The organism is Anabaena sp. UHCC 0399, from assembly GCF_034931465.1.
In the GTDB taxonomy this organism is placed as follows: Bacteria; Cyanobacteriota; Cyanobacteriia; order Cyanobacteriales; family Nostocaceae; genus Trichormus; species Trichormus minutissimus.
The window spans coordinates 115,344-159,911 of the sequence record NZ_JAYGGZ010000009.1 but is presented as its reverse complement, the minus strand read 5'-3'; the positions used below and the strand labels follow the sequence as shown (position 1 = coordinate 159,911).

At 39.9% G+C, this 44,568-nt stretch carries 36 protein-coding genes and 2 pseudogenes (1 of these 38 cut by a window edge); 9 read left to right on the top strand and 29 right to left on the bottom strand.

Going from position 1 to position 44,568, the window contains the following annotated elements:
- Positions 1-1,931, bottom strand: a 1,931-nt coding sequence (locus VB693_RS07530) for a choice-of-anchor I family protein (RefSeq protein ID WP_323265706.1), incomplete at its 3' end; no start/stop codon positions are given.
- Positions 1,932-2,418: 487 nt separating this feature from the next.
- Between VB693_RS07530 and VB693_RS07525 the strand changes: the two genes are divergently transcribed.
- The 3 genes from VB693_RS07525 (at position 2,419) to VB693_RS07515 (ending at position 6,903) form a co-directional block, all read left to right on the top strand.
- Positions 2,419-2,592, top strand: a complete 174-nt coding sequence (locus VB693_RS07525; RefSeq protein WP_190707573.1) for a hypothetical protein — start codon at positions 2,419-2,421, stop codon at positions 2,590-2,592.
- A gap of 99 nt (positions 2,593-2,691) precedes the next feature.
- Complete coding sequence (locus tag VB693_RS07520; protein ID WP_323265705.1) at positions 2,692-3,675, top strand: ribonuclease Z; 984 nt, start codon at positions 2,692-2,694, stop codon at positions 3,673-3,675.
- A gap of 1,056 nt (positions 3,676-4,731) precedes the next feature.
- Positions 4,732-6,903 (top strand): exopolysaccharide transport family protein, encoded by a 2,172-nt coding sequence (locus tag VB693_RS07515; RefSeq protein WP_323265704.1) that lies wholly within the window; start codon positions 4,732-4,734, stop codon positions 6,901-6,903.
- A 60-nt stretch (positions 6,904-6,963) separates the two neighbouring features.
- Here VB693_RS07515 and VB693_RS07510 read toward each other — a convergent pair whose 3' ends face one another.
- The 15 genes from VB693_RS07510 to VB693_RS07440 form a co-directional block, all read right to left on the bottom strand.
- Positions 6,964-7,989 carry a 2-hydroxyacid dehydrogenase gene (locus VB693_RS07510; RefSeq protein ID WP_323265703.1) on the bottom strand — a complete coding sequence of 342 codons (1,026 nt, stop codon included), beginning with the start codon at positions 7,987-7,989 and terminating at the stop codon, positions 6,964-6,966.
- Between the two features lie 144 nt (positions 7,990-8,133).
- Complete coding sequence (locus VB693_RS07505) at positions 8,134-9,684, bottom strand: hypothetical protein (RefSeq protein WP_323265702.1); 1,551 nt, start codon at positions 9,682-9,684, stop codon at positions 8,134-8,136.
- Positions 9,685-9,750: 66 nt separating this feature from the next.
- Positions 9,751-10,533, bottom strand: a complete 783-nt coding sequence (locus VB693_RS07500; protein ID WP_323265701.1) for a GNAT family N-acetyltransferase — start codon at positions 10,531-10,533, stop codon at positions 9,751-9,753.
- 438 nt (positions 10,534-10,971) lie between these two features.
- Entirely contained in the window at positions 10,972-11,892 is a 921-nt protein-coding gene (locus tag VB693_RS07495) for an NAD(+) kinase (protein WP_190707556.1), read from the bottom strand.
- Positions 11,893-11,898: 6 nt separating this feature from the next.
- A complete protein-coding gene (gene nuoK, locus VB693_RS07490) occupies positions 11,899-12,204 on the bottom strand; it encodes an NADH-quinone oxidoreductase subunit NuoK (RefSeq protein ID WP_006199065.1) in 306 nt (101 codons plus the stop codon).
- A 37-nt stretch (positions 12,205-12,241) separates the two neighbouring features.
- Positions 12,242-12,847 (bottom strand): NADH-quinone oxidoreductase subunit J, encoded by a 606-nt coding sequence (locus VB693_RS07485; protein ID WP_190707553.1) that lies wholly within the window; start codon positions 12,845-12,847, stop codon positions 12,242-12,244.
- An 88-nt stretch (positions 12,848-12,935) separates the two neighbouring features.
- The gene (gene ndhI, locus VB693_RS07480; protein WP_190707550.1) at positions 12,936-13,520 is read right to left on the bottom strand and encodes an NAD(P)H-quinone oxidoreductase subunit I; all 585 of its coding nucleotides are present in this window, start codon (positions 13,518-13,520) and stop codon (positions 12,936-12,938) included.
- Positions 13,521-13,584: 64 nt separating this feature from the next.
- The gene (gene nuoH, locus VB693_RS07475; RefSeq protein ID WP_190707547.1) at positions 13,585-14,703 is read right to left on the bottom strand and encodes an NADH-quinone oxidoreductase subunit NuoH; all 1,119 of its coding nucleotides are present in this window, start codon (positions 14,701-14,703) and stop codon (positions 13,585-13,587) included.
- A gap of 419 nt (positions 14,704-15,122) precedes the next feature.
- On the bottom strand, positions 15,123-16,259 hold the full coding sequence (locus tag VB693_RS07470; RefSeq protein WP_323265700.1) for a citrate synthase: 1,137 nt from the start codon (positions 16,257-16,259) through the stop codon (positions 15,123-15,125).
- Positions 16,260-16,371: 112 nt separating this feature from the next.
- Positions 16,372-16,866: a phosphohistidine phosphatase SixA gene (gene sixA, locus VB693_RS07465; protein WP_323265699.1), complete on the bottom strand. Its 495-nt coding sequence runs from the start codon at positions 16,864-16,866 to the stop codon at positions 16,372-16,374.
- Between the two features lie 32 nt (positions 16,867-16,898).
- On the bottom strand, positions 16,899-17,288 hold the full coding sequence (locus VB693_RS07460; protein ID WP_323265698.1) for a type II toxin-antitoxin system VapC family toxin: 390 nt from the start codon (positions 17,286-17,288) through the stop codon (positions 16,899-16,901).
- Positions 17,281-17,526 (bottom strand): hypothetical protein, encoded by a 246-nt coding sequence (locus VB693_RS07455; RefSeq protein WP_323265697.1) that lies wholly within the window; start codon positions 17,524-17,526, stop codon positions 17,281-17,283. Before VB693_RS07455 ends, VB693_RS07460 begins: the two co-directional genes overlap by 8 nt.
- Positions 17,527-17,602: 76 nt before the next feature.
- Entirely contained in the window at positions 17,603-18,784 is a 1,182-nt protein-coding gene (locus VB693_RS07450; protein ID WP_323265696.1) for an HNH endonuclease, read from the bottom strand.
- Between the two features lie 202 nt (positions 18,785-18,986).
- Positions 18,987-20,273 carry a DHH family phosphoesterase gene (locus VB693_RS07445; RefSeq protein ID WP_190707532.1) on the bottom strand — a complete coding sequence of 429 codons (1,287 nt, stop codon included), beginning with the start codon at positions 20,271-20,273 and terminating at the stop codon, positions 18,987-18,989.
- Positions 20,274-21,250: 977 nt separating this feature from the next.
- A complete protein-coding gene (locus tag VB693_RS07440; RefSeq protein ID WP_190707530.1) occupies positions 21,251-21,748 on the bottom strand; it encodes an HNH endonuclease in 498 nt (165 codons plus the stop codon).
- A 695-nt stretch (positions 21,749-22,443) separates the two neighbouring features.
- On the opposite strand from VB693_RS07440, the gene VB693_RS07435 reads away from it, so the two are divergent.
- Positions 22,444-23,256, top strand: coding sequence for a SnoaL-like polyketide cyclase (locus VB693_RS07435; protein ID WP_323265695.1), 813 nt, complete (start codon positions 22,444-22,446; stop codon positions 23,254-23,256).
- Between the two features lie 225 nt (positions 23,257-23,481).
- Here the strand turns inward: VB693_RS07435 and VB693_RS07430 are convergent, their stop codons facing one another.
- The 4 genes from VB693_RS07430 to infC form a co-directional block, all read right to left on the bottom strand.
- Complete coding sequence (locus VB693_RS07430; protein WP_323265694.1) at positions 23,482-23,997, bottom strand: hypothetical protein; 516 nt, start codon at positions 23,995-23,997, stop codon at positions 23,482-23,484.
- A gap of 234 nt (positions 23,998-24,231) precedes the next feature.
- Entirely contained in the window at positions 24,232-25,791 is a 1,560-nt protein-coding gene (locus VB693_RS07425) for a sodium:proton antiporter (protein WP_323265693.1), read from the bottom strand.
- A 77-nt stretch (positions 25,792-25,868) separates the two neighbouring features.
- Positions 25,869-28,898 (bottom strand): MFS transporter, encoded by a 3,030-nt coding sequence (locus VB693_RS07420; RefSeq protein WP_323265692.1) that lies wholly within the window; start codon positions 28,896-28,898, stop codon positions 25,869-25,871.
- Between the two features lie 118 nt (positions 28,899-29,016).
- Positions 29,017-29,550, bottom strand: a complete 534-nt coding sequence (infC, locus tag VB693_RS07415; RefSeq protein WP_190705740.1) for a translation initiation factor IF-3 — start codon at positions 29,548-29,550, stop codon at positions 29,017-29,019.
- 502 nt (positions 29,551-30,052) lie between these two features.
- On the opposite strand from infC, the gene VB693_RS07410 reads away from it, so the two are divergent.
- Entirely contained in the window at positions 30,053-30,967 is a 915-nt protein-coding gene (locus tag VB693_RS07410) for an alpha/beta fold hydrolase (protein WP_323265691.1), read from the top strand.
- Between the two features lie 10 nt (positions 30,968-30,977).
- Here the strand turns inward: VB693_RS07410 and VB693_RS07405 are convergent, their stop codons facing one another.
- Complete coding sequence (locus VB693_RS07405) at positions 30,978-32,423, bottom strand: 2-succinylbenzoate--CoA ligase (protein ID WP_323265712.1); 1,446 nt, start codon at positions 32,421-32,423, stop codon at positions 30,978-30,980.
- A gap of 231 nt (positions 32,424-32,654) precedes the next feature.
- Positions 32,655-33,662: pseudogene (locus tag VB693_RS07400) on the bottom strand (RNA-guided endonuclease InsQ/TnpB family protein); the annotation flags it as partial.
- 60 nt (positions 33,663-33,722) lie between these two features.
- Here VB693_RS07400 and tnpA point away from each other — a divergent pair.
- Complete coding sequence (tnpA, locus tag VB693_RS07395) at positions 33,723-34,130, top strand: IS200/IS605 family transposase (protein ID WP_323265690.1); 408 nt, start codon at positions 33,723-33,725, stop codon at positions 34,128-34,130.
- A gap of 80 nt (positions 34,131-34,210) precedes the next feature.
- Here the strand turns inward: tnpA and VB693_RS07390 are convergent, their stop codons facing one another.
- Positions 34,211-35,224 (bottom strand): o-succinylbenzoate synthase, encoded by a 1,014-nt coding sequence (locus tag VB693_RS07390; RefSeq protein WP_323265689.1) that lies wholly within the window; start codon positions 35,222-35,224, stop codon positions 34,211-34,213.
- A 107-nt stretch (positions 35,225-35,331) separates the two neighbouring features.
- Complete coding sequence (menA, locus tag VB693_RS07385; protein ID WP_323265688.1) at positions 35,332-36,237, bottom strand: 2-carboxy-1,4-naphthoquinone phytyltransferase; 906 nt, start codon at positions 36,235-36,237, stop codon at positions 35,332-35,334.
- A gap of 406 nt (positions 36,238-36,643) precedes the next feature.
- Here menA and VB693_RS07380 point away from each other — a divergent pair, with 406 nt between their 5' ends.
- On the top strand, positions 36,644-38,059 hold the full coding sequence (locus VB693_RS07380; RefSeq protein ID WP_323265687.1) for an isochorismate synthase MenF: 1,416 nt from the start codon (positions 36,644-36,646) through the stop codon (positions 38,057-38,059).
- A gap of 62 nt (positions 38,060-38,121) precedes the next feature.
- On the opposite strand, the gene VB693_RS07375 is transcribed toward VB693_RS07380, so the two are convergent.
- Positions 38,122-39,429, bottom strand: a complete 1,308-nt coding sequence (locus VB693_RS07375; protein ID WP_323265686.1) for a glutamate-5-semialdehyde dehydrogenase — start codon at positions 39,427-39,429, stop codon at positions 38,122-38,124.
- A gap of 241 nt (positions 39,430-39,670) precedes the next feature.
- Here VB693_RS07375 and VB693_RS07370 point away from each other — a divergent pair.
- Positions 39,671-40,639 (top strand): annotated as a pseudogene (locus VB693_RS07370) (DUF4351 domain-containing protein).
- A 342-nt stretch (positions 40,640-40,981) separates the two neighbouring features.
- On the opposite strand, the gene VB693_RS07365 reads toward VB693_RS07370, so the two are convergent.
- Together VB693_RS07365 and VB693_RS07360 are read right to left on the bottom strand one after the other, a co-directional pair.
- The gene (locus VB693_RS07365) at positions 40,982-41,935 is read right to left on the bottom strand and encodes a class I SAM-dependent methyltransferase (protein WP_323265685.1); all 954 of its coding nucleotides are present in this window, start codon (positions 41,933-41,935) and stop codon (positions 40,982-40,984) included.
- A gap of 135 nt (positions 41,936-42,070) precedes the next feature.
- Complete coding sequence (locus tag VB693_RS07360) at positions 42,071-42,307, bottom strand: hypothetical protein (protein ID WP_190705717.1); 237 nt, start codon at positions 42,305-42,307, stop codon at positions 42,071-42,073.
- Positions 42,308-42,430: 123 nt separating this feature from the next.
- On the opposite strand from VB693_RS07360, the gene VB693_RS07355 reads away from it, so the two are divergent.
- On the top strand, positions 42,431-42,670 hold the full coding sequence (locus VB693_RS07355) for a hypothetical protein (protein WP_190705713.1): 240 nt from the start codon (positions 42,431-42,433) through the stop codon (positions 42,668-42,670).
- A 336-nt stretch (positions 42,671-43,006) separates the two neighbouring features.
- On the opposite strand, the gene VB693_RS07350 is transcribed toward VB693_RS07355, so the two are convergent.
- Entirely contained in the window at positions 43,007-43,384 is a 378-nt protein-coding gene (locus VB693_RS07350) for a hypothetical protein (protein ID WP_323265684.1), read from the bottom strand.
- A gap of 539 nt (positions 43,385-43,923) precedes the next feature.
- On the bottom strand, positions 43,924-44,568 hold the 3' portion of the coding sequence (locus tag VB693_RS07345; protein ID WP_323265683.1) for an NAD(P)/FAD-dependent oxidoreductase. Its footprint extends 420 nt past the window's final position; 645 of the gene's 1,065 nt are visible here — the last part of the coding sequence; its start codon lies off the right edge, out of view; the stop codon is at positions 43,924-43,926.

Below are 44,568 nucleotides of genomic sequence, written 5' to 3'. Positions count from 1 at the left end.
CCCTGGTCATCCCAAATTGAGAAGGAGCGAGTACCATAGGCAAATAGTTGATCATAGTCACCATCCCCATCGGTATCTCCATCAATTGTGGAAACTGTTAGTCGTCCTAAGTTAGCATCTTGCTTGAGTAACGTACCATTAGGAAATATCGTAGGATCGAGATTTAAGTCTTTTACTCGTGCGTCTTCATCACGAGCATCACCTTCATTAGCTGTAATGTAGTAAGTGCGACCATTGGCAGCAAAAGAGGCGATCGCATCGGGCATAAACAACCCAAATACTGGCCAATTCAGAATATTAATACCACCATCGCTATCACTAGCATCTAATTCATTTCCTGGCTGGTTATGATTAATTGCACCTAAACCGAAAATATTTTCACCCGTTGCAGTGGCAATATCTACAATTGCTATAGCGTTGTTTTCTTGCAATGTTACCCAGGCTTTAGTTCCATCCTGAGAAAAGGTAATGTATTCTGGTTCTACATCTTGGGCAACTGTTTTACCAGGGAATATGCGTACACCTTGACTTCTAAGTGTGGCTTCTTGTCCATTAAAGCTAGTAAAAGTAGCTGTTGTCACCGTTGCATTAGCCACAGTTTGAGAGATATCAATGATGCTGATAGAACCCTCTGGATCAACACCATCATCGGGTTCTCCTTCATTGGCGGTGAGGACTTTTGTACCGTCAGGGCTAAATGTCACCATGTCAGGTAAAGCCCCAACTGTGACTTCTTTTAAAAAGTTGCCAGCAGTATCAAAGAAAACTACTTTGCCGGGGTCAGTTGTAATTGTAGCTTCGAGTGCGATCGCTATAAGGCCATTTTTTACGGCTACGCTGTTGGCTTGACTACCATAAGCAGTTAAGTCAATTGCATTAACTTCTGTAGGATTGGTGGGGTCACTAAAATTCAAAATGCGAATAAATGCCGAACCATCAACCACAAATAACCGCTTGGTGATTGGATCATAGTCGGTAATCTCTGCCCCTTGACCAGTAAAGCTACCAATTTTTCTTAGCAATCCGAAATCGTTATCGCTGATACCGACTCTAACTGTGCCAACATTAGTTCCGTTGATTTGGTGGGCGATCGTGCTGAAATGTCCACCCTCGACAGTTGTATCATCTACTGCTGTTACTGTGACAGTTTGAGCTATATTCCAGTTGCTAGGGGTGAAGGTGAGGGTAGTTACACTGGTAATTGTCTGAGAGTCGGGGTTGATGTTGATGGTGATATCTTGAGATGGCTGACTATTGAGAACTACAGTATAGGAATCTGTCGCACCACCTTCAGTGACATTAGTGCTATCACCAGAGTTGACAAGGTTAACTATGGGTATTGCTGTAGCGATCGTAAAGCTTGTAGTATCAGGAACTGTTGTGCTGTAGTCATTAGTAGTATCGACTGTCCAATTGCTGGAGTTGTTAACCAGGGTTTTGTAGTTGGCAAAACTCGATTCTCCAGTACGTAGTCCGTTATATATGCCATAATCCGTACTATTAGTGAGGACAATTGAGTCAACCCCATTAGTTAGTCCCGCAGAAGTTAACGCAGCTACCCCTTCAGTTGACACAGCAGTTAGAAATACATTCGGAGTGGTGGCACTAGTACCGAGATAAGCATAAATAGTCTCACTACTTACACTAAGACCAATGTTAGTACCAGTAGCCACGCTGAATGTACCAACGGAGGCGGCACGGGTGGCAGCATCAATTTTACTAAAGCGAATTACAGTACCAGCAGTAATTGTATTAGCTCCAGTATTCCATTCAAATGAACTCTCACCAGTGCCAAAACTAGTACCATTATATGAATTATCGCTAAAGTAAATGATGGTACTAGGGACTATATCTACAAATGTGACAATCGACCAGCCATCTTCATCACCATTGAAGGATATAAAAGCAATATCACCTGTTGCTAAAGCCATAAGAACTTAACCTCTTTAATATGTTTTAGATTGCAGTAAAGTTAACTAAGAGAAATGAAGCGATCGCTTGTGTATCACTTGTTAACCTAGTCAGAATCACTAGCTTATCGAATGCTCTCGTATCAAAACTTGTAGATTATTTATCCAATTCCACTTAGTTATAATCTTTATTTTTGAGCAACGGCAAGTAAATTTTTATAATTAATCTTTTAAGTAATTTCTCGTAGGCTACTAATGTTTTGCGCTCACAGAAGTTAAGACTCGATTGAGTCTAGTTTTTTACTAGCGATCGCGTGATGTATTACACCCTTCCAGAGACAAAGATGCGATCGCATTGCTTTAAAATTTCTAATTGCTAAATTTCAGAATGTTTTTCGGCAATTTTTAGTGGTGCTTTCTGCCCATATCAGAAATATAACTTGTAAGTAAATATAACTCGTCAGTTCTCTGAATCCTGGAACAGTGCAATGCCATAGGAGGAAAAACCATGACTTACAGGAAATGGCTTCTGCACAAACTTTTAATCAGTTGTGTTTTGAGTCTATTTAGTGTCACTCAAGCTGCATCAGCAGGCTATCAGCCACCTGATGATCAAAAACCTCCCAAAGATTCTTCTGACTCATCAGGAGTGAGACTATTGAAAGTAGAGAGTAGGGAGTAGGACGATAAAGGAATAAACGCCTGTTGTAAATTTGCTGAATAACCTGCCACTATATAAAACAGAGGTTTAAATTCAGCAAAAAAAAGGCTAGAAAACGCTGTGCAGATCACATTTTTGGGGACAAGTTCGGGTGTACCTACAAGATCACGTAATGTTTCTAGTGTTGCCCTCAGATTACCGCAAAGGGCAGAACTGTGGTTATTTGACTGTGGTGAAGGTACTCAGCACCAACTGCTGCGGAGTGAACTAAAAAGTAGCCAACTATCCCGAATTTTTGTCACGCATATGCACGGCGACCACATTTTTGGTTTGATGGGACTTTTGGCTAGTTGCGGTTTGGCTGGTAATGTGGAAAAAGTTGATATTTATGGCCCATCTGGATTAAGTGACTATATCCAAGCCGCTTCACGTTACTCCCATACACATTTTTCCTACCCAATTAAAGTCCATGCAGTTCGTCCAGGTGTAGTCTATGAAGATGAAGAATTTACTGTTAGTTGCGGTCTTTTGCATCACCGCATTACAGCTTTTGGCTATCGTGTAGCTGAAAAAGACCGCACCGGACGCTTTGATGTAGACAAAGCTGAAGCCTTGCAAATTCCTCCTGGTAGGATTTATGGTCAACTCAAACGCGGTGAAACTGTCACTCTAGCTGATGGACGAATCATCAAGGGGACGGATTTATGCGGCCCCACAGAATTGGGGCGTAAGTTTGCCTATTGTACAGATACAATTTATTGTGATGGTGCAGTGGAATTGGCTCAGGATGCTGATGTGTTAATCCATGAGGCTACTTTTGCTCATCAGGATGCAGAGATGGCTTTTCAAAGGTTGCACTCAACCACTACAATGGCCGCACAAACAGCATTAGCGGCGGGAGCGCATAAACTGATTATGACTCATTTTAGCCCCCGCTACGCTCCTGGCAATGTTTTAGATTTAAGAGATTTACTAAGAGAAGCCCGTGCTATTTTTCCTCGTACAGATATGGCTTATGATTTCATGACTTATGATATCCCCAGACGGCGGGAAATTATCTTAAATAGCAGCAAAAACTTGTCACCTCAAAGTAAAGATACCTAATGGATTGCTGATACTGAGAATAGTGCAAGATATCAGTAGCAAAAATCAAAGAAATACACTCCTTCCCTCTCAATACGTTTCGGTTAACGTTATGGGTGGGTAGAGATGTTGCACCACAACGTCTCTACAGGCGTTATTATTTTGGCAAATTATCTTTCTTATCCAAACCGTGTTAACGCGAGTTCGACGAGTTTTAAAAACCCCTCTCCAAACCTCTCCCCTGCAAGGAGAGAGGCTTTAAAACCTTTATTTTTCGTTGATATTTCCAGATATTTAAGCCCCTCTCCGCGTCGGAGAGGGGTTGGGGAGAGATCATCGAACTCACGTCATATTACCTTCGCTCTTTTCTATCACCTATCACCTGTGTTTCTTGAAAAGATACCATTTCTGCAAATACCACTATTTGCAAAACACAACCGGAAAGTAACTAGTGATTTTATCTTAGCTTCAATTTTAATATGCAAAATTATTTCTAAATACGTTACTATTCCATTGATTTTATGCCAGAAATTACCCAATAAATAGAACCGCATTATACATTTATTTTCAGCTATCTTCTATTTGTCTTTGAATAATATATACAAAGTATATTTATTCACTACATACGTCTTTAATAACGAGATATATATTCGGAAGTAACTATTTTTTCAATCACTCAAATAGTCCGAAACAACTATTATTCAAGGGCTTTTGAAGTTCTCTTTGATTTCCGATTAATTTCTTTTTGTGATTTTCATAACAATAATGATAATTTCTGTTGTCACATTTTATCTTTAGCTTGTGACTTAATACTAATCATATTACTAGTTTTAGGTTGTACTAGAATCATTGATAACTACAAGTATTACTATAAATATTTAATTTAGATATATTAAAAAATACTTGGGGGTATTAAATAAGGATACAGTAAAAAATTCTAGAGATAGTTGACATAATTCAGAAAAGAAGATTATTTTAGGCTCTATGTCTCCATATTAATTTCTATTTATCTATTACTTTTGGAGAAATTCTTATTATTTTATAGATACATTGTTACATTACTTGAGGAATTTACTAGTGTCTAGAATCAGTCTAAATCAAGGGGAATTTGTAACCAACTCGTCACAAAACCAAGTAAGATTTAGACATATATCTAAAATCTTACTACGTCGGCGATTTATAGTATTGGGAGTTTCTTGTATTGTCATGTCAGTCACTAGCCTGCTGGCTATGATGACAAAACCGACTTACAAGAGTTATATGCAAATCTTAGTAAGTTCCAATGTATATGAAGGTATTAATTTAAATAATATTCCTCAGAGTACAGATACTAAATCAACTGATGCAAAGCCTCCATTAGTTGATTACTATACTGCTCAGAAGAATTTAATGCTGAGTTCTAAGTTGATGGAAAGGACAGTAAATATACTACGCTCAAACTATCCAAATATTACTGTAGGAGACATCAAAAGCAAATCAACTAATGGGCAAAAGTTACATCTAGAAGTCACTCAATTAGAGAGAAAAACAGGAGTAAATAAGTTCGTTACTCCTGTTTTTGAAGTTTCCTTCCAACATAATGATCCAGTTAAAGCACGCAAAGTTTTATTAGCTTTACAGAAAGTTTACCAGGACTATAATATTGAGCAACGACAAGAACGTTTAAATAAAGGATTAGCCGTTGTTAATACTCGCCTACCACTACTACAAAAGCAGGTGAAACAGGCAGAAATTAATCTCGAAAATTTTCGGAAGAAGCACAATTTATTAGATCCTCAATCACAAAGACAAGTCCTAATCAACTCTCTGGCTGAAACTCAACAACAGCTACAAACTACTCGCACTGAGTTGCAAAATGTACGCGATCGCCAGCAAAATTTAGAGCAGAATATAGTTGTTTCAACTCAACAAGCACTGATTTCTTCTAGTTTAAACCAATCAATTCGCTACCAAACACTTTTCAGTGAGGTACAAAAAACTGAACAATTATTAGCGCAGGAACAATTACGCTATACAGATAATTCTCCCATCATTGAAAGTCTGAAACAGCAACGCCAGAATCAATTAAAACTTTTGCAACAAGAAGCAAAGCAACTAACAGCAGATACTCAAAAAGTAGCAATATTAACACAAGAGCAACTAGTAGAGGAGTTAACCCAGTTAAAAAAAATTGCCCAAGGGTTAATAAATAACGAAAAGAGTTTAGTAGCATCAGAACAGCGAATTAGTGCAGAGTTAAAAAAATATCCCAGTTTGATAGCAGAATCTCAACGTCTACTGTCAGAAGTGGCAACTCACCGCCAAGCGTTAGAGCAAATGGTGCAAACACAACAGTTTGTAGGATTACAAATTACGCAGGCGGGGTTTGATTGGCAAGTGTTAGAAGAACCTACTCTGGCAACATATAACAGTTATGACAAACTATTACTTGTTTTTGGGGGTATGGTTGTCGGGCCAGTTTTGGGCGTTGTTATGGCCTTGATTTGGGGGATACGTCATCGCGTGATTCATTCAGCACAGGATTTACAGAGAGTAAGCAACCTAAGACTACTAGGTTCCGTGCCGAAACTTGCATCCAATGCGATGGAAAAGCGGCTACCGAGTCTAGCTTGGAACTGGCGGCGTAACACAGCACCTTCTTTGGTAGAAACTGACTCTTGGCTACCTTGTCACGAAACCTTAGATATGGTGTACCAAAATACGCAGATTTTAAAGTATCCCTTTCCCTTTAATTCTCTGATGGTAACTTCTGCGCTACCAGGAGAAGGACGTACAACTTTGGCGTTAGGATTAGCTGCAAGTGCGGCTCATATGCACCAACGGGTACTACTAATTGATGCTAACCTGCGATCGCCTAAACTCCACAAAATTCTCCAACTATCCAACGATTGGGGACTATCTTTATTACTAGTTGATGAAACTAGTACCAATGTACAAGACTACATCCAACCTATTCACCCTTCCATCGATATTTTAACCGCCGGGCCTGTACCAGAAGACCCAGTAAAATTGCTCAGTTCTCAGCGCATGAAAGAACTCATCGAGTTATTTGAGCAAAGCTATGACTTAGTATTGATAGATGCTCCAGCTATTTTAGGTACAGTTGATGCCCGAATCGTCGCTTCCTTCTGCAATGGAATTATGATGGTGGGACGCATTGGTTGGGTAACTCAAACTGAAATTACTCAAGCTGTAGAAATTTTAAATCGATTAAATTTAGTTGGCATCATCGCCAATGAAGCAAGTTAGGGGACAGGGGAACAGGGGATAGGTGACAATACCTCATCCCCATACAATATATTTAACGCATTAACTCACCAAAACCTTGTCTCCTACTTCTGGTTGAGCGCGTAGCTCATTTGCACAAGTACGGCCATCTTCAACGTCTGTAATATTAGCCAAAGTGGTATCTGCTATATTACGCAATGCTTCCTCTGTAAAAAATGCTTGATGTCCAGTGATGAGTACGTTGGGAAATGTCGTCAACCTTTGAAACACATCATCCTGAATGATTTTGCCAGACAAGTCTTCAAAAAATAATTCTGATTCCTGTTCGTAGACATCTACACCGAGAGAACCTATCTTACGTGTCTTAAGTCCTTCTATTACAGCCTGTGTGTTAATCAATCCACCTCGGCTAGTATTAATTAACATTACACCAGGTTTCATTTGTGCGATCGCCTGATCGTTAATGAGGTGATGTGTTTCTGGTGTTAAGGGACAGTGCAAAGAGATAATATCGGCATTGGCAAATAATTCTGGCAATTCTACATACTTTCCACCTAATGCCGCTAATTCAGGATTTTGATACACATCATAAGCAAGTAGATGACAACCAAAGCCTTTCATAATCCGTCCTAAAATCAGCCCGATTTTACCAGTACCAATCAGCCCTACAGTGCGTCCATTTAAGTTAAATCCCAACAGTCCATCTAGGGAAAAATTACCGTCTCGGACACGGTTATAGGCACGGTGAATTTTGCGATTCAGGCTCAAAATCAATCCTACAGCGTGTTCTGCCACACCATAGGGTGAATAAGCAGGAACGCGCACTACAGTAATTCCTAACTTGGCTGCGGCTTCCAAGTCTACATGGTTAAAACCTGCACAACGAAGAGCAATTAAGCGAGTTCCTCTCAAAGCCAGAAGTTCTAAAGTATGTGCATCAACTTGGTCATGGACAAATACACAAACCGCCGAAAATTCAGCAGCTAGGATAGCAGTATCTTGGTCAAGACGTGGTTCAAAAAACACCAAATCGTGTTTCTTGGGGAAGTTTGCAGCTTCTAAAAACTGCCGATCATAGGCTTTTGTACTGAAGACTGCTACTTTCATGCAAAACCTCAAATTATATGCTGTATGTTGTCCCATACATAATAGCTTGGGGTTTAGAGTCTCAATCACGCCTATAATATCTATCAGCTATAGGTTTTACTCTACTTCTAGTTAATATCATAACTACAGCAAAAATTAATTCTTTTACTGACTATTTCCTTCATATACCCAATAAAGGTAATATCGTTCACTATCTATCCATGCTCTATCAAAATTCTTGATAGGACTAATCTTTAAATTATTGTGGGTCAACTTCAGTTCTTTATTTAAAATTAGTAAGATTCTCTTTGTAGCTACTTCACTTTTGAATAGAGAATAAATTTGCTCTAATATTTCAGCCTGTTCGACAGGGATACGACCTTGTTTAAATAAGGTGAAACTTCCCATTTTCTTAAGCTCAGGATAATAAAATTTTCGATTGAGATAACCAGACAATGCAGCCATATTTGCATCTCGACTGGCTACAATAAATTCCTGTTTTAATTGAGTTTTTTGAATATAATTAGCAGTCTCACGGCTAGCAGAGAATGGTATAAATAAATCTCTTGTAAAACCATATAATCCTCCAAATAAGTGGGCATAAAGAATTAACATAAAAGCAATATGATACCTTTTTTGCACTAAGGTAAATAATTTTTCTTTAATATGAAATTTATTGATTAAAAAGCTAGATTCTTGGTACTGACTACCTAACCATAAAGATGCTATTAGAATCAAATAAAAATGCCCAAAATGCCTAGGCCCACCAGAAAATCTCAAGTAAGTAAATGCAAGTATTATACAATTGCCAACAATATATAAAAATACTGAAAATGGTTTTTTAGCTAACTTAATTACGGTTAAAATAATGATGAATAATGCAATTCCAGCACAAATGCTTAAATCAAGCCATTTTTGCTTGGGTAAAATCAAAAAATAACTACCAAACAATCTACCCATACTTCTCAAGAAATGACGGATATCTAATTTAATTAACCATCCATCATCTAATCCTCCATGAAGATAACTATCGACTGGAGGCATAATAATATAAATAGATAATAAAAAAGAAAATATAATAATTCCAACACTTAAAAATAAGTCGTATTTTTGAGTTTGGCTAAAATATTGCTGTCGATGTTCACTATCAAAACAAAATTCGGCTAGCAAGGTTAAGGACAAAGAAAATGATACAAATAAAGCGTAAGCACTACTATTAGCTAGTAAACCCAATAAAACTGCTAAATAAATATAAGTTATCTTTCTGGATGAAAAAACAGCACAGAAAGCAAAAACAAATAACATACTAAAAGCATAATTTCTAGAAATTAATAAATATTCATAAAAAGAAAAGTAACCAAAAGTAAAAAGAAATTTTTGTAGATAATTAAAGGGACTATATAAACAAAAAATAGAAACAGAAAAAATTGCAATAGTCAAATGAAAAATTTGCATGATCAGAGGATTGTCAGCAATATTTCTCAGAAATACCAGAGAAAAATACCAAAGAACAGGATGACCTTCATAACGAATATTGGCGATTAAATCTCCAAAAGACTCACTATCTCTGACAATTAGCCAAGGATTTAGTTCATCTCTCCACATTGAATGGTTGATAATACCTATAAAACCAAGAACCGAAAAAATAATTATAATAAACCAAGGAGAATGAAAAGATAAACTCGAAATTCGATTAATTACTTTTTTGGCTAACATTGTTAATACCGTTTTTTTATACCTGCACACATGAACGGTATTAGTATACAGCAAAGTATTATGCTATTAATGCCATATTGTAAAATCTTTAATGTGAGATATCGTTAGAAAATCTATGGTTTTAAAATGCTGATCAATTGCCGGGAAGCTACATATTTTAGCCCCAATGCTCAAGTATGCTTGTACAATTTTTGGCAGTTCTACATGATATTTTTTAGCACAAATTTGTGGCATATCCAAACAATATTGTGAGTACGGATAAACCAAGATTTTTTTATGTGTCCAATTATTTTTTTGGAAATAATCATAGGCATATGCAGCTTCCCAAGGAGATTGCGTTAGTAATGAAGCGCACCCGAAGAAATATTCATTACCACTGCAAATAAGATAGTTAGCTAGTCCTCTCCAGAGTAATAATAGAGCTTGAATATTGCGATATTCTTTGGCTATACAGGCACGTCCCACTTCTACAGATGCCTGCAATACAGCATGAGGAATTGTCTGAAGATTAAATATATCAGCAGCATCAAAACCTAAATTGTAAGAAGCCATTTGATAAGTTTGCATCCTATAAGTACCAATGGTTTTACCAGTGGTTTTACAAATCAACATTAAATGATGACAAACGGCATCAAACTGATCTTGATCCATCAATGTTAAGCTAGAACTAGAAAATCCTAAGCCCAATTCTAGATTAAATACTTCAAAACGCAAGCGAAAAATAGATTCTACCTCTTCATTCGTGGATGCAATTTTGAGGATATATTTGTCTGTTTCCAGAATGGGAAAATCTTTGAGGTCAGAAGGAGGACTGAGTGGGTATTTAGTGTGTCTATAAGAAATTTCCATCTGTCTTCCAACTTAAATATGTGAAGATATCCTAACTTCTCAAAGTTACTGACCATAGGAATAGATGATTTTATTTATTAAGGTATTAAAGCAATATTCACGTGGGTTTAGAGAATAAAACGCAAAAATTTCAGGTCAGTAATGTGTTTTTATTATGAGCTTAATTCCTGCAAAAATCTGGTAATAGGATACAGAATTTTTCTAATATCAAGTTTGCATAACGACTATTACCGCTACGCGAAAGTTATGGGTAGGTGGAGAGGTTATTATTTTTGCTCTGATCTTAGAGTATAGAAAGCCCCCGGTAATACGGGGGCTAATGATGAATTTGCTTGCAGAAGCGATTTCTACGGCAGCCTACGCCTACGCTCATCAAATTTCTCAGTAATTACTTTCCTGTGTAATAGGAGTGTAGCAGGGGAGAAATTACCATTGTTATTAATTTTGGTGATTACTAGCGTAGTGAACCCTAGTACCTGCCCAGAGCAATTTTTCCCGTAGCGTCTGGTAGTAAGAATTATTCTCTCGCAAAACAATAAACTTAGCTCGACAATCAGCCATGCGTATATCAACACGATGTCCAGGCCAAATTGAAGTTGCTAAGACCCCATCCATCCACAATTTAGTTGTCAACTCATAGTCACCCAAAGGCCAGATACTCACAACAGAACCTGCGGGTAAAACTATAGGGCGACTCGAAAGACTCATGGGACAAATGGGCGTGATGGTAATCGCCTCCATACCATCGTGCATGATAGGGCCATTGGCAGAAACAGTATAACCAGTTGAACCTGTGGGAGTAGAAACAATTAGTCCATCTCCCACATATTGATCTACTACTTCACCATCAATTTCCATTTCCAGAATAGAGGTGATCATGCGATCGGCAGAAGCGGGTTTGACACAAAATTCATTCAGCCCCAGATAACGTTCAGTAACTGGTTCTAAATTTGTGCGATGCCCTTCATATACGGCTGCTTGTAACATCATCCGCCGTTGAATAGCATAGCGATCTTCAAACAGCCGATCCCAAACTTGTTCCGTATCTTGAAATTCTTCTACTGACTCGGTTAAAAAACCTAGATGACCACCTACATTTACCCCCAGAATGGGGATGCCTGCTGGTGCTAAATGTCTGGCACTAGTTAGGACTGTACCATCACCACCGAGGACAATTGCCAGATCAATTGGTTGTCCGGCTGAAGCCAAAAAGACCGGATAAGGATTATCCTTTGGCCCGCTAGGCCCCATTAAGACCTGACAATTGCGAGTTTCTAGCTGTTTAGCGCAAATTTCTGCCCAGCGTTTACTCTGGGAGTCTCGCGCTTTATAAGCAATGATTACCTGCTTGAGTTGCACACGCAATTACCACTTCAGGAGATTAAACTGCTCCATATCGACGGTATCACGGTTGCGATAAATGGCAAGCACGATCGCTAAACCTACCGCCGCTTCAGCAGCTGCCACGGTAATCACAAATACTGTGAAAACCTGACCCTTAATTAATGTTGAGTCAAGGAAGTTGGAAAATGCCATTAAATTCAAGTTAACAGCATTGAGCAATAACTCGATTGACATTAACACTCGCACCGCGTTACGGCTAGTAATTAAGCCATAAATACCAATACAGAATAAAGCGGCTGCAAGGAGCAAAAAATACTGGAGTTGCATGAGTTCTGGTATTCCTTCTGCGAAATCTGGCTTCTATTTATTCTTTGGTGTCGCTACCAGCACCTATGAGTTCTCTAGGGCGTTCTGGTAAGGTCAACACAGTTTGCGGCAATTCTGGGGTCACTTCTGGCAGATACTCACGACGTGCCAAAATAATTGCTCCTACCATCGCCATCAGCAATAACACAGAAGCCAATTCAAAAGGTAATAAAAAGTCGGTGAAGAAATGTTCACCAATGACAACAATGGAACTTTCTCCTACTACCGGAATAGTAGAGTCAGCCCAAGGGGTAGCCAATACCATTGTACTTAACAGCCCAAACAATCCTACAGCCACGATCGCAGTCAGGACTTTCCTCACTCCCGTACTGGGTAAGGGGCTAAAACTCTGCCGCTTGTTCACCAACATAATGGCAAACAAAATCAGCACGTTTACTGCTCCCACATAAATCAGCACTTGGGCGGCGGCGACAAAATCACCATTCAACAACAGGTATAGACCCGATATGCTGATAAACACACCCCCTAGCATAAAGGCAGAATAGACAATGCTGGATGCTAGCACCACACCAAGGGCTGCTCCAATCATCATCACGGCCAGTATGCCGAAGGTAACAAGTTGTACTCCTTCCGCTAGATTCACTGTTTTTGTCCTCAGTCATTAGTCATTGGTCATTAGTCATTGGTCATTAGTCTTTAGTCGTTAGCAAAGGACAAATGACTAATGACACTTAATTTTCTACTGTTTCTACTAGGTCTTCCGGACGTGCGCCAGCACGAGGAGCGTTGGCGGGTAAGTCGTGGGGGTCAAGAACACCTTTAGGTAAATAAACTAGTTCCCGGAGTGGTGTCACCATTGGGTCATCAGTAACTTTGTAGGGGAGACGACCTAAAGCCACACTATCATAGTTGAGTTCATGGCGATCGTAAGCGGCTAGCTCGTACTCTTCTGTCATTGATAGGCAGTTAGTCGGGCAATATTCCACACAGTTCCCGCAGAAAATACAAACTCCGAAATCGATACTGTAGTGTTTGAGCTTTTTCTTTTTGGTGGCTTTGTCAAATTCCCAATCCACTACAGGTAGGTTAATCGGACAAACCCGCACACACACTTCACAGGCGATACACTTATCAAATTCGTAGTGAATCCGACCACGAAACCGTTCACCAGGAATCAGTTTTTCGTAAGGATACTGCACAGTAACAGGGCGGCGACGCATATGGTCAAAGGTGACAGATAGCCCCTCACCAATATAACGACTAGCTTGTACTGCTTCTTTGGCGTAATCACCAACTTGCTTGAGGAACTTTAGCATTTTGTGTCTCTCTCTTTTTTGTTATTTGTCATTAGTCATTGGTCAAATGACTAATGACTAATGACTAACCGCCAAAGGCGAAAGGAAAAGCCAGTTTCAGAGCTGCGGTTAATAGCAGATTCACTAGTCCAACTGGTAACAAAAATTTCCATCCTAAATCTAGCAGTTGGTCAATCCGTACCCGTGGTACTGTCCAGCGTAATAGGATGGCAATAAACACGAGAAAGTAAGCTTTGATTAGGGTCATGGTGATACCCAAAGCAGCATTCACTACCTGGAGTACGGGATTGACATCACTGATTCCCAACCAACCAGCTACAACATTGAGGGGAATGGGAGAATCCCAACCACCCAAGTACAACACTGCTACCAACAAAGCAGAAAGCACTAAGTTAACGTAGGAACTGAGATAAAACAGGGCGAATTTCATCCCGGAGTATTCAGTTTGATAGCCTGCAACTAGTTCTTCTTCTGCTTCGGGCAAGTCAAAGGGTAAACGTTCGCATTCAGCCAAAGCCGCTATCCAAAATATCAGGAAACCAAGAGGCTGTCGCCAAATGTTCCAACCCAGGATACCGTAGCCTGATTGTTGGTTGACAATATCTATAGTGCTGAGGCTGTTAGACATCATTACGATCGCTAACACACTCAAAGCCAAGGGAATTTCATAACTAATTGATTGCGCTGCTGCCCGCAAGCCTCCCAAGAGGGAGTATTTGTTGTTGGAGGCATAACCAGCCATCAATAAGCCAATAGGCTGGATGCTAGATAAAGCAATCCACAAGAATATCCCTGTCCCTACATTGGTAATGATAATATTCTGTCCAAAGGGAACAATTAGATAAGACAGAAACACTGGCAGCACAACTAAGATAGGTCCGAGGGTAAATAACCAAGCGTCAGCTTGTGCCGGTACAATATCTTCTTTAAATACCAGCTTCAGACCATCAGCTACGGGAGCTAGTAACCCCAACGGCCCGATATATTCGGGGCCAATTCGCTGTTGTGCGGCGGCGGAAATCTTCCGTTCTAGCCACACACAAACAAGTACGCCCACTGTTGCCCCAATGAGCATCAGGATCATGGGTAGAGGCATCCAAATTGCTTTAGCTGCCCCCTGTGGGAGTCCTAAATCCATCAAGGATTTAATAAAAGTTCCTTGGAGGTCAATTCCTGAATTCATGTTTCTGCTCTTTAAGTCATCAAGTCATGGTGGATTACAATCATTAGTTAAACTAATACCTGTAATTACACCTGTTTATATCTTTCTTCAGATGACACCTGATTGAATATCTTTTGCCAATACCCATGCCTAGTATATCGCCCGATGGTTTTTGGCTTCTGTAGCTACACAAGAAGTTCTACTTATAGCTAGGATTGGGATTGACTATGGGGAATAGGGAATGGGGCGTAGAGCATTTTCTCTCCTCTGCGCCCTCTGCTCCATATGCGGCTGACGCCGTGAGCGTCAGCCTGCTCCCCAGTTTCTTCAAACAAGCAACAAAAAACGGCCGCTTCCATTTTGGCAACGGTTATCCACTGTCTATGAAGTTGCTATTTCCCAACACTGGGAGGCGATGTGAATGACAATGGAACTACCAACTAACGTTGTTCGAGGGGTGTGTAAGGAACTTCGTGATGACCGCTATAAACCTGGGTAGGACGGAAAATCCGGTTTTCAGCTAGTTGTTCTTTCCAGTGAGCTAACCAACCAGCCACACGAGCGATCGCAAATATTGGTGTAAACAAGTCTGTGGGAATTCCCATCTTCCTGTACACCAAACCAGAATAAAAGTCAACATTGGGATAAATCCCTTTGTGTCCTAGTTTTTCCTCCACTACCCGTTCCATTTCTTGGGCAATGTCGTAGTATTTATCTGCGCCAAACTTAGCAAACAATTGTTCTGCTAGGTCTTGCAGAATGGTAGCGCGTGGGTCTTTGACTTTGTAGACACGATGACCAAAGCCCATGAGCTTCTGTTTATTTTGCAGCCGCTCCTCGACATAAGAACGGACATTTTCCACAGAGCCAATTTCTTCCAACATCTGAATTACTTCTTCGTTAGCTCCACCATGTAGGGGGCCTCCTAACGTTCCTACAGCACTAGCAACTACCGCGTAAGGGTCAGTTAAAGTCGAAGCTGTCACCCTAGCACTAAAGGTAGAAGCATTCATTGTATGCTCAACATGGAGAATTAAGCAGACATCAAAGATTTTTGCTGCTAATTCATCCGGTTCTTTCTCATTGAGCATGTAAAGGAAATTGGCAGAATAATCTAAGTCATCGCGAGGCTTAACGGGGTCGTTACCTTTTCGCATTAATTGAAAGGCGGCCACCATTGTCGGAATTGTCGCTATCAGGCGCACTACAGAGTCCCGAATGTAGGCAGGATTATGTAAGTCCCGCAAGGAGTAAAACAAGCCTAAAGCCGCAGCAGAGGCTTGGAGTGCATCCATGGGATGACCGCTTTCGGGAAAACATTTCATCATGTCCCGAATGCGATATTTGATCCGCCTGTGGAAGCGAACTTCTTCCTCAAATGCTCGTAATTCTTCCTTTGTTGGCAATTCTCCCCAGATTAGGAGATAAGCAGTTTCCAAAAATGTACTTTTTGCTGCTAATTCCTCAATCCGAATGCCACGATACTCTAGAATTCCCTTTTGCCCATCTACATAACTGATACTCGATTGGGCGGCGGGAATGCCTTCTAAACCAGGCTTGTATTCGCACACCATCATGGCAACACCATTTGCTTAGTGAAATATCCGACACGCTAACTTACCAGAAATAAGGGTTGCCATAACAGTAGCCTAGCTCACAACAATTCTTTAGAGAAAAGTTGCAAAACTGTTAGAGCAAGTACCTGGGAGGTGTCAACCAAAACATTTGACTACGACCCACAGGTAAACCTATTTCTGGCAGTTTTACTCCGATCATACCTGCTTTTTTGAGGACTAAACCGCCTTTGACTTCTCCCCATAGAAGAATTTCTGCCCAATTACTCAAACAAGGCTCATGTCCTACCAAAGCTAGTTGGGTGTCTTGGTTAAAGTTTTTGGGTCGCAACCAGTAATCTAACCAACTGGAAATATGACCATTGGGAGCTAAATGGTTCGATTCTTCTAGCTGGGAACTGAGTTCTGCTTCTAGGAGAATTTCAGCCGTTTGGCGAGCGCGTACCAAAGGACTAGTGACAATCAAATCAAACTGCAAACCCAATGTTTTCATGCGCTGGGCTACTTTCTCTGTTTTTTGCCTTCCTTCTTTGGTAAGTTTGCGCTCCTCATCTTTGATGAAAGGTTGTTGTTCTTCAGCTATGCCATGACGAATTAGATATATTTCCACGATATTTAGTGCTGAGTAAAAACTTTTAAAAGTTATGGATATTTTAATAAATTTAAACCTTGAATAAACCTGTAATCCCGTTGGTTTTTCGTAATAAACGGGTAATTCCAGATTATTGCTGTAGCTGCAATAAGACTATCAGGAATCAGCAAGCCATGACTTAACCGATAAAACCGCAATAAATCAACTGCTTTGTTTGAAATAGCTTGATCAACTTTAATGATATGAAACTGTTTGAGGAAATTTTCTAAGGTTTTTAGCTCTGCTTTGTTAGCACAACCAACCATCAATTCCATTTGTGTAACTATGCTAATCGCTAAACCAGAGTTTACTTGTAAATTGTGTAACCATTTTACTGCTTCGATAATGCCATAACCAGCGTCGATCAAAATATCGGTATCAATAATAGTTAAGTTAGTCATTTGACTTTGACCACTCATTTTCTCGAACACTACGTACCCACGCAGTGCTATCAGCTAAACCCTGGCGATCACGCCACATCCCAATAAAATTATCATTCGCTAAATCATCATCTACTGGTTGTGTTGTACATTCAACTACTGTATATCTTTGTCGTAAAACAGCTATAAAGTCGATTACTTGACGCTGTGCTTCTAAAGGTAGGGATAAAAATTCATTCAACAACTCTTGCTGTGTCATGAAAACTTCTCCAAATTAAGGCAATAAGATATCATACTAATTATCTTGCCATACATTACCAGAATGAGCGATCGCACTATAAATATTTGAACCATTCACACATTTCACATCTCTTCTTTAAGAACTGTAAACTGGGATGGTGCATTTCATTTTTTGGCACACGTAACTCTTTGCCCTCGATCGCTCTATACTCAGTTTTTTCTAAGGTAGGTGAAATATGTACCATCATTGTTTTTGGATTGATGGCAATAAGATTTAAATCAAATAAAGTATGCAAATCAGCACGTAATAATAAACCATTGGAAGGATGATTATTTTCTGTTGCAATGTAAGGGATTATATGAGCGGCTTCGAGTGCTTCCTCTGCATCAAAATTAGTAATTGCACACCTAGAAGAATAAGCTTCTAACAAATCCTGCCGGAACTTTGATTGTCCTTGTCTCCTAGCTATTGATACATAAATTTTTTGGCGAGCTTCAGTGTCATTTCTGTACCTGAAGAACTTTTCTTTATCTAATTCTTCTCTAGCAGTTAGTAGTTCATTATTCTTGATAGGTAATGGTGGAGTTGGTGGAGGTTGTATAGTTTTTGCTTCATTTATTCTCTTTAATATTAATTCGCAATTGTTTATTTGATTAATTGCCTTGGCGTACTTGGAATCAACTTTCAAAGCTAATCTATATTGATTAATTGCATCTTCATATTCTTGTTTTCCCTTAAAAGCATTTCCTCTTTCCACTATGACATCAATAAGTCTGCATCCTTTTCCTATCCTTTGATATTTAAGGGAATGCTTTTCCCATTCTGAATCAAGAAAATGAGAAGCTTCTTCACTGAACCTACAACCACCTCCCCCAAAATTAAAATTAACTCCTTGAAATTGAGATAATTTCCTTAATTCTTTTTGTTCTAGAGGAAAATTAAAATCTACAACTGAATCTATTTGAATCAAAACAGAAAAACAGCCATAATAATGCCCCACATATGCTTCACTTAAATCCGAATATGTCCTATTAATAAGTCTTAACTGATCATCTTCTGTTGCTGCAATAACATAACCAGCAGCGATAAAGCCAAGCGGCTCATTCCCAATATTTCCGCTTCTCTTAAAATATGCTCTAGAGCCAACTTTGATAAATTTAGAATTACCACAACTCCATGCTATTTTATAATATTCCCCATCAGAAATTTTTGACTTAATTAAGGACGTAAGTGATTTATTTATTTCACTGTTTACAAGAAAAATTATAGTTTCCATAATAGATATAATTAGCTAATAATGCTAATTATGAGCCTAGCTATTTAATATACAAATAGTCAGCAGTATTTTTACCTGAAATAATATTATTTGCCATAAATAGAAGATACGCCTCAGAATTAATTCCGAGACGTATATCAGTTGAGAACTATCTTTAGTTTTGTTTATGTTAGTTCTCAATTTTTCATAGTGGAATACGAACCTACTCAGACTGAATTGGGTTATCTTTAGGATTCACTAATTTCAGTAACTTCTGCTTAATTTGTGCGTCAAAAACTTCCCACTTCATTCTTGCATAAGCAGAATTTTCATTACTACCAGATAAGAATCCCATCGGAATTTCAAAACCACCAGCACCTGTTCTCCCACCACCAAAAAACCGCCCTGTGCTATCTTGTCCAAAGGCTTCCTTAATAAATTCATCAGGGTCGAGTGTGAGTTTGGTCGTTCTTAACGAACCAATCACTACTTCTAATTCATCGTCTTCATCGTGAACAATGCCATAAACCACAGCAGTATGCACGTTTTCCTCAGTAACCAGAAAATCTGCGGCTTGGGGGATAGCGTCGCGATCGTCGTAGCGTAAGTAACCAACACCTGCGATAGAAAAGTTATTCTGCACAATGCGGTTTTTTAGCGATCGCTCAATTACATCCATCACCCGTTTAGAACGGTTAGCCTGAAGAATTGCATTCAGCAATTGAGCATCATAAAATCGGCTCAGATACGCTGCTGCCATAAAATCTTCTTCTTGTGCTTGCATCAGGCGATTGGTATCTGAACGCAAGCCGTGCATTAAGGCAGTAGCACATTTAACGTGTTGGCCAATGCTACTATCTAAAGCTAGTAAGCCACATTGAAGATATTGAGTAAAAATCGTTGCTGTGGCTCGCACATAAGGACGAACATCCACAAACTCTGATTTCAGTTCAGATTGCAAACTATGGTGGTCAATTACTGCTACTAATGGTATACCTGCTTGCTGCACAGATGTTAGTAACTGACTGGTTGTCCCTTGGTTATCAATTAAAACCAAGCCTTGATAAGATGATAGGTCTTTCCCCTTAATAGTTTGGGGTGTCCAGCGTTGGGCAGGTAACCCCGTTAGCTTGACTAACGCTATGTTTTCTTGGTGACTTAGAGTCCCAGCATAAATCATTTCACACTTGATATCGTATTGCTGGGCAATTAGCTGGTAAGTCCAAGCACAAGAAAGCGCATCAGGGTCAGGAAAGTCTTGTAAAATGATTAACTGACGTTCATGTCGGTGTGATAGTAGGGTCTTTTGCAATTCTTCTGATTTTTGAAATGCTAAGGAATTGCTACGTTGCCCTATATAAATACCTACACCTTCGCCTGTAGATGTTGGTAAGGTAGATTTAGTTAGTGACACTTCCGTTTCTTTGTCTATGTCAGTTTCCTCCGGAGTTGACTCATTAGTCAACGCAAAACTATCAGACTGCTTAATAAAAGAAGAATTCAATTGCATAGTAAAATTTGTTCCAAGTGTGAGGCTCTATGAATTTGTTTAGAGATACTACAACCAGCACTTGACTCATTTAGCCCCACATTCTGATCTTCGCAAAAATATGAGGAGATGGGGATGTATATCTCGGTATATTTTTGTCAAGCAGATAGTTGATGAATCTACCAAATTCTACCAGAATGCACATAAAGGCTGAAAACGAAGACTTCTGGTCTTGTAAAACACATCTCAAATAATGATCAATCTTTGTTATCTTTTGTAGATAGATACCTGCCTAACCTGCGGTATGGGTAACACCTATGTAATCTGCCCTTTACTCTTGTCTTTTACGTTTGTACTAGACTGAAACTTGATCTGGTATCTTTGCTACACAGCCACAAAATTTTGCTAGCCCAGGATATGGTTTTGACCCCATATGTAAGTCTCTCCTTATATTTTATAACGAAAATTTACCGAAAGCCTGGGATTAAAACCCCGTTCATATAGGACGGCTTTACTTTCTTGACAGATGACAGGTGACAGGTGACAGGCTGCGCCGTGAGCGTCGAACGGTTAGAGGTTGCAGCAAATAGGGGCAAAGAGTATTTTTTTCATTTTTTGCTGCTGGGAAGCTGACTTGAGACTGATTCCAAGTGAAATTACCTTCTTGGTATCATATGACACGTCAGTCGCGCAAAGTATAAATCCCTCAACGGTTTTGAACATATAGATTTCTCCATAGGACAAACCATATGCAAGATATTTAGAATAATTCTTTCGTAAATTGATCTTTTGATATTTTATTAAGTTATAATGGTTTGCTGTTAAATTACTCAGCTAAAAGTAAAAATTATATTTTAGGGGATGACCACGCAAAACTTGTACCCAGAGCAATCACAGTCCAAGGTATTTAAACTGTACTTTCACAGAAAACACACAAATCTAGTACCCGGATTTAGTGACAATCGAGCTACCGGGTACTAAGATTTATTGTGTGAATGTCAAAGTCCTATAACATATTTTTGCCACTCTTGATGCAGTCCACTCTTAAGATGCTTACTAACCTCAAAATAGAGACTACTGTAAGGTTGCCGAGGCGGATGCCGCAGCAGCATATGAGCTTCTTGGGGAGTACGACTACCCTTTTTGACATTGCACCGTACACAAGCTGTAACAATGTTTTCCCAAGTGTCCCCACCACCACGCGATCGCGGTATTACATGGTCTAATGTCAACTCATCGCCTGTATAGCCACAGTATTGACAACTGTGTCCGTCACGATGCAGGATATTTCGGCGAGTAAGTGGAATTTCCTTGTAAGGGACGCGCACATAATGGCGCAACCTAATCACGGTTGGTAACGGAAAATCTGCATAGAGAAACTTCCCGTTGTGTTCAACCCGTTCTGCTTTGCCTTTAATTAACAGAACCGCAGCACGACGCCAGCTCGTTATATTGAGCGGTTCGTAAGAGGCGTTTAGGACTAAAACCTTCCCCATTGATTAACGCTCAAGGTATTAGTTTTACATATATTAACACGAATCTCCGCTTATCGGGAGATGAGAATAAATTATACTTCCGAAAGGATTCCAAAAATTATACATATGAGAATTCAGCATCTATTCACCATGCCCTATTCCTCATGAACATAGATTGGGTTGAACAGTGTCACATTGCTGCGCTCCGAATTTAAAATTCAAAACTTGTACTGAGCTTGTCATTCTCTTCGTTCTCTACAGGACGCTTACGCTTACTCTTCGGGGTTCGCAGTAGCGTTGCGTAGCAAAGCAAGCTACCCTCCGTGTTCCGTTCGCGGTAAGGATTTATCCCTTCTGCCTTCTGCCTTTCTTGATAATCCTATCTTTACTTTACTTGTAGGGAGGGGTTGGGTGTGGTGTTTTTGTCTCTCACTCAACCAAGAAACGCTACTTTAACACTAAAAATATAACTAAATTACCTTTTAAATTTATTTGAGATTATCTATATTAATCAACTTTTTTTGTACTGGCTGGCATAATAGTAAAAGATGCAAGTAGATGTACTTCAAAATCTCTGACGCTACAAATGAATGAGAGATTAAATCTGCAAAAAAGCTGTATAACTAGCTGCAAAACTAGAGGGTTTTCATTGCGTAATTCTGTTGCTCATCATCAATTTACATTTATTTCTTAGTTAACTTTTCGCGTAGGCATTTATGAATCCCATCGACATCACTAAGCTTAATCTTTGGGTACAAGATAGAGATACAGTGCTGGAATATAGCACGGATATAGAATGGCGATATGGTCAAAAACCAGACTATACTCATTCTAATGAAAAACTTGCCGAAGAAAGCATACAAAATCACCCCGAAAATTCCCTAGAAAGATTAGTCCAAAATTTGGTGCGAGCTTTTGATATTGAGGCCAATTTCAAGACTAATCCTGCTCAATGGCTGACTGTTGTTCAAGATAAGTTTCGCATGAGTACCAATGGTGGTTATGGCTACACCATCACAGATTTAATTAATTCTGGTACTTATAAACTATTAATTGGAAATAACAAACATTACAAAGCCAGTGAAGAGAATTTTGAAACCTCAACTAATCTTTTCCATACAGCATTCCCTGAAGGTTTTTTATGGGAATTGTTAGAAGTTTATTCAACCCCGCCAAGTATTGTTTTTAAATGGCGACACTGGGGTGCTTTTAATGGTGCATATAAAGATTATGCACCAACAGGCGAAACTATTGAAATTATTGGCACTAGTGTTGTTCATTTGAGAGATGACCTGAAAATTCTCTCTTTAGAACACTACTATGACAACACCAAGTTTCTAGCAAAACTTACATCTGGTGGTAAGTTACCAACTAATCCTCAAACGCAGCAACTAGCAGAGATCAAAACCAAATCTTCTCTGTGGCAAAAGTTATGGAGTTTTATCAAGAAACTTTTGCCTTGGAGAAAAAAATCAACAGATGTCAATCTCTCTGCTAGTCGTTGTCCCTTTGCTGCTGTGGAGGATTAAAGATTTGTAGTAAGGACTTTAGTCTTAAGAAAAGGACTGCACTGCTTCCCAGAACCTGTATGCTAGTCCTTACTACAAACTCGATGATCATAATTTTACATTATTAACATAGTTCGATTTATTTTTACTGGCTTACTTAACATAGTGAAATTGACTACAAAACAGGGAATCAGTGCTGCGATCGCAATACTGATTCCTATCTTCTACATTGATTTTGGCAGTCCCTTAATTCTTGATCGGTATTCTCAGCATGAGTGCGCCCACCCAGTCCGACGTGGGGCCAGCAGGGAAATTAACGTGGCATAGCGCACATTCAGCCCTGAAGTTACTAAGGGGGATCGAGCGTCGATAGTACCATTTTTTATCCACACGCTGGACATCCGTGTATGCCTTTCCTGCTAACGCCAGTTGGTTTGCCTGAACCTCGAATTTGTCACTGGGGCGATCGTTTTGCAGGAGCGGGCCAACAGTGCCAACTAATCGCATATCTTTGTTGTGATCGTTAAATATCAAAGAGATGGACTGCTTACCCTGCTCCACATTATCTGGTGTAGTCTCGTCGAACTCCTGCGTCAGTGCCGCGAACAGCGTGTTGAGCATGAGATCACTTGTCTGTTGGGCAAACTCAATTTTTGCAAGTGTCGGTGGAATGCTATAACCACGGGCAATTCCCGTGAAACTTAGCCCGATAACGATAAATAGCACGAAAATCCCATAACTAACTAGCTTTTTCAGACGCATTCTCTTACCCTTGGTTTTTGTATTCTCATGAACTCAGTAAATCCGCGTCACTGATAGAATTTATACGCAGATAATCCCCAGCAGTTTATACCGTAAACTCTACCAAGTTCTCCGAGAAAATACAACCATTTCGTCTGTATTGTTACGCCGGGATGAAGTTTTCTTGAATTTTTAATGAGCAGGGGAAATAGGGCATAAGACTATGGTGAGTTTTTAGCCAATTCGGGTAGCTACTCACCCCTGATTGTGCAGAACATTCTCCAATAAGGGAGCTAGTTCTTGATTTAACCTACCTGACTTGACAAATTCTGCATAGGTATCTGCTTCGACTGCCAATAGTTTTTCTTGAAACTGTTCAGTGATAAATTGCTGGAGATTGGGGTACTCATCTTGTAATTTGTCAATCTTTGTTTGCATCTGCTCAATCTCCCCTGTGATGAGTTTTTCCTGATAGCGTACAAACTCCGGGTTAATACCAGGATGTTGTTCTGTTTGCAGATATTGCAGAACTCGTTCTAAGGCGATATTACGAGCAAACATTTCTAAATACTGTTCCCGTAGGGGTGCATCGCCTAGCAAATTCAGCTGTTTGACTAACGGTTTGATGGTCAAGCCTTGAATGAGTAGGGTAAATAAAACTACTCCAAATACGATCGCAATAATTTTGTCTCGATCTGGTAAAACTGCTGGTACACTCAATGCCAACGCTATGGAAACAGAACCGCGTAACCCACCCCACCACAGAGTAGTTTGTTCGGGTAGAGAAATTGCTGATTTGGTGATAGTTTGACTGACATAGCTGAGAATGTAAATTGCGACAGCTCGCATTAAAATCATGGCAGCAACTGTCACACCGATTATTTGTAGGTTTTCTCCGAGACTGGCAAAGCGGATTTGGTCGCCAATCAGCAAAAAGACGATGGAATTAACGAAAAAGGCTAAAAATTCCCAAAACTCGGAAACAATAATCCGGGTGCGGGGATTCATGCCGATGCGAGAACCAAAGTTACCTAAAATTAAGCCTGTGGTGACAACTCCAATCACCCCAGAACCACCCAAATCTTCAGTAATTAAGTAAGTACCATAGGCGGACACCAAGGTCAGAGATTGTTCAACCATTGGTAAATCGAAGCGTTGGGTGAGGTAGGAAATACCAAAACCAATCAAACCTCCGACGGCTAAACCAATACCAACGACTTGAAATAACTCCAACAAAACAGGCTGTAGTCCTAATTCGGCATTACCTAAAGGTAAGGCTACCAAAAAACCAAAGGCAACTACTGCCATGCCATCATTAAATAAGCTTTCACCTTCCATCAGGGTAACGAGGCGGTTGCTTACGCCTAATTCCCGAAATAAAGCCGTTACAGAAACAGGGTCAGTAGCCGAAAGACTTGCACCGATGAGCAAAGCTGTGGTGATAGATAATCCAGCTAGCTGATTCAGTCCAATTGCTACCCCCGCAATGGAAATGACCACCCCCAACACCGCATACAGACAAATGGGGATAAATTCCTGCTTCAAGTCTGACCATTTCAGATTCCATGCAGCTTCAAATAAGAGGGGGGGTAAAAAAATGAACAGAATTAAAGCGGGGGAAAGAGTGACAAGGCGGACATCAACCACCGCCAAACCTAAGCCGACAATGACTAAAAGTAAGGTGTAGGGTATCTGGCGAAACCAGTTAAATATTTGTGGTAGGGTCGCCACCCCTAAAGATACCGACAGCACTAGAAGAAACTGCTTGAGATTAGAGGCGATCGCTTCCTCTCCAATTGCTGATTCAATTACCATAGGGAAATTTCTGGTAGGATTCTACACTTCTTATCATCTGAACATTTTTACCAGATTGTTGCAAAAAAAGTTAGTGATTAAACGTTGATTGTTTGAAGTTCTTGGGGGTGTTCACTAGAGTTTTTCTTGATTAACTCTTGAACTTGATTGGCTACAAGTGGGTGTGAATCTTGTTGTAGTTTGGGCAATAGTTCTAAGAGGACGCGCTGGGATACTACGCTTAAATAAGCGATCGCAGCTTCTCTGACAAAGCCAGTAGGATGGCGTAAAGCTAGTAAAATTTCATTAATTGTCAGGCGAATACGGTTGACTTGAGCAAAATGAAAACAGCAAGCCAAGCACCAATCTGAGAAAAAATTCCCTAAAGTCAGCATCCGGCGCAGTCTTTCACTGGCTGTAAACTTTTGATATTCCATAAATCCTGCTTCTACAAGATAAGGGAGTTTTTCTTGGGGCGATCGCTTATCTAAAATATTCAACAGCAATGATTTGGTGGGTAAATTCACTGTATGCTCTAATATCTCTAACCCCCGTGCTAAGTTAACTCCTGACTCAGACCTTAAATTAAAAGCCGCCGCCTGCATTTTTTCTGGGGAGTATAATAGCCGCAATAACAGCAGCAATCTCTCTCTAATATCCCATTCCATTTCTTCTAAAGCCCGTTGTAATAGTTCGTATACAATCACAACTCGCTCTTGTGTTTGATAACTTTCTAAAGTTTGTTGTGGTTGTAAGTCTATGTACGCCGCGTAAATTTCACCTAAAAATTTTAATTCTTGATTAATTAAAGTTTCTACTCGACTGTGCTGGAATCTATCGACTAAATTAGTAATTTCTGATTGTTTTTGGATTTTTAACAAACTACGAAGAATATGATACCTAGTCCCACCCCAGGAAGATTCTAAATGTAACCATAAAGTGTCTAGTGCTTCTAGGGTGGAAATGTGCGCTATAGTCCGCCAAGCATACATCCGCAATACTTCTGGTTTGTAAACATTGGTGGCTAATTGCAACAGCATCTCCAATGCTTCATTCTCCATTTTGACTAAGGCACGCATCGCAGTTTCACGGGTGGATTTATAGTAAAGTGCTTTTAAAAGTGCAGGATAATATTCCTCCATTCTGTTTTTTGCCACCATTTCTAAAACAGCGCAACGTACCCGTAGGGATTCATCCTGTAACAGATTGGGTATGTGAATCCGCAAGGCTTGTAAATACACTGCTTCTCTTAAAGCTTTGACTCCATTCATCCGTTCTAGTTCTTGCTTATGAGTCAGCATCCAACGTAAGGTTTTGGTAGCTGCTAATGTTTGCATCGGTGTTCCTTGACGGAGCAGCAAAGCAGCCGCAGTTCCACGGATGAGTGAATGCTGTTGCGGGTGGAGGTATTCTTCTAGGAGACTGAGATTGGGATGAGCTTCCGCTAGCCAGACATAACGTAACGCCAAAGCGAAAACTTCTAGATTGACAACACTAGGGGGTCGTTCTAGCAACCAGCGCACTTCTGAGATATATTCAGGTTTTGCACCTACTGCTAGCATCACCTCTAAACTGCGATACTGTAAGTCTGGGGAGAGTTTGAATAATAATCCTGCTAAAATTTCAGCTGCTCCGTGGGGATCAATTTGGGCTAACAGGTCAATACAAGAATGTTTATCGGCGGCGTTACCTGTTTCTTCTAAAGCTTTGACTACTGCTTGCTTAAAGGCGCGTAATCCCACCTTAGAAGCACTCAGTTCACCGCGTTCCGCACTCAATACCAACAAATCTACATAGCGCGATCGCAATACCCAAACTACTCGTAAGCAAGCAACTGCGACAATGGCTGTCTCGGCAATAAATATCCATTTTTGGACGGGTGCGGCGACAAAATTTCCCCCAATCACCAAAGTCAAAAATATTACTAATCCAGTCAAACCTGTAGCGATCGCTTCGGCTGAACCTCCAGATAAAGCCTGCATTCGGCTGCGAATACGTTCGGGTATGGGTTGGTATAATACCGGGCCACTACTGACAACAAAGGTATAACGTAGCAGTTCATCTGTAAATTTCAGCCCTACTAGTCCCCAGAAAAAAGCGACGGATTGCATTCCCGGTAATATATTCAGTACCGCAATCAGTCCTGGGACAACAAAGCCTACAGCCACAGGTAACAGGGCTGCACTAAAAAACACCCCAAAGCGTTCAATTAGGCGACTAGAGAAAAACCACTGAGTGGCTAACTCACAAAGTCCGACAATACCACCAAATAAGCCTAAAAAGCCTGCTAATTCTTTGTCACCCAAGTTTAACTTCAGTTCTTGCAGGTATTGAAAATCGATTAATAAGCCAATGACTTGCAAAAGACCAACAAAGGCAAATAACTGTAATATGTAACGCTTGAGTGGGGCTTCGAGGCGGCGGTGTCGAGAGGCTTCTTCTTGGGGAAGTATGCGCTGTGGCGCATCGGGAAAAGCATCTCGGTACTGATAGGTTAAATAAGCCAGAATTGCCGATCCTAAGAACATCACCCCACAGGCGATGATAATCACTCGATTGAGTCGGGCAAATTGCAGCAACCAAGGTAAGCTAAAGCCACTAATTACATCTGCTACTAGTACACCACTGCTAACTATGGGGTAGGTGCGTTTAATTTCACGAATATTAAATAGTTGGTTGGCGACAATAGAAGTATTGAGGTCATTGACTACATATAAAGAATCTACCCATAGCCGCAATAGAAACACCAGAATCACCGCTAGGTAGGAAATATGTAGTTTCCAGTGTAGTAATACTAGCAAGATTAACGGTGTCACCATACAAGGTGCGATCGCCACCACTACCCAGCGTAACGGAAAAATCTTTTGCAACCAAGAATACAAAAAAACTAGTGCGACACCCATAAAAGCACTAGCTATATACATCCAAGGTAATGGCCCAACCCCATATTCATCTAAAAAAAGTGCGACTGTACTATCTTCTGCCCATCGTAACCCTATAGATACAGTTGTATAAAAGGCAAACATCATCCAAGTCCGTCTGCCTTCTTCTGGTCGTAGATTCACCCATTTTAATAGTTGTGCTAGCAAATTATTCTTTGCAGCCAACGAATGATTTTTCAATTCCATTAAAAATGGCAAAAGTCCTGAACAACTGAGTATTATGTTTCCCACTCAGAGTTCAGGACTATCAGATTTAATATTTTCAGTAGTAAATTACTTGACTGAACTTACTCAGCACTGTTAATTATTTTTTAGGCGAAATCAGCATCATCATGTTGCGCCCTTCTTTTTTAGGTGCTTGTTGTACTTCACCAAATGGCTCTAAATCCGTAGCCATCCGCTTGAGTAAGGTTTCTGCTAAGTCACTGTGTTGAATCTCTCGCCCCCGGAACATCACAGTCGCCTTGACTTTATCTCCATCTTTCAAGAAGCGTTCTGCTTGTTTAACACGCACGTTATAGTCATGTTCTTCTATCTTGTAGCGCATCTTGACTTCTTTAACATCGGCTGTATGCTGCTTTTTCCGGGCTTCCCGCGCTTTCTTCTCCTGCTCAAATTTATATTTCCCATAGTCCATAATCCGACATACTGGCGGGTCGGCCTTGTCACTGAGCAGCACTAGATCCAGCTCCTTGTCTTCTGCTAGTTGCAGAGCTTCCTGGGGAGTCAGAATTCCTAGCTGAGAGCCGTCAGTGTCAATGACTCGAATTTTGGGGAAGCGAATTCTTTCGTTAATTTGGGGCAGATCGCGAGTTCTTTTTTTCTCAATCACAGGCATTATAATTAACGGGATTCCTTTGTGAAGAATGTGGTTTGGGCTGGATTAGCTGGATTTTGCTTGGTTGTGGCTCATAAGCACAACACTAAAATAACCAAAGACTTCATCAGAAGTCTATAGTTGTGGGTTAGCTAGTCCACAGAGTAACTTGCTTGTCTCTGTATTTGCTATTCTACTCACTCTCAGAGAATTTCTCTGCAATAGTTAATTTAAATCACACAACCTAGAGAAACATTAAATATTGTAACAATTATTTTTTAATTTGTTTACCTATAAACTCTGAGTATATATTCCCCAAATAGAGAAATTGCATACTATCTCCAGATTTTATTTGTCAATTATAAGTGATAGATTATACAAATAAATAGTCATTGGGCATAGGAAAATACTTTTCCGCCTTGTCTCCCCTAAATCTCTGTTCTAGCCTTTAAGATGGAAGTTAACAGACAGCAATATCTAAGAAACGGGTTAATTTTGAATTTTCAATTCGGAGCGTAGCGACGTGACGATCGCAATAAACTGGCAACAAAGAGTTGGGAATCAAAGAGATTGGGTATGGCGTGGTTGGCAAATTCGTTATACTTATATTCGCGCCAGTCAAAATCACCAAAAAACAACACCTCTGATTTTATTACATGGTTTTGGTGCTTCTATCGGTCATTGGCGACATAACTTAGAAGCTTTAAGCGAATATCACACAGTCTATGCTCTCGATATGCTCGGTTTTGGGGGTTCAGAAAAAGCTCCAGCCAACTATAGTATAGAACTATGGGTAGAGCAAGTATATGAATTTTGGCAAGCTTTTATCCGTCAACCAGTTGTCTTGGTGGGCAATTCCAATGGTTCTCTAGTTTCGCTAGCCGCCGCCGCAGCTCATCCAGATATGGTAAAAGGGATTGTCATGATGAGTTTACCTGACCCATCATTAGAGCAAGAAGCTATTCCGCCTATTATGCGCCCTTTAGTGAAGACAATTAAAAATATTGTTGCTTCTCCACTCTTTTTAAAGCCTGTATTCTACTTTGTGCGTCAACCAAGTGTATTACGTCGCTGGGCTAGTTTGGCTTATGCTCATCCCGAAGCCATCACTGACGAACTGATAGACATTCTAGCAGGCCCTCCCCAAGATAGGGGTTCAGCCCGTGCTTTTAGTGCATTATTTAAAGCTGCGATCGCAATTAATTTTAGTCCTAGTGTGAAAGCACTGTTACCAAACATAAAAATTCCCATGTTGCTAATTTGGGGACAAAAAGACCGATTTGTCCCGCCTATACTGGCCAGTCGATTTGCTCAGTATAACGAACGGCTACAACTACTCAATTTAGAAGATGTAGGCCATTGTCCCCATGATGAATGTCCAGAGCAAGTAAACCAAGCCATTTTAGATTGGATTAATCAAGCTTCTAACAGTTATTAAATTAAGATTTTCATTTTCTGAGAAATTCTGTAGCTATTTTTTGTAGTGTTTGGCGATTGACTTTACCTTGGGCATTACGAGGTAATGTATCTAAAGAAATCCAGTATTTAGGTATTTTAAATCTGCTGAGTTGATTAGCAAGTATATTTTTAATTTCTCCGGAATTAATATCTGTATTTTTAGGAATATAAATGGCTGTTAATGCTTGTCCCCAATCTTGATCAGGTATACCAATTACACACACATCAATAACCATTTGTGTGCTAAGTATGGCTGACTCAATCTCTATGGGGTAAATATTTTCTCCACCTGAGATGATTTTATCGCCGTTACGCCCAACAATTTTTAAATAACCTTGTTCATCTAAAAAACCTACATCATCTACAGAAAAATCATCTTGGTTATTCCAGAAATAGGGGTAATAACCAAGAGCTAAAGATTTAGCTTGAATGGTAATAATACCTCTTTGATTGGCTGACAAAACTTCTCTTTGAGGATTACAAATTTTTACTTTAGCATGGGGAAGAATTTGACCACTGCCAGTTTTACCACTTAAGAAATCATCAGGTTTTAAGGTGACAATTTGAGAAGCTGTTTCTGTCATGCCATAGGTGGGTGATAGATGGATACAATGAAATTTAGCTTTTTCTAATAATTCATCCCCAGCAGGCGCACCACCCAAAAGAACAGTTTTGAATTTAGCTAGCCATGCAGTTAATTCTTGATTTTGGAAAAGTCTTTGTAATTGAGTTGGTACTAAAGATATGAAAAAATCTTGAGGATTAATCTGGTATTTTTGAGCTAATTCTATTGATTTAAATGGCAAAATTACTATTTTACCGCCAGTGATTACAGCACGCATAAACTGCATTAAACCGCTAACATGATACAACGGCAAAACACAAACAGAATTTACTTGTTGTAGCTGAAAATATTCTGTAAATCCCTGCACTGATGCGGTGAGAGTTTCCCAAGTGTGCATAGCAAATTTAATCTTTCCCGATGAACCACCAGTGGAAATCATAATGAGTGTTGAGTTATGAGTGCTGAGTTGTGAGTGAGGAGTTGCGAGTGAGGAGTTGCGAGTGAGGAGTTGTGAGTGAGGAGTTGTGAGTGAGGAGTTGTGAATAGGGATTTTATCTTCTCTGCACCCCTGCTGTTTCCCAGTTCCCAGTCTCCAGTCCCCAGTCCCTATGCCCCAAATAATATCGGGTTGTACTAAGTTAAATACTTGATGCCATTCTTGTTCACCCCAGTCGGGATTACATAAAAATACTTGGCAATTGGCTGCACAGGCGGCGATGAATCCGGCTAAAAATCTGACTGGTTCTCGTTCGGCTAGGATGATTTTTAGGGGTTGAATATCTGTTGATAATTGAGTGAGTTCGGCATATAGTTTGGTGGCAAGTTGCTGAAGTTCTTGGTTGTCATCACCAATTAGCAAATCATGGTGTATTAAGTGATGAAATTGACACTCTCCCGCTAACCGCTTGCGCGGTGTAGCGGGAGATTCTTGCTTCTCAGAAACACGCTTTTTGGCACAAGTACCAACGAGTCTTACTACTTCTCCACAAGCTTGGATTTCTGCGTGTCCCGCAGTATTTGTTGACAATATTCTTATCCCTTCTGCCCTCAAGTTCCGTGAAGCATTTTCATCTCTGTCATGAGTTGTTTGACAATTCAGACAAGTCCACTCACGGATACTTAAATTCAGGAAATCATTCTTATAACCGCAGCATGAACAAAGCTTTGTACTAGGAAAGAATCTGTCAACTTGGATGAATTTACCTCCCTCTCTTTCTAGTTTGTAGCCGATAAAATTAAGCAGCATACCAAAGCCAGCATCATATATTGACTTGGCTAACTTGGTACGGGCTAATCCCTTAACGCAAAGGTTTTCAGCTACTATGACTTGGTTATCGTCAACTAACTTTCGTGAGAGTTTATGGAGAAAATCTTGTCTGGTATTAGATATTTTTTCGTAACCTTTGGCAACTACTTTAACTGCTTTATGCCTATTGTTAGACCCCTTCACTTTACGAGATAAAGCTTTCTGTCTAATTCGCAGTCGTTTAGCATATTTTCTAGTAGGTTTGATTGGGTCAACTTTGTAACAGGTTTCACCATCAAACACAGTTACTAGACTGTTTAATCCTAAATCAATTCCTGATATCTTACCTTGCACCTTTGTTATTAAATCTTTTGTCTCGAACAAGATTGAAGCAAAATATTTATCTGTACTTGTTTTAGAAACGGTTACAGATTTAATCTTGCCATTAATATCTTTTGAAAGACTAACTTTAACAATGCCAAGCTTAGGTAGCTTTAAGCCACCATCTTTAATTGAACAACTTTCAGGAAATCGGATTGACTGTAAGATATGCTTACTCTTGAATTTTGGGAATCCAGCACGTAAGCCGTAAAAGTTTTTAAATGCTGATTCCAAATTCTTGAGTGATTGCTGTAGAACAGCAGCAGTGGGGAAAAGCAACCATTCATAATCAGCTAGTTTCTTCAATTGGGTAAGGTCTTTCGCCATCTGGCAGTAAGTCATACCTTTACCCGTTTCCTTGTATTGAGTATTAGTTTTATTGAGGTAGAAATTCCAAACAAAGCGGGAACATCCAAAGCTTTTAGCTAAGGATATTTCTTGTTCTTTGTTTGGGTAAATTCTGACCTTCAATACATCTAACATCGATACATTTTTGAGAAACGCTTATGGTAATATACTATTTACCGCTACCCCTTGTCAATAATGTACCATAATGGTTTTAGGTCTGTTTACAGACTTAATGCTCATATCGTTTTAGTCGTGAAGTACCGCCGAAAAGCTATTAAAGCCGAGATACTAAACAGGTTAAAAGAAATAATCACAGACACCCTAAAAAAATGGGATTGTAAATTACTGGAGTTCAACGGAGAAGCAGACCATGTGCATCTATTAATTGACTACAAACCTGATAAACCACTTTCAACACTGATTGGAAATATCAAAACAGTGAGCAGTAGATTAATCCGCAAAGAGTTCCCTTGGTTGGCTAAAACATACTTCTACAACAAGCCTTACTTTTGGACTGGTGCGTATTTTGTGGCTAGTTGTGGTGGTGTTACGGTTGAACAATTAAAAAATTACGTTGAGAACCAAGCACAACCAAAACATTGATTCGCTGCGTTCAGTTTTATATTGGTCGCAATTCATTCTCTCCGGCAAGCTAACGCTGTGCGGGGAGTCCTCTTGCTCCATTAAGATAGACTTTGTGGCCAGGTGTCATTTTCTGCTTGGGTAAAAAAGTGATTGATGCCAAAACCAACAGCCCTATCGTGGCGGGATAGTTCTGCTGCTAGTCTGAGTGCAGCTTTTCTGGCGATCGCAGTTTCAAATACTGATGAAAACACTACATCAATTTCATGCTGTTGGCAAAACTGGCGCAGACGTGAAGGTGAACCAACAATGGCAGGTTTAATTACGAAAATTCCTCGCCAACCTTTTTGATAACACTCTGCAAGTTGCTGGAGTGTGGCGACGGATTCATCTAATGCGATCGCGGTATCATAGCACTGACTCAACGCCAACATCTGGAAAAAATCTGCTACAGGTAGCGGTTGTTCGATAAATTCAATTTTCACTGACGATTTTGAATTTTCTCGCAGATTATCACAAGTTTGTAACCATAATTGCGCTTGTTCATAGTTCAATCCACCGTTAGCATCTAAGCGCAGTTTGGCGGAATTTGGTAAGGTTTGCGTCAGTAAATCAAATACTTGGAGTTCTTGACTAATATCATTTACGCCAATTTTCCATTTAAACGTGCGATATCCTTGCTGCCAAAGAGTTTGCCATTGATGTACTGCGGCTTCCCCGGCTGGGAGTAAGGCACTGTATTGGGCATTGGTGGAAAAAAAGGTAGAAAGTTCTTTCATTAAGTCCCCATTACCCCTTATCCCCAGAGGGGGCCCCGAGTTCCCCAATCCCTCTAATGCTGACTCAAAACCAAATTGACACGCAGGTAAATCATCGGGTATCAAGAAAATATTTGCTGCTGTGATTTCTTGGGGGAGTTGGTGACAAAAATCTAAAGCTTTTTCTAGAGTTTCCGAACCGAACCAGCTAATAGGGGCAATTTCTCCCCAGCCGACTTTACCAGTGGAATCACGCAACCTGAGAATAATGGCTTCGCGAATTTCCCACACACCATGACTGGTAATTAGCGATCGCGCAAATCTTCGGGCGATAGGACGAAACTCAAATTGGTACATAGTAGACCGACCTGTTGCAAAAGTCCGAAAATGAGATGTTTCGCTTCGCTCAACATGACAATTGCGAATAACCCCCTTTACCCCCTGCGCCCTACCCTCTACCTCCTTTACACGCCTGCGATCGCAAATCCGACACCTAATAACAAGCAACTCCAAAAATGCACTGCTACGGCAATGAATTTACAATTACTGACTTTTTCCGGCTGGTTGTGATTTTCTTGGACGTGGCGACACAATTTGAAGGCGTAGGGGAGACTTACCCAGCTTAACAATGTCCATACAGGGAAAATGCCCAATACTACACACAGCAAGGTGAGTGGGTAAATGCTAGCTGTTAACCAAGTCAGGACTTTTGCGCCTGTGGCTGTACCTAAACGGACGATAGGCGATCGCTTGCCGGCGGCGATGTCATCTTGAACTTGGTGAAAGTGTGAGCAAAATAAAATTAAACTGGTGACAACGCCAACAATTACTGACGCAGCTAAACTTGTGACTGACCAAGTTCTAGTTTGGCTGTAGTATGCGGCGGTAATGCCCAAAGGGCCAAAGGCGAAAAAGCAGAGAATTTCACCTAAACCTTGGTATCCTAGACGGAAGGGAGGCCCTTGGTACATATAGCCCAAAGCACAGCACAACAGGATGATGCCAATTACCGTTGGGTCTTGTTGCCAGGTAGCGATCGCTAATATCCCTAACAAACCACTAATCAAACACAAATTTCCTAACCAAAATACTAAAGTCTTTTTACCAGTTAGATTCACCAGCGAGTGGTGTTTATTTATATCAATACCTGTTTCTGAATCAAATACATCATTACTGATATTTTCCCATGCCAGAATCAAAATTGCGGCAGCTACAAAAATAGAAAATATTACAACATTAAAACTTTTATTTTCTGCAAATGCTACAGATGTTCCAACCCAAATCGGCATAATTGCCACGCTGTACATTGGCGGTTTAATTGCCGCCATCCATAATTTAGTCTTGGGACGGGAAATTTCTTTTGTAGTCATCAGTCCTGATTAGTTAAATTACCAAAAATGTACTCATAATTTATTGATGCTGAGTGATGCGTAATATACTTTCTATTTAGTTCAGTGTATTAGTTGAAAGTAAGCCTGATCAATCATCTACACTCACTCAGAAATGGCTAAACGCCTCGCTACCGCTCTAAGCGCAGCTATGCCCGCAGGGCTTTACAGCACTATGTTACAAATCCTTAACCTCCTGTGGCAAATTTTACATTTTTTTGTTGGCAGCAAAAGATTAAGCCTAGCTTGTCATGCTTTGGGAACACCATAAACAAAGCAAACCATACTCTGGTGAAATGGTGACTGAATATGCTACCTGTAGAAATACGACCATGTTTAATTACACTTTAGGAAGATAACTTAAAAAAAATTTACTATTTCTAGATTTATGACAGTTTCACCATGTCGTAGTAACTTCGTTGTAGAACAAAAAGACCTCTACCAATTTTTGTTAGCTGTTCAAGAAAACTGCCTCAAAAATAATTGTAGGCAAATTGTGAGCATTTCCCTAGCAATTGACTGGGTTGATCCCTTAAGAGTATTAGATAAATTAGCGCAAGCAAATGAAATAAATTTTTACTTTGAGAATAAAGTCAAAGGTGAAGCGATCGCAGCAATCGACGCAGTCAAAAAAATCCAAATTAATGGCAAAGACCGCTTTACTCAAGCTGAATATTTTATTAAATCTAATCTAAAAAATATAATTAATTTTGGTGATACTAGTGAAGCTTTCACTGGAGCGCACTTTTTTTGTTATTTCAGCTTTTTTGATCAAACTCACCAAGTTGATTATCCATTCCCTTCAGCTACAGTTTTTCTACCAAGTTGGCAAGTAGCTGTCAAAAATGAACAATGTATATTAGTAATTAATACTATTATTAATGCCAGTTTTAATATTCAATTATTTTTACAAAAGCTTACCAATAAAATAGAATCTCTTCATTCCTTAAAACGTTATACGCCAAATCCCGATTATTTCCCTGCTATTTTTACGAAAAGACCAGTCAATAATACAGAACATTTCAAGCATTCTGTAGTTTCAGTTTTAGAACAAATTCATTCTAGTCATCTTAGTAAAATTGTCCTAGCAGATGTGTTAGATGTGAACTCCAATCAAAATTTTAGTTTATTTCACTCATTAAATAATCTGCGTAAAACCCATCCGAATTGTTATATTTTCTCTACCAGTAATGATAAAGGACAAAGCTTTATTGGTGCGAGTCCAGAAAGGTTAATTAGTATTCATAATCAGCAATTAATTACTGATGCTTTAGCAGGTTCTGCACCCAGAGGTAAAACCCCTGCGGAAGATGCAGCTAATGCGAATCGCTTACTCAACAGCGAAAAGGAAAGACATGAGCATTTACTAGTCATGAATTTCATTACACAACGCCTCACCCAACTAGGATTATTACCCCAAATATTAGCCCCTCGTCTGCGACAATTATCTAACATTCAGCATCTATGGACACCAATTAGTGCGATCGTTCCGGCTAACGTCCATCCATTACAAATAGTTGCCCAATTACACCCCACACCAGCCGTAGCAGGTGCAGCCAGAGATATCGCCTGTACTGAAATTCGCCGTTATGAAAACTTTGAGAGGGGTTTATATGCTGCGCCTCTGGGTTGGGTAGACTCCCAAGGTAACTGTGAGTTTATTGTGGGGATTCGTTCCGCATTAATTAATGGCGATCGCGCTAGACTTTATGCAGGTGCAGGTATTGTCGCGGGTTCTGATCCTGATCGCGAATTTGCCGAAATTCAACTCAAACTTCAAGCATTGCTAAAAGCATTAGTTTAATTCTCTGTGCCTTTGTGCCTCTGTGGTGAATTATTTTTGAACCACAGAGACACAGAGATGTTTTAAACTAAATCTCTATGAGTAAAGGCTTTAGCATTCGCCCCAGTATAGGTAGCGACAATATGTCCATCACCAGTCACTTGATATTTATACGTGACTAATCCTTCTAAACCGACAGGGCCACGAGGCGGCATTTGTTGGGTACTAATCCCGACTTCTGCACCAAAACCATAACGGAAACCATCAGCAAATCGCGTAGAACAATTGTGAAAAACTCCGGCGGAATTGACTAAGCCAAAGAATGTTTCTACTGTCGCTAAATCTTCCGTGACGATCGCATCAGTATGACGAGAACCATATTCGTTAATATGAGCGATCGCAGTTTCTAAAGAGTCTACTATCTTTACCGCCAAAATCAAATCACTGTATTCTGTTTCCCAATCGGCATCAATGGCAGGCGTAATATCAGGTAAGATTTTCAACGTACCTTCATCACCGCGTAACTCCACATCAACTGCTTGCAATGCTGCTGCGACTTTCGGCAGAAATTCCGGTGCGATCGCTTGATGTACTAACATCGTTTCAATCGCATTACAAGCAGCAGCATATTGGATTTTGGCATCAACAGCAATCTGCACAGCTTTCTTCATATCGGCTGCTTTATCTACATACAGATGACACATCCCATCAGCATGACCAAGTACAGGAATGCGAGTATTTTCTTGTACAAACCTGACAAAAGAATTAGAACCTCTAGGAATAATTAAATCTACATATTTATCTAATTTTAAAAGTTCTAAAGTTTCTTCTCTAGTTGTGAGTAATTGCACCACATCAGGACTAACGTCTGTTTGCAATAAACCTTGTTTAATTGCCTTGACTATCGCCTCACAAGAACGTACAGCTTCCTTACCACATTTAAGAATGACACCATTACCTGATTTAATCGCCAAAGAGACAATTTGAATCGCCGCCTCTGGACGCGCTTCAAAAATAATCCCCAACACACCCAAAGGACAAGTTACCCGCTTGAGAACCAAGCCAGTATCGAGTTCTCGGTGAATCTGCACCTGTCCCACAGGATCAGCTAGCTTACCAACATCTCGCACCCCAGCGATCGCATCTCTTAACTTATGTTCATCCAACTGCAACCTTTTATATAGGGGTTTGGCGATACCCGCAGCCGTCGCCGCTTCACAATCAGCAATGTTTGCAGACACAATCTCATCTTTTGCCGATTCTAAAGCTTGGGCAATGGAGGAGATCGCTTGATTTTTTGCTTCAGTCGAGAGAATAGCCAGTTTACTAGCAGCTTGGCGAGTTTGTTGGGCGATCGTAGTCAGGGAAGAAGCAACTTGCAGAGTAGTCATGATTAATCAAAACTGTTATTGATAGCACAAATCTTTAGCTTTTCCCCATCCTATCCTTTTTAATGTAGGGTGCGTCAGTGCGAGAAAACCTGATTACACAACGAGAATATTCATACTGACGCACAAAATTGTTATTTTGGTAATCGCATTTGCTATTTCACCATATATACCTTAGCAGTAGGTTTAGTTTCTGATGCTCACTAAACCTAATTTTCTGTCAGATATCATCTACCAAGAACAAATGATAAATACTAATGAACGCGCAGATTTTGATAGTCCGTGGAAAGAAATTCTCGAAGCATATTTTCCCCAAGCCATGCAATTCTTCTTCCCGGAAACGGCTGCATTAATCGACTGGGAACGTCCCCACGAATTTCTCAACACAGAATTTCAACAAATCGCCCGTGAAGCCGAACAAGGAAAGCGATATGCTGATCAATTAGTCAAAGTTTAGCAAATCCAAGGCGAAGAACTATGGTTATTAATCCACGTTGAGATTCAAGCCCAAAAAGAAGATAACTTCAGTAAGCGGATGTTCACTTACAAATTTCGCATCTTCGACAGATTTGATAAACCAGCCATTAGTTTAGCAATACTGTGCGACACTAACCGCGAATGGAGACCGAGTAATTACAGTTACAATTATCCCCATACTCGCTTAAATTTTGAATTTGGCATTGTTAAACTTTTAGATTACGAAAATCGCTTTCAAGAGTTAGAAAATAACAATAATCCTTTTGCGACAGTAGTGATGGCGCATTTGAAAACCCAGCAGACTCGCTCATCACCAGAAGAACGCAAAATCTGGAAATTCAGATTGATTCGCAGGTTGTACGATTTAGGCTTACAAGAACAGAATATTCGTAACCTCTACCGATTTATTGATTGGGTTATGATATTACCAAAAGTATTAGAAAATCAATTTTGGGAAGAAGTTAAACAATTGGAGCAGGAGCGGACTATGAGATATATCACCTCAGCTGAACGCATTGGTTATGAGCGCGGAAGAGAAGAAGGGAAAGAAGAAGGAAGACAAGAAGGTGAACAGGCGATTATTTTAAAACTACTCAAAAAACGAGTTGGTGAAATTTCACTAGAGCTACAAGAGCGTGTCCAAGCTCTTTCTGTAAACCAATTAGAAAACCTTAGTGAAGCTTTGTTAGATTTTACTAACACGACGGATTTACTTAATTGGTTGCAATCAAATTAATCAACTGAATATCTGTTTCGTCAATGTAATGCAAGTATGCCACAAAAGTTAGCTGAAGTGATTGATTTGGGATTGGTAGAGAAGCCGGAGATTTATTTCAAGAGTGCGGTAGATTTTTCAAATGCCCTGTCGGATAGTTTTAAAAGTTTTGGGCAGAATATAATTCGCTACTAAACAGACATTCGCGTAGCGTCCTGTAGAAAAGTCCGCCTGCGCGGACTAACAGAAATTTCAGGTTTTTAAACCTGGGTCGGCAGATTTCGTCTGTGTAGCCAAGCCACTGCTTTGGGCGGGTTTCCGACTTATAGCAAGTGGCGCGCGATTTATAATCACCTGGCCGAGTTAAAACTGCGGCTTCCTAGAAATAATTGTCCGGTGGCGGGGGTCACTGGGAACTGTCACAGGTTCTAGGAAACCTACTTCTTGCAGTGCTGCCTCAATATCAAAGACGTAATATTGGTCACTCCAAGGCTCAGTGCTTTTCATGAGAGTGAACAAGACAGGGGGTAGATTTTGGATGACAGGCGATCGCGGGTTATTATCTACCAAGGCAATATAACCACCAGGTCTAAGTAACCTTCTAGCCTCCGCGAAGATTTCCCGGCTGGCGTAACTGGGGAGTTCATGGGTGACAAACTGGAGAGTTACCAAATCAAAGGAGTTATCTGGTAAACCCGTATTTTCTGCCCTACCATGAATCCACTCGGCTATCTCACTATTAACATCTCTAGTTCTAGCTACAGCCAACATATGAGGGGACAAATCTAAACCCACTGTACGAACTGGATATCTTTCCCGGCTTTGATAATAACGGTGTAGAGCCAAGGTAGATACGCCGACAGAACAGCCCATATCTAAAATATCTTGGACTGGTTGAGGTGCGTATGTCCCCAAAGCATCATGAAAAGTGCCTCTGAGTCTAGCATGGGCATCTTGCCAAGTCAGGTTTTCTTGTGGCCATACCCGCAACGCCATCGCATAGGTAGCTGATTCCGTTTCAAAAGCAGCTTCCCAACACAGATTGCCCTCAGAGTAAGCATGAAAAGGAACTTTGTAATAGTCGGGATATACAACACGCGGGTTCGTCACTGCTGCTAACAGTTGTTGTCCTACCGATGCTTTGAGTGCCTCATAATTTTTACGCCAGGGAATCCCATTTTTTTCAGCCGTTTTGATCAGGACTTGCCTTGCTTGGTGTTTCATTACACCGTAAATTGGTTTGGTCTGAATTAATAAATTAACGAAATTGGAGAGTAAACTTTCACCAGCCCAGTCTGGCTTGCTCTTATTGTTCATCAGCGTAAATGTAGTGAGGCGATAATAGCAACTGCCTATATTGTAGAGTTATCGCAGGGTAAAGAGATATCTATATATGAGGGCGATGGCGTAACTGTCATCTCTATGAGAGGTTACGCCATCGCTTTACATAACTTAAATCGCAGTTTCGTCGTGTTGACAATCAAAAACCACCACAAAGTGAGCATCAGGGATGAGTTGACGCAAATTTCGCAAATAAACTTCTGCATGAGAACGACTGCGGAAGCTAGCAACAGTCAACCTTCGCATATCAGGTAGTAAACGCGCAATTACCCAAGCATTTAGGAGTTCTCTATTAACAATCTTCAGACCTTTTAATGCAGAATCTTGATAGTTGATATTTTGATTCATGATCCAGCTTTGATATAAATTGTCACAGTACGATTTCGTTTTATACTTGTCGCACCTGATTTTTCCTAATTTGGGGATTTTGCTTATACACTGAATATGTAATTTAAACCTCACACTATTTCTATGAAGCCGCAGCAAGACTACACCACTACAACCCGTCCCGGCGATCATGGCACATATACTGCTACTCATCTACCATCAATATGTAATTGTCATACCTGGGGAAGAACACCGGATCAAGCCCGTGGTGAACTTATCTACGTTGTAGAAATGATGCAACCAGAATACGAAGAACAAGAACGTTCTTTATTTGAAAACATTGAAACATTCTTTGTAGAAGAAGAACGTCATCAGCTAGGATAAATAGTTTTATCATCTTTTCACTTCTTAGAGTGTAGACGATCGCCTATTTTATAGCTTCAGATACATCAAATCTAGAGTCAGGCGATAATCATTTTTGACATCAGGAATTAAATGAGCAGCGATGCTCCGCACCACTATAGGTGATTGGCTTTGCCAGTGCCGTAGGCAATCGCATCTACTTAAATCAGCTATTATTTCATACTTATTCTTAAGCCCTTGCCACGAATTATCTACCTAGTTTATTCTTGGCAAGAGCTTATCTAAAAAACCTGATGGATGCTATTACCCTTCAAAAAAATTAAATTTTGCATCCATGTCCCACTTTTTTGCTCAGTATTAACCAAACCAGTGAGATGGTTCACAGCTAGGCTCAACTGATTTGCAAAGGCGATCGCCAATCCAAGCGGATTTTTCTTGAAAGATAGCGTAAATGCCTTGGTGAATCAAATTTTGGACGTGTAGTTGCTGTTCTAAAGCACTGCGAGGTAACTTTTGATTAACCTGACTTTCTTGATTGCAACTTGACGGTATTAGTTGTAATTCAGATACTGCACTATAAAAGCAGGGAATTCGGTTCAAGACAAAAGCAATTAACTCTTGTCGTAAATCAGGAATTGCAAACGCTTGTTGATAAGGATGATATGAATATGTATCCAAAACATTTTCAATCTCTCCTAGGACTGATTGCTGTGTTAAATTGACTACTGTTTTCATAAGTTTTTAACTCCTTTTTTATCTTTTCATTCACGTAATAGGTGCAGGCAATCAACTATCTTAATAGCCAACTTTTACTGCTAGCTACTGAGATTCCGACCGTAAACGAACTTTTTATTTGAGTAGAATACCACGTACCTGGCTCTACTGTTTTTTTAGGAATTTGATAATTTTGACAGCATAACTACTGATCAAACAATCTAATCAACCAAGTAATGTACTGATATTTCACATTTATATTTTAATTTTTTCAAATTTATGAGATTTTAATAAAAATCTACATAAAACTAATTATAAATAGTTGGGGATCAATATAAAAACGGAGTAAAAACATTAATGACTGTGAACTAATAGTGAAAGTAGACCCCTGATAATTATGAATATTCTTTATGTGAAATCAGGATCAACATCTGCATATAAACTTGGCAATATCATCTATGGATTTTGTCAAACATCATTATTAGGCTTAAAAAAAATTAGTAAGTCACAATGATGAGACTTACTATATCGAGCAACCAGTCTAACGATAGATGTAATAATTAAGTAAAATCTTTGAAAAAGTTCATATCTGGTAGGGTTAAATTTTCTAAATACTGGTTAATTTCCTGAGATGCGCCAAGTCCAGACAGCATCGCACCTTCTGCAAGATTGCCACCGCACCAATCTCCACAGCAGATTAAAGGCAAAGCAGACTCAGCTTTGAGGACTTTTTCTGGCCAAGGAATACTAGGAAAGGCATAACGCCAACGATGAACCTGCATCCATTCAGGGGTATGCAGCCAAGGAAGTTTTAATATTGTGGCTGCATATTCCAACATCTGTTTTCCTATAGGTTGTAAGTCCGATGATTCTAGATGCTGTTGAGCAAAACTGGCACTACTTTGCACCACAAATACAGCTTGTGGAGATTGATGACGTTTGCTGCTATCTAAACCAATCCATCCCAAAACAGCATCATCTATAAAGCTGATGGCTTTCCAATCTGGTAGCGGTTGTGATGTAGCAGGATAGCCAGTCATTACACTAATAGATGGATAAAACTCTACCAAACTTAAATTTTCCAGAAATTTTTGATTCAAAATACTCTCACCCAATGGTGCTAGCAGCATCAAAGCTTGGGGTGCAGGAATAGCAATTACTAAAGCTTTAGCTGTTAATTCCTCTCGGCTGGATTCAAGAGTGAT

Coding starts and splice junctions, on each gene's coding strand:
- VB693_RS07455 (WP_323265697.1), bottom strand. CDS start 17,526: ATGACACAGCAAGAGTTGTTGAATGAATTTTTATCCCTACCTTTAGAA.
- infC (WP_190705740.1), bottom strand. CDS start 29,550: ATGCCTGTGATTGAGAAAAAAAGAACTCGCGATCTGCCCCAAATTAAC.
- VB693_RS07440 (WP_190707530.1), bottom strand. CDS start 21,748: ATGGGGAAGGTTTTAGTCCTAAACGCCTCTTACGAACCGCTCAATATA.
- VB693_RS07445 (WP_190707532.1), bottom strand. CDS start 20,273: ATGCAATTGAATTCTTCTTTTATTAAGCAGTCTGATAGTTTTGCGTTG.
- VB693_RS07525 (WP_190707573.1), top strand. CDS start 2,419: ATGACTTACAGGAAATGGCTTCTGCACAAACTTTTAATCAGTTGTGTT.
- VB693_RS07380 (WP_323265687.1), top strand. CDS start 36,644: ATGACAGTTTCACCATGTCGTAGTAACTTCGTTGTAGAACAAAAAGAC.
- VB693_RS07420 (WP_323265692.1), bottom strand. CDS start 28,898: ATGGAATTGAAAAATCATTCGTTGGCTGCAAAGAATAATTTGCTAGCA.
- VB693_RS07375 (WP_323265686.1), bottom strand. CDS start 39,429: ATGACTACTCTGCAAGTTGCTTCTTCCCTGACTACGATCGCCCAACAA.
- VB693_RS07505 (WP_323265702.1), bottom strand. CDS start 9,684: ATGTTAGCCAAAAAAGTAATTAATCGAATTTCGAGTTTATCTTTTCAT.
- VB693_RS07510 (WP_323265703.1), bottom strand. CDS start 7,989: ATGAAAGTAGCAGTCTTCAGTACAAAAGCCTATGATCGGCAGTTTTTA.
- VB693_RS07460 (WP_323265698.1), bottom strand. CDS start 17,288: ATGACTAACTTAACTATTATTGATACCGATATTTTGATCGACGCTGGT.
- VB693_RS07360 (WP_190705717.1), bottom strand. CDS start 42,307: ATGAATCAAAATATCAACTATCAAGATTCTGCATTAAAAGGTCTGAAG.
- VB693_RS07355 (WP_190705713.1), top strand. CDS start 42,431: ATGAAGCCGCAGCAAGACTACACCACTACAACCCGTCCCGGCGATCAT.
- tnpA (WP_323265690.1), top strand. CDS start 33,723: ATGTACCATAATGGTTTTAGGTCTGTTTACAGACTTAATGCTCATATC.
- VB693_RS07435 (WP_323265695.1), top strand. CDS start 22,444: ATGAATCCCATCGACATCACTAAGCTTAATCTTTGGGTACAAGATAGA.
- VB693_RS07390 (WP_323265689.1), bottom strand. CDS start 35,224: ATGTACCAATTTGAGTTTCGTCCTATCGCCCGAAGATTTGCGCGATCG.
- nuoH (WP_190707547.1), bottom strand. CDS start 14,703: ATGAATTCAGGAATTGACCTCCAAGGAACTTTTATTAAATCCTTGATG.
- ndhI (WP_190707550.1), bottom strand. CDS start 13,520: ATGCTAAAGTTCCTCAAGCAAGTTGGTGATTACGCCAAAGAAGCAGTA.
- nuoK (WP_006199065.1), bottom strand. CDS start 12,204: ATGCAACTCCAGTATTTTTTGCTCCTTGCAGCCGCTTTATTCTGTATT.
- VB693_RS07350 (WP_323265684.1), bottom strand. CDS start 43,384: ATGAAAACAGTAGTCAATTTAACACAGCAATCAGTCCTAGGAGAGATT.
- VB693_RS07450 (WP_323265696.1), bottom strand. CDS start 18,784: ATGGAAACTATAATTTTTCTTGTAAACAGTGAAATAAATAAATCACTT.
- VB693_RS07500 (WP_323265701.1), bottom strand. CDS start 10,533: ATGGAAATTTCTTATAGACACACTAAATACCCACTCAGTCCTCCTTCT.
- menA (WP_323265688.1), bottom strand. CDS start 36,237: ATGACTACAAAAGAAATTTCCCGTCCCAAGACTAAATTATGGATGGCG.
- VB693_RS07365 (WP_323265685.1), bottom strand. CDS start 41,935: ATGAACAATAAGAGCAAGCCAGACTGGGCTGGTGAAAGTTTACTCTCC.
- VB693_RS07430 (WP_323265694.1), bottom strand. CDS start 23,997: ATGCGTCTGAAAAAGCTAGTTAGTTATGGGATTTTCGTGCTATTTATC.
- VB693_RS07425 (WP_323265693.1), bottom strand. CDS start 25,791: ATGGTAATTGAATCAGCAATTGGAGAGGAAGCGATCGCCTCTAATCTC.
- VB693_RS07470 (WP_323265700.1), bottom strand. CDS start 16,259: ATGATGGTGTGCGAATACAAGCCTGGTTTAGAAGGCATTCCCGCCGCC.